This is a genomic window from Tsukamurella hominis (assembly GCF_965137015.1).
GTDB classification, from domain to species: Bacteria; Actinomycetota; Actinomycetes; order Mycobacteriales; family Mycobacteriaceae; genus Tsukamurella; species Tsukamurella hominis.
Genome location: NZ_CBCRZG010000010.1, coordinates 1 through 54989 on the forward strand (window position 1 = coordinate 1; position 54989 = coordinate 54989).

At 71.7% G+C, this 54989-nt stretch carries 57 protein-coding genes (1 of these 57 running past the window's edge); 18 read left to right on the forward strand and 39 right to left on the reverse strand.

All coding sequences use genetic code 11. The annotated features are described in order from the left end of the window. The 4 genes from ACM9LD_RS13835 to rimP form a co-directional block, all read right to left on the reverse strand. Positions 1 to 235, reverse strand: a 235-nt coding sequence (locus ACM9LD_RS13835) for a translation initiation factor IF-2 N-terminal domain-containing protein (protein WP_415677209.1), incomplete at its 3' end; no start/stop codon positions are given. 174 nt (positions 236 to 409) lie between these two features. After that, complete coding sequence (locus ACM9LD_RS13840) at positions 410 to 679, reverse strand: YlxR family protein (protein ID WP_415677210.1); 270 nt, start codon at positions 677 to 679, stop codon at positions 410 to 412. Then, positions 676 to 1677 (reverse strand): transcription termination factor NusA, encoded by a 1002-nt coding sequence (gene nusA, locus ACM9LD_RS13845; RefSeq protein WP_415677211.1) that lies wholly within the window; start codon positions 1675 to 1677, stop codon positions 676 to 678. The genes ACM9LD_RS13840 and nusA overlap by 4 nt, the downstream gene beginning before the upstream one ends. Continuing rightward, on the reverse strand, positions 1678 to 2262 hold the full coding sequence (gene rimP / locus ACM9LD_RS13850) for a ribosome maturation factor RimP (RefSeq protein ID WP_415677212.1): 585 nt from the start codon (positions 2260 to 2262) through the stop codon (positions 1678 to 1680). 88 nt (positions 2263 to 2350) lie between these two features. On the opposite strand from rimP, the gene ACM9LD_RS13855 reads away from it, so the two are divergent. Genes ACM9LD_RS13855 through ACM9LD_RS13865 form a run of 3 tightly spaced genes read left to right on the forward strand, consistent with a single transcriptional unit; the run spans position 2351 to position 4108 of the window. Beyond that, the gene (locus tag ACM9LD_RS13855) at positions 2351 to 2854 is read left to right on the forward strand and encodes a hypothetical protein (RefSeq protein ID WP_415677213.1); all 504 of its coding nucleotides are present in this window, start codon (positions 2351 to 2353) and stop codon (positions 2852 to 2854) included. Continuing rightward, a complete protein-coding gene (locus ACM9LD_RS13860; protein ID WP_415677214.1) occupies positions 2851 to 3285 on the forward strand; it encodes a DUF4439 domain-containing protein in 435 nt (144 codons plus the stop codon). Before ACM9LD_RS13855 ends, ACM9LD_RS13860 begins: the two co-directional genes overlap by 4 nt. A gap of 31 nt (positions 3286 to 3316) precedes the next feature. Further along, complete coding sequence (locus ACM9LD_RS13865) at positions 3317 to 4108, forward strand: DUF4190 domain-containing protein (RefSeq protein ID WP_415677215.1); 792 nt, start codon at positions 3317 to 3319, stop codon at positions 4106 to 4108. Positions 4109 to 4162: 54 nt separating this feature from the next. On the opposite strand, the gene ACM9LD_RS13870 is transcribed toward ACM9LD_RS13865, so the two are convergent. Continuing rightward, on the reverse strand, positions 4163 to 5920 hold the full coding sequence (locus ACM9LD_RS13870; protein ID WP_415677216.1) for a proline--tRNA ligase: 1758 nt from the start codon (positions 5918 to 5920) through the stop codon (positions 4163 to 4165). Positions 5921 to 5945: 25 nt separating this feature from the next. Between ACM9LD_RS13870 and yaaA the strand changes: the two genes are divergently transcribed. Next, the gene (gene yaaA, locus ACM9LD_RS13875; protein ID WP_415677217.1) at positions 5946 to 6692 is read left to right on the forward strand and encodes a peroxide stress protein YaaA; all 747 of its coding nucleotides are present in this window, start codon (positions 5946 to 5948) and stop codon (positions 6690 to 6692) included. Between the two features lie 15 nt (positions 6693 to 6707). On the opposite strand, the gene ACM9LD_RS13880 is transcribed toward yaaA, so the two are convergent. The 9 genes from ACM9LD_RS13880 to mqo all read right to left on the reverse strand — a co-directional run bounded on the left by ACM9LD_RS13880 (position 6708) and on the right by mqo (position 19756). Next, positions 6708 to 9131, reverse strand: a complete 2424-nt coding sequence (locus ACM9LD_RS13880) for an MFS transporter (protein ID WP_415677218.1) — start codon at positions 9129 to 9131, stop codon at positions 6708 to 6710. 212 nt (positions 9132 to 9343) lie between these two features. Then, positions 9344 to 11674: an MFS transporter gene (locus ACM9LD_RS13885; protein ID WP_415677219.1), complete on the reverse strand. Its 2331-nt coding sequence runs from the start codon at positions 11672 to 11674 to the stop codon at positions 9344 to 9346. A 219-nt stretch (positions 11675 to 11893) separates the two neighbouring features. Continuing rightward, positions 11894 to 13111: a uroporphyrinogen-III C-methyltransferase gene (cobA, locus tag ACM9LD_RS13890; RefSeq protein WP_415677220.1), complete on the reverse strand. Its 1218-nt coding sequence runs from the start codon at positions 13109 to 13111 to the stop codon at positions 11894 to 11896. 30 nt (positions 13112 to 13141) lie between these two features. Then, a complete protein-coding gene (locus ACM9LD_RS13895; RefSeq protein ID WP_415677221.1) occupies positions 13142 to 13747 on the reverse strand; it encodes a DUF4822 domain-containing protein in 606 nt (201 codons plus the stop codon). 63 nt (positions 13748 to 13810) lie between these two features. Next, the gene (locus ACM9LD_RS13900) at positions 13811 to 15160 is read right to left on the reverse strand and encodes a cobyrinate a,c-diamide synthase (protein WP_415677222.1); all 1350 of its coding nucleotides are present in this window, start codon (positions 15158 to 15160) and stop codon (positions 13811 to 13813) included. 55 nt (positions 15161 to 15215) lie between these two features. Then, entirely contained in the window at positions 15216 to 15833 is a 618-nt protein-coding gene (gene cobO / locus ACM9LD_RS13905; RefSeq protein ID WP_415677223.1) for a cob(I)yrinic acid a,c-diamide adenosyltransferase, read from the reverse strand. 105 nt (positions 15834 to 15938) lie between these two features. Further along, positions 15939 to 17813: a VWA domain-containing protein gene (locus ACM9LD_RS13910; RefSeq protein WP_415677224.1), complete on the reverse strand. Its 1875-nt coding sequence runs from the start codon at positions 17811 to 17813 to the stop codon at positions 15939 to 15941. After that, complete coding sequence (locus tag ACM9LD_RS13915) at positions 17806 to 18255, reverse strand: GNAT family N-acetyltransferase (RefSeq protein WP_415677225.1); 450 nt, start codon at positions 18253 to 18255, stop codon at positions 17806 to 17808. The genes ACM9LD_RS13910 and ACM9LD_RS13915 overlap by 8 nt, the downstream gene beginning before the upstream one ends. 4 nt (positions 18256 to 18259) lie before the next feature. Further along, complete coding sequence (gene mqo / locus ACM9LD_RS13920) at positions 18260 to 19756, reverse strand: malate dehydrogenase (quinone) (RefSeq protein ID WP_415677226.1); 1497 nt, start codon at positions 19754 to 19756, stop codon at positions 18260 to 18262. 161 nt (positions 19757 to 19917) lie between these two features. Between mqo and ACM9LD_RS13925 the strand changes: the two genes are divergently transcribed. Together ACM9LD_RS13925 and ACM9LD_RS13930 are read left to right on the forward strand one after the other, a co-directional pair. After that, entirely contained in the window at positions 19918 to 20910 is a 993-nt protein-coding gene (locus tag ACM9LD_RS13925) for an alpha/beta hydrolase (protein WP_415677227.1), read from the forward strand. Position 20911: 1 nt separating this feature from the next. Then, positions 20912 to 22321, forward strand: a complete 1410-nt coding sequence (locus tag ACM9LD_RS13930) for a mycothione reductase (protein ID WP_415677228.1) — start codon at positions 20912 to 20914, stop codon at positions 22319 to 22321. Positions 22322 to 22491: 170 nt separating this feature from the next. Here ACM9LD_RS13930 and ACM9LD_RS13935 read toward each other — a convergent pair whose 3' ends face one another. From ACM9LD_RS13935 to ACM9LD_RS13950, 4 genes are read right to left on the reverse strand one after another with little or no spacing between them, the layout of a single operon-like run. Continuing rightward, on the reverse strand, positions 22492 to 23325 hold the full coding sequence (locus ACM9LD_RS13935; RefSeq protein ID WP_336670544.1) for an alpha/beta fold hydrolase: 834 nt from the start codon (positions 23323 to 23325) through the stop codon (positions 22492 to 22494). 5 nt (positions 23326 to 23330) lie between these two features. After that, positions 23331 to 24860 carry a cobyric acid synthase gene (locus tag ACM9LD_RS13940; RefSeq protein ID WP_415677229.1) on the reverse strand — a complete coding sequence of 510 codons (1530 nt, stop codon included), beginning with the start codon at positions 24858 to 24860 and terminating at the stop codon, positions 23331 to 23333. Between the two features lie 2 nt (positions 24861 to 24862). After that, complete coding sequence (gene map, locus ACM9LD_RS13945) at positions 24863 to 25741, reverse strand: type I methionyl aminopeptidase (RefSeq protein ID WP_415677230.1); 879 nt, start codon at positions 25739 to 25741, stop codon at positions 24863 to 24865. Continuing rightward, on the reverse strand, positions 25738 to 26331 hold the full coding sequence (locus ACM9LD_RS13950) for a GNAT family N-acetyltransferase (protein WP_415677231.1): 594 nt from the start codon (positions 26329 to 26331) through the stop codon (positions 25738 to 25740). The genes map and ACM9LD_RS13950 overlap by 4 nt, the downstream gene beginning before the upstream one ends. Positions 26332 to 26555: 224 nt before the next feature. On the opposite strand from ACM9LD_RS13950, the gene ACM9LD_RS13955 reads away from it, so the two are divergent. Together ACM9LD_RS13955 and ACM9LD_RS13960 are read left to right on the forward strand one after the other, a co-directional pair. After that, positions 26556 to 27023 (forward strand): hypothetical protein, encoded by a 468-nt coding sequence (locus ACM9LD_RS13955; RefSeq protein WP_415677232.1) that lies wholly within the window; start codon positions 26556 to 26558, stop codon positions 27021 to 27023. 20 nt (positions 27024 to 27043) lie between these two features. Beyond that, complete coding sequence (locus ACM9LD_RS13960; protein WP_415677233.1) at positions 27044 to 27607, forward strand: hypothetical protein; 564 nt, start codon at positions 27044 to 27046, stop codon at positions 27605 to 27607. Positions 27608 to 27624: 17 nt separating this feature from the next. On the opposite strand, the gene ACM9LD_RS13965 is transcribed toward ACM9LD_RS13960, so the two are convergent. Further along, the gene (locus tag ACM9LD_RS13965; RefSeq protein ID WP_415677234.1) at positions 27625 to 29463 is read right to left on the reverse strand and encodes a penicillin-binding transpeptidase domain-containing protein; all 1839 of its coding nucleotides are present in this window, start codon (positions 29461 to 29463) and stop codon (positions 27625 to 27627) included. A 133-nt stretch (positions 29464 to 29596) separates the two neighbouring features. On the opposite strand from ACM9LD_RS13965, the gene ACM9LD_RS13970 reads away from it, so the two are divergent. Continuing rightward, a complete protein-coding gene (locus ACM9LD_RS13970; protein WP_415677235.1) occupies positions 29597 to 30889 on the forward strand; it encodes an acetyl-CoA C-acyltransferase in 1293 nt (430 codons plus the stop codon). Between the two features lie 84 nt (positions 30890 to 30973). On the opposite strand, the gene ACM9LD_RS13975 is transcribed toward ACM9LD_RS13970, so the two are convergent. Then, entirely contained in the window at positions 30974 to 31705 is a 732-nt protein-coding gene (locus ACM9LD_RS13975) for an SDR family NAD(P)-dependent oxidoreductase (protein WP_415677236.1), read from the reverse strand. 76 nt (positions 31706 to 31781) lie between these two features. Here ACM9LD_RS13975 and ACM9LD_RS13980 point away from each other — a divergent pair, with 76 nt between their 5' ends. The 4 genes from ACM9LD_RS13980 (at position 31782) to ACM9LD_RS13995 (ending at position 33683) form a co-directional block, all read left to right on the forward strand. Beyond that, a complete protein-coding gene (locus ACM9LD_RS13980) occupies positions 31782 to 32603 on the forward strand; it encodes a hypothetical protein (protein ID WP_415677237.1) in 822 nt (273 codons plus the stop codon). A 74-nt stretch (positions 32604 to 32677) separates the two neighbouring features. Next, positions 32678 to 32983: a hypothetical protein gene (locus tag ACM9LD_RS13985; protein ID WP_415677238.1), complete on the forward strand. Its 306-nt coding sequence runs from the start codon at positions 32678 to 32680 to the stop codon at positions 32981 to 32983. A 5-nt stretch (positions 32984 to 32988) separates the two neighbouring features. Continuing rightward, positions 32989 to 33288 (forward strand): type II toxin-antitoxin system PemK/MazF family toxin, encoded by a 300-nt coding sequence (locus ACM9LD_RS13990; RefSeq protein ID WP_415677342.1) that lies wholly within the window; start codon positions 32989 to 32991, stop codon positions 33286 to 33288. A 20-nt stretch (positions 33289 to 33308) separates the two neighbouring features. Beyond that, positions 33309 to 33683 (forward strand): ion channel, encoded by a 375-nt coding sequence (locus ACM9LD_RS13995; RefSeq protein WP_415677239.1) that lies wholly within the window; start codon positions 33309 to 33311, stop codon positions 33681 to 33683. On the opposite strand, the gene ACM9LD_RS14000 is transcribed toward ACM9LD_RS13995, so the two are convergent. The 3 genes from ACM9LD_RS14000 to ACM9LD_RS14010 all read right to left on the reverse strand — a co-directional run bounded on the left by ACM9LD_RS14000 (position 33680) and on the right by ACM9LD_RS14010 (position 35967). After that, entirely contained in the window at positions 33680 to 34156 is a 477-nt protein-coding gene (locus ACM9LD_RS14000) for a DUF456 domain-containing protein (RefSeq protein WP_415677240.1), read from the reverse strand. The two genes, ACM9LD_RS13995 and ACM9LD_RS14000, sit on opposite strands and share 4 nt — an antisense overlap. Before the next feature lie 34 nt (positions 34157 to 34190). Then, the gene (locus ACM9LD_RS14005) at positions 34191 to 34754 is read right to left on the reverse strand and encodes a TetR/AcrR family transcriptional regulator (protein WP_415677241.1); all 564 of its coding nucleotides are present in this window, start codon (positions 34752 to 34754) and stop codon (positions 34191 to 34193) included. Between the two features lie 106 nt (positions 34755 to 34860). Beyond that, the gene (locus tag ACM9LD_RS14010) at positions 34861 to 35967 is read right to left on the reverse strand and encodes an agmatine deiminase family protein (RefSeq protein WP_415677242.1); all 1107 of its coding nucleotides are present in this window, start codon (positions 35965 to 35967) and stop codon (positions 34861 to 34863) included. A 137-nt stretch (positions 35968 to 36104) separates the two neighbouring features. Here ACM9LD_RS14010 and ACM9LD_RS14015 point away from each other — a divergent pair, with 137 nt between their 5' ends. Beyond that, the gene (locus ACM9LD_RS14015) at positions 36105 to 36419 is read left to right on the forward strand and encodes a hypothetical protein (protein WP_336670552.1); all 315 of its coding nucleotides are present in this window, start codon (positions 36105 to 36107) and stop codon (positions 36417 to 36419) included. 18 nt (positions 36420 to 36437) lie between these two features. On the opposite strand, the gene ACM9LD_RS14020 is transcribed toward ACM9LD_RS14015, so the two are convergent. From ACM9LD_RS14020 to dxr, 4 genes are read right to left on the reverse strand one after another with little or no spacing between them, the layout of a single operon-like run. Next, complete coding sequence (locus ACM9LD_RS14020; RefSeq protein ID WP_415677243.1) at positions 36438 to 37271, reverse strand: GNAT family N-acetyltransferase; 834 nt, start codon at positions 37269 to 37271, stop codon at positions 36438 to 36440. A gap of 50 nt (positions 37272 to 37321) precedes the next feature. After that, positions 37322 to 38470: a flavodoxin-dependent (E)-4-hydroxy-3-methylbut-2-enyl-diphosphate synthase gene (gene ispG / locus ACM9LD_RS14025; protein WP_068524936.1), complete on the reverse strand. Its 1149-nt coding sequence runs from the start codon at positions 38468 to 38470 to the stop codon at positions 37322 to 37324. A gap of 16 nt (positions 38471 to 38486) precedes the next feature. Then, entirely contained in the window at positions 38487 to 39722 is a 1236-nt protein-coding gene (locus tag ACM9LD_RS14030; RefSeq protein WP_415677244.1) for a M50 family metallopeptidase, read from the reverse strand. A 22-nt stretch (positions 39723 to 39744) separates the two neighbouring features. Further along, positions 39745 to 40887: a 1-deoxy-D-xylulose-5-phosphate reductoisomerase gene (dxr, locus tag ACM9LD_RS14035; protein ID WP_415677245.1), complete on the reverse strand. Its 1143-nt coding sequence runs from the start codon at positions 40885 to 40887 to the stop codon at positions 39745 to 39747. A 106-nt stretch (positions 40888 to 40993) separates the two neighbouring features. On the opposite strand from dxr, the gene ACM9LD_RS14040 reads away from it, so the two are divergent. Continuing rightward, positions 40994 to 42820: an SIP domain-containing protein gene (locus tag ACM9LD_RS14040; protein WP_415677246.1), complete on the forward strand. Its 1827-nt coding sequence runs from the start codon at positions 40994 to 40996 to the stop codon at positions 42818 to 42820. Positions 42821 to 42833: 13 nt separating this feature from the next. Here the strand turns inward: ACM9LD_RS14040 and ACM9LD_RS14045 are convergent, their stop codons facing one another. Together ACM9LD_RS14045 and ACM9LD_RS14050 are read right to left on the reverse strand one after the other, a co-directional pair. Beyond that, positions 42834 to 43379 carry a Uma2 family endonuclease gene (locus tag ACM9LD_RS14045; RefSeq protein WP_415677247.1) on the reverse strand — a complete coding sequence of 182 codons (546 nt, stop codon included), beginning with the start codon at positions 43377 to 43379 and terminating at the stop codon, positions 42834 to 42836. 80 nt (positions 43380 to 43459) lie between these two features. Then, the gene (locus ACM9LD_RS14050; RefSeq protein WP_415677248.1) at positions 43460 to 43774 is read right to left on the reverse strand and encodes a DUF952 domain-containing protein; all 315 of its coding nucleotides are present in this window, start codon (positions 43772 to 43774) and stop codon (positions 43460 to 43462) included. A gap of 122 nt (positions 43775 to 43896) precedes the next feature. Here ACM9LD_RS14050 and ACM9LD_RS14055 point away from each other — a divergent pair, with 122 nt between their 5' ends. Then, a complete protein-coding gene (locus ACM9LD_RS14055) occupies positions 43897 to 44160 on the forward strand; it encodes a DUF2631 domain-containing protein (RefSeq protein WP_415677249.1) in 264 nt (87 codons plus the stop codon). Between the two features lies 1 nt (position 44161). On the opposite strand, the gene rlmN is transcribed toward ACM9LD_RS14055, so the two are convergent. Beyond that, the gene (gene rlmN, locus ACM9LD_RS14060; RefSeq protein ID WP_415677250.1) at positions 44162 to 45274 is read right to left on the reverse strand and encodes a dual-specificity RNA methyltransferase RlmN; all 1113 of its coding nucleotides are present in this window, start codon (positions 45272 to 45274) and stop codon (positions 44162 to 44164) included. A gap of 103 nt (positions 45275 to 45377) precedes the next feature. On the opposite strand from rlmN, the gene ACM9LD_RS14065 reads away from it, so the two are divergent. Continuing rightward, positions 45378 to 45830, forward strand: coding sequence for a LapA family protein (locus ACM9LD_RS14065; protein ID WP_415677251.1), 453 nt, complete (start codon positions 45378 to 45380; stop codon positions 45828 to 45830). Between the two features lie 50 nt (positions 45831 to 45880). After that, positions 45881 to 47137: an MFS transporter gene (locus tag ACM9LD_RS14070; protein ID WP_415677252.1), complete on the forward strand. Its 1257-nt coding sequence runs from the start codon at positions 45881 to 45883 to the stop codon at positions 47135 to 47137. 6 nt (positions 47138 to 47143) lie between these two features. Here ACM9LD_RS14070 and ACM9LD_RS14075 read toward each other — a convergent pair whose 3' ends face one another. The 9 genes from ACM9LD_RS14075 to ACM9LD_RS14115 form a co-directional block, all read right to left on the reverse strand. Continuing rightward, the gene (locus ACM9LD_RS14075; RefSeq protein WP_415677253.1) at positions 47144 to 48052 is read right to left on the reverse strand and encodes a phosphatidate cytidylyltransferase; all 909 of its coding nucleotides are present in this window, start codon (positions 48050 to 48052) and stop codon (positions 47144 to 47146) included. Positions 48053 to 48054: 2 nt separating this feature from the next. Then, complete coding sequence (gene frr, locus ACM9LD_RS14080; protein WP_068524925.1) at positions 48055 to 48612, reverse strand: ribosome recycling factor; 558 nt, start codon at positions 48610 to 48612, stop codon at positions 48055 to 48057. 46 nt (positions 48613 to 48658) lie between these two features. Next, on the reverse strand, positions 48659 to 49429 hold the full coding sequence (gene pyrH, locus ACM9LD_RS14085) for a UMP kinase (RefSeq protein WP_415677254.1): 771 nt from the start codon (positions 49427 to 49429) through the stop codon (positions 48659 to 48661). 1 nt (position 49430) lies between these two features. Next, the gene (locus tag ACM9LD_RS14090; RefSeq protein ID WP_415677255.1) at positions 49431 to 50354 is read right to left on the reverse strand and encodes an SGNH/GDSL hydrolase family protein; all 924 of its coding nucleotides are present in this window, start codon (positions 50352 to 50354) and stop codon (positions 49431 to 49433) included. 10 nt (positions 50355 to 50364) lie between these two features. Further along, a complete protein-coding gene (locus ACM9LD_RS14095) occupies positions 50365 to 51126 on the reverse strand; it encodes a helix-turn-helix domain-containing protein (protein WP_415677256.1) in 762 nt (253 codons plus the stop codon). Next, positions 51123 to 51518: a VOC family protein gene (locus tag ACM9LD_RS14100; RefSeq protein WP_415677257.1), complete on the reverse strand. Its 396-nt coding sequence runs from the start codon at positions 51516 to 51518 to the stop codon at positions 51123 to 51125. The genes ACM9LD_RS14095 and ACM9LD_RS14100 overlap by 4 nt, the downstream gene beginning before the upstream one ends. Before the next feature lie 199 nt (positions 51519 to 51717). Continuing rightward, entirely contained in the window at positions 51718 to 52542 is an 825-nt protein-coding gene (tsf, locus tag ACM9LD_RS14105) for a translation elongation factor Ts (protein ID WP_415677258.1), read from the reverse strand. Positions 52543 to 52586: 44 nt separating this feature from the next. Next, positions 52587 to 53432 carry a 30S ribosomal protein S2 gene (rpsB, locus tag ACM9LD_RS14110; protein ID WP_415677259.1) on the reverse strand — a complete coding sequence of 282 codons (846 nt, stop codon included), beginning with the start codon at positions 53430 to 53432 and terminating at the stop codon, positions 52587 to 52589. Between the two features lie 271 nt (positions 53433 to 53703). Beyond that, on the reverse strand, positions 53704 to 54989 hold the 3' portion of the coding sequence (locus ACM9LD_RS14115; RefSeq protein ID WP_415677260.1) for an alanine/glycine:cation symporter family protein. Its footprint extends 253 nt past the window's final position; 1286 of the gene's 1539 nt are visible here — the last part of the coding sequence; the start codon falls outside the window, past its right edge — the gene reads right to left on this strand; its stop codon occupies positions 53704 to 53706.

The window sequence follows — 54989 nt, forward strand, 5'->3', positions numbered from 1 at the left end:
GTGCGGGGGTGCTCGCGGCCGCGGGGCCGGGCTTCTTGGCCGGGGCGGGGCCCGGCTTCGCGCCGCCGTCGGACTTGGGTCCGTACGACTCGCGCAGGCGTCGCGCGACGGGGGCTTCCACCGTCGACGACGCGGACTTCACGAACTCGCCCTGCTCACTGAGCCGTGCGAGAACTTCCTTGCTGGTGACACCGAGCTCTTTAGCCAACTCGTGCACGCGGGCCTTGCCTGCCACTCTTCTCCTCAAATGTGAGGTCGAGGGCATCACTGGTCCCGCCGACCTCGGTTAGTTACTCCGATTGCCGTTCATCGCTGGTGCTTCACGGTGTGCTCATGTCTTCAGCTCGATTCCTTCATCTCCGAGTAGGTGGGCCTTGGGAAAGACCAACCGTCTTCAGACCGCTCATAATCATAGCGCGTCCTGGCAAGTCGTTTCGCCGAGGGAGTCGTCGAGCGGGCCGGAGACCCGCAGCGCCCGGCGGAACGCGTTCCGCTTGCGAGCGAGCTCGCGGCACGACGGGTCGTCGTGCAGCCACGCGCCCCGGCCCGGCAGGCGGCGCCGCGCGTCCACCACGACGGTCCGCGCACCGTCGGCCGTGGCGGACGCGACCACCCTGATCAACTCGTCCGCGGGCGCCCGGCGCCGGCACCCGATGCAGGTCCGGACCGGCGCACTCACTTCTGTTCGACGCTCTCCGCGTCCGAGCGGATGTCGATCCGCCAGCCGGTGAGCCGGGCGGCGAGGCGGGCGTTCTGGCCCTCCTTGCCGATCGCGAGCGAGAGCTTGAAGTCGGGGACCACCACACGGGCGGCCTTCTCCTTGGCGTCGACGATCGTCACCGACACCACCGACGACGGCGACAGGGCGTTGCCGACGAAGACCGCCGGATCGTCGTCGTAGGAGATGATGTCGATCTTCTCGCCCTCGAGGTCGCTCATCACGTTCCGCACGCGCTGCCCCATGGGGCCGATGCACGCGCCCTTGGCGTTGAGGCCGGCGACGGAGGTGCGCACCGCGATCTTCGAGCGGTGGCCCGCCTCGCGGGCGACCGACGTGATCTCGACGCTGCCGTCGGCGATCTCGGGGACCTCGAGCGCGAAGAGCTTCTTCACCAGGTTCGGGTGAGTGCGCGAGAGGGTGATCTGGGTACCGCGCTGGCCGCGGCTGACGCCGACGACGTAGAACTTCATCCGGTCACCGTGGTTGTAGCTCTCCCCCGGCACCTGCTCCGCGGGCGGCAGCAGGCCCTCGTGGCCCTCGCGCTCGCCGCCGATACGGACCACGACGAAGCCGCGGGCCGCGGCGCGGGCGTCGGCCTGCACCACACCGGAGACGACCTCGCCCTCGTAGACGGCGAACTCGCCGAAGGTGCGGTCGTTCTCGGCGTCGCGCAGGCGCTGCGTGATCAGCTGGCGCGCCGAGTCCGCGGCGATGCGGCCGAAGCCCTCAGGGGTGTCGTCCCACTCGGTGATGATGTTGCCGTCGGCGTCGACCTCCTGGGCCAGCACCTTCACCTCGCCGGTGCGGCGGTTGACGTCGATCCGGGCGTGCGGCTGATGCCCGTCGGTGTGCTTGTACGCGGTGAGGAGGGCCACCTGGATCGCGTCGATCACGGTGTCGACCGAGATGTCCTTCTCCGCCTCGATCGCCCGCAGGGTCGCCATGTCGATGTTCATCTAGTCCTCTTCTTCTCCGGCGTCGTCGCCTGTCAGGTCTGCGGGTTCGGTGCCCGGGAGCACCCGGCCCGGGGTGATGCCGGAGAGCTCGAGCTCCACGGGGTTGGGCTTGCGGAACTCGACCCGCACCGCGGCGGCGGCCACGTCGGCCAGCGCGACGTCGCGGGTCGTCGGGGCGCTCCCCCGCGATCCGGGCAGGACGACGGTGACCGTCGTCCCGTCGTCCGCGAGCGGCCCGATCCGGGCCAGCAGGTTCGTGCCGTCGGCCAGCTCGATCGCCGCCTGCCGGCCGCGGGCGCGGCGCCAGTGGCGGGGCTCGGTGAGCGGGCGCTCCGCGCCGGGCGTGGTGACCTCGAGGGTGAACGCCTGGGCGCCGAAAACGTCATCCGCATCGTCGACCGCGGCGGAGAGCGTCCGCGCGACCTCGGCCAGTTCGTCGAGGGTGGGGCCCGCGTCGCTGTCCACGACGACCGCGATGGAGGACTTGGTGCCCGCATTGTTGATCTTGAGCCGCTCGAGATCGAGCCCGGCCGCGTCCAGGTGAGGCGCGATCACGGCCTTCACCGCCGATTCGTCGTAAGCCATACGCGCCTCCCTGTGAAATTGTCACCGGACGTGCCCGGTGTCGAACGCTGCGGCCAGTGTACCCGGGCGCGCCGTTAGACTCGCCCCCGTGATCGCCCTACCCCCGCGCCGCGGCATCGACCGACGTACCGCCCTCTCCTCCGTCCTCCTCGCAGGCGGCGCGCTCGCGGGCGGGGCCGCCCTCGCGGGGTGCACGACGCCCGAGGACCGCGCCGACGATCCGCAGGCCGTGCGCCTGCAGGCGGCGGCCGCGCAGGCCCAGGCCGATGCGGACGCCGCCCGCGGCCTGGCCGTGCTGGACGGCGCCTCGGGTCCGCAGCTGCGGCTCATCGCCGATCAGCGCGGGCAGCACGCGTCGGCGCTGGCCGACGAACTGTCGCGGTACGTCGAGCGCCCCACCTCCGTCACCGCCGCACCGTCGTCGACCTCGGCGGCGCCGTCGCCCCTGACCCGGGCCTCGCTGCACTCCCAGCTGACCCGCTCGGCGAAGGACGCGGGTGACGCCGCGGTCGCCGCCTCCGGCTATCAGGCCGCGCTGCTTGGGTCCGTCGCCGCGGCGACCCGCGTGCACGCGGAGGTGGTGCTCGCATGACCCCCGTCCAGGACGCCGTGGCCTCCGCCCTCCAGTCCGAGCACGCCGCCGTGTACCTGTACGGCCTCGTCGAGGCGTACGCCGCGCCCACCCGTAAGGCCGAGATCGCGACCTACGCCGCGGAGCACCGCTCGCAGCGGGACGCCCTGGCCCGGGTGCTCAGCGCCACCGGCGCCGAGGTCCCCGCCGCCGCGCCCGCGTACACGCCGCCGGAGCCGGTGACCGACCCCGTCAGCGCCGCGAAGGTCGCCGCGGCGGTGGAGGACGACGCGGCGGCCGCCCACCGCAACCTGCTGTCCCAGGCCGACGGTGACGGCATCCGGCACCTCGGAGTCACGGGCCTCGGCGGAGCCGCGGTGCGCGGGGCCCGGTGGCGCGCAGCGCTCGGGGCCTCGCCCGTGACCACGCCGTTCCCCGGCATCCGCACCTGACGTTCCGTTTACGTGCCCTTACACTCGGGGGATGACGTCCAATGATCCGCAGCAGCCCGGCGACGGGACCTACGACCCGACGGTGATCCGCCCTGCGGAGCCGAATCCGTCCGCGCCCGACTTGACGAAGCGCGACGGCGATCAGAACGTCGGCGGCGATCCCGACGCCGCGACCACGGTGCACCAGACCGCGCAGCCGGATCCCTACGCCGCGCCCCCGGCCTACACCCCGCCCGCGGACCCGTACGCCGCGCCCGCCGATCCGTACGCGGCCCAGCAGGACCCGTACGGCGCCCCCGCGGACCCCTACGCCGCGCAGCAGAACCCGTACGGCGCCCCCGCCGATCCGTACGCGGCACAGCAGAACCCGTACGGCGCCAGTCCCCGGTACCCGGGGCAGGATCAGTTCGGCCAGCCGCAGTACCCCGGCCAGGCGTTCCCCGGCCAGCAGCCCGGCTACCCCGCGTACCCCGGGCAGCAGGCCGGGTACGGCGGCTACCCGGGATACCCGCAGCCGCAGCAGACCGGGACGAACGGACTCGCGATCGCCTCGCTCGCGTCGAGCATCATCGCGATCCCGCTCATGTGCATTCCATACCTCGGACTGCTGTCCATCCCCGTCGCCATCGCGGGCATCATCATGGGCGTCATCGCGATGAAGCAGACCAAGCAGACCGGTCAGCAGGGCCACGGACTCGCCCTCGCCGGGACGATCGTCGGTGCGGTCTTCCTCGTCCTGTTCGTCGTCCTGCTGATCGTCGGCATCGGCGTCCTCGCCTCGGGCGGGTTGGACACGAGCTCGCTGCTCACGCTGCCGTTCTGACGCGCACCACGAGGGGCCCGCACCGATCCGGTGCGGGCCCCTCGTGGCGTCGGGCTACGTCGCGGCGGCGACGATCTGCGCGGCGGCGTCGGCGACGGGGATCTCGCGGGACTCGCCGGTGAGGCGGTCCCGGAGTTCGACGACACCGTCGGCCCAGCCCCGGCCGACCACGACGACGGTCGGAACGCCGACGAGCTCGGAGTCCTTGAACTTGATGCCGGGCGAGGCCTTGCGGTCGTCGAGCAGCACCTGCAGGCCGGCGGCGTCGAGCTCGGCGGCCAGCGACTCGGCACCGGTCCAGGCGCCCTCGTCCTTGTTGGCGATGACGACGTGCACGTCGAACGGGGCGATGCCCTTGGGCCAGCGCAGGCCCTTCTCGTCGTGCTGCTGCTCGGCGATCACGGCGACGAGCCGCGAGACGCCGACGCCGTAGGAGCCCTGGGTGAGGCGCACGGGCTTGCCGTTCTCGCCCAGCACGTCGACCTCGAAGGCGTCGGTGTACTTGCGGCCCAGCTGGAAGATGTGGCCGATCTCGATGCCGCGCGCCGACTGCAGCACGCCCTTGCCATCCGGCGAGGCGTCGCCGTCGCGGACCTCGGCGGCCTCGATGGTGCCATCGGGGGTGAAGTCGCGGCCCGCGGTGAGGTTCACGACGTGCTGCCCGGGGGCGTCGGCGCCGGTGATCCAGGCGGTGCCGGTCACCACGCGCGGGTCGACGAGGTAGCGGACCTCGTTCTCCAGCAGCGCCTTCGGGCCGATGTAGCCTTTGACGAGGAACGGGTACTTCTCGAAGTCCTCCGCCTCGATCAGCGCCACCTCGGTGGGCTCCAGCGACGCCTCGAGGCGCTTGAAGTCCACCTCGCGGTCGCCGGGCACACCGACGCCGAGGAGCTCCCAGTCCCCGCCCGGGGCGCGGGTCTTGACCATGACGTTCTTGAGGGTGTCCCCCGCGACCACCTCGCGGCCGAGGACGGAGGCACCGTCGGCGGCCTCGTTGGCCCAGGCGACGAGCGTGTCGATGGTGGGGGTGCCGGGGGTGTCGTACACCTGCGCGGCGGGCAGCCCGTCGAGCGGGATCGCGGGCGGCGCGGGCGTGATCACGGCCTCGACGTTCGCGGCGTAGTCCGATTCGGTCGAGTGCACGTAGGTGTCCTCGCCGACGGGGCTGACCGCGAGGAACTCTTCGGAGGCGCTGCCGCCCATGGCGCCGGAGGTGGCGGAGACGATGACGTGCTCGACGTTGAGTCGCGCGAAGATCCGCTGGTAGGCGGCGCGATGCTTGCTGTACGCCTCGGACAGGCCCTCGTCGGAGGTGTCGAAGCTGTAACTGTCCTTCATGACGAACTCGCGGCCGCGGAGGATGCCCGCGCGGGGCCGCTCCTCGTCGCGGTACTTCGTCTGGATCTGGTACAGGATGACCGGCAGGTCCTTGTACGAGTTGTACTCGCCCTTCACGGTGAGGGCGAAGATCTCCTCGTGGGTGGGGCCGAGCATCATGTCGGCGCCCTTGCGGTCCTTGAGGCGGAACAGGCTGTCGCCGTACTCGGTCCACCGGTTGGTGCTCTCGTAGGGCTCGCGCGGGAGCAGCGCGGGCAGCAGGATCTCCTGGCCGCCGATCGCGTTCATCTCCTCGCGGACGACCTGCTCGACGTTCCGCAGCACCCGCAGGCCCAGCGGCAGCCAGGAGTAGACGCCGGGCGCGATGCGCCGCACGTAGCCGGCACGGACGAGCAGCTTGTGGCTGGGGACCTCCGCGTCCGCGGGGTCGTCGCGGAGCGTGCGCAGGAACAGCTGGGAGAATCGGGTGATCACGACGCCACAGCTTAGTGTGTCCGGTGTGCTGATCCTGCTTCCCCCATCGGAAACCAAGGCCGGCGGCGGCAAGGGCGCGCCCCTCGACCTCGGGCTGCTCACCTTTCCCACGCTGACGCCCACCCGCGAACGCCTCCTCGACGCGCTCGTCACCGTCTCGCAGGACGACGGTGCCGCCCGCGCCGCGTTGGGCCTGTCGGAGGGGCAGACGGACGAGCTGGAGCGCAACCGGGCGCTGCGCACCGCGCCCACCCGGCCCGCGATCGAGCAGTACACGGGGGTGCTCTACGACGCGCTCGACGTGCGCGGGCTGACGAAGGCGCAGCGGGCGAAGGCGGACGCCCGCCTCGCCGTCGGGTCGGCGCTGTTCGGGGCGGTGGGCGCGCAGGACCCGATCCCCGCGTACCGGCTCTCGTCGGGCTCGAAGCTGCCGGGCCTGGGCACGCTGGCCGGCCAGTGGAAGCCGGATCTGGCCGCGGCGCTCGCCGCCGCGGACCGCGGCCTCGTCGTGGACCTGCGCTCGGGCGGCTACGCGGCGCTGGGCCGCGTGCCGGGGGCGGTGACCGCCACCGTCGTAACCGAGAAGGCCGACGGCTCGCGGTCGATCGTCTCGCACTTCAACAAGCACCACAAGGGCCTGCTGGCGCGGGCGCTGGTGGTCAGCCGCGCGGAGCCCGGCGACGCGAAGGCCGTGGTGAAGGTCGCCGAGAAGGCCGGCCTGCGCGCGGAGCTCTCGTCCCCCACAGAGGTCACGATCGTCACCGCGGGGTGAACCGGGTGGTCGGCGCTAGTCCTCGTCGAGGCGGTGCCGGCGGGCGCGGCTCACACGCTCGGCCTGCGCCGACGCCTCGGGGTGGTGCATCGCGTCGGGTTCCGGCAGGGAGTGCCGGCCGCCCGTCGACGGTGCGCCCTCGGACGGGGCCTGCTGCTGGGGCGGTGCCGCGGGCGGGCGCTGGACGGGGGCGCTCGGCCGTTGCACGGGCCCGCTCGGGCGCGGCGGCTGCTGGCCGGGCCGCGGGATCGCGCCGCTGGGCCGCTGCACCGGTCGGCTCGGACCGCCCTGCTGGCCCGGGCCACCGTGCGGGGCCGGACGGCCGGGCTGCCCCAGGGGGCCGGGGCGTTGGGCGGGGCCGCTGGGTCGCGGCACCTGCCCGCTCGGGCGGGGGATCGGCGCGCTCGGCCGTGGGACCTGCCCGCTCGGACGCTGGATCGGCCGGTACTGCGGGTCCGCCGCGGGGCGCGGAGGTTGCGGGGCCTGCGGCGGACGCGGCATGTCGGTGCTCTCGCGCTGGATCGGCCCCGAGGGCCGGGCGACGCCGGCGAGCCCCTCTCCGGGCTGCCCGGTGCGGGGCAGCGGGTCGCTGGGGTGCGAGTACGCCTGCTGCGCGTCCCGGGGAGGCGCGGTCTGGGGCGCCTGCGGCGGCTGCGCCGCCGGCCGGTGCTGCACCGGCTGCTGGTGCTGCACCGGCTGCTGGTGCGCAGCCTGTGGCCGCTTGATGGCACGGAAGCGGTCGGTGAAGTAGACCGGCTCGGGATCGCCGGGCTGTTCGTTGTAAGCGCGGTCGAAGTCCTCACGGCGCACCGCCGGGAAGGATCCGGAGGTGACGTCGCCCTCGAGGGGCTCCCAGTCGTCGTCGACATCGTCGTCGTGGTCGAAGGCCTGCGCCGGGAAGGACGTGGAGGGGATCGATCCGCCGGACTTGCTCGACTCCTGGGCCGCCTGCCCCTCGGCGACCTCCTCCGGGGTGAAGCGCATGAAGGGCACCACGACGAGGCCGGCGAGGATGAGGATCGCGGCACACGCGATGAACGCCAGGCCGTATCCCGACGCCAGCGCGCTGCGCTGCGCGTCGTCGAGCATGTCGTGCGTGATCTCGCCCTTGGTCGGGCCGCCCTCCTTCATGATCCGGGAGGTCACCAGCACCTGCACGGACGCGAGCCCGACGATGCCGCCGATGTTCTGGCACACCTCGACGAGCGCGGACATCGGACCGGTCTCGGACGGACGCACCCCGGCCAGGGCACAGATCGGCAGCGGAATCATCGCGAAGCCCACGCCCAGGCCGATGAGGAACACGGGCGGCCCGATGTACGGGAAGTAGCTGACCGCCGACGGATCCTTGGTCATGAGCGTCGGCACGTAGATGCACGGCAGGAAGACGATGACGCCGCCGATGGCGACCAGCCAGCGGGCCTGGATCTTCAGCGCGAGCTTGGACGAGATGGGGGCCGCGATGCCCATGCCCACGGCGAACGGGATCAGGGCGAGGCCGGACTGCAGCGGGGTGTACCCGAGCACCTGCTGGAAGGTGAGCGCCACGTAGAACCCGAGCGTCGGGATGAGCGCGCCGCAGACCAGGATGGCGACCATCGCAGCCACGCGGTTGCGGTTGTGGAAGAGCGAGAACGGCAGGATCGGGTTCTTCGCGGTGCGCTCCACCACGAGGAACGCGACGAGGCACACCACGCTGACGGCGGCGGCGACGTAGACGCTGACCCCTTGCCAGTGGACCTCGGGGCCCATGGTCAGGGTGTAGACGCCGGCGACGCAGCCCGCCACGGCGAGGAACGCACCCTTGATGTCGAGGGCGTGGCGACGCTCCGAGGTCGACTCCTCCAGGGCGATGACCGCGCCGATGATGCACACGATGCCCACCGGGACGTTGATCCAGAAGACGAAGCGCCAGTCCCAGGTGGCGAGCAGGCCGCCTGCGACGAGGCCCGACACCGAGCCGAGCCCGGCCATCGCGCCGAAGATCGCGAAGGCCTGGTTGCGCGCCTTGCCGGGCGCGAAGGTGGTGGCGATCAACGCCAGCGCCGTGGGGCACGCGATCGCGGCGAAGAGCCCCTGCCCGGCGCGGGCGACGAGCAGCCACGCCTCGTTGGTGGCGAAGCCGGTGAGCAACGACGCGAACGTGAACCCCGCGACGCCCAGGATGAACATCCGTTTGCGCCCGAAGGTGTCGCCGAGGCGCCCGCCGAGCAACATGAACCCGCCGAAGGTCACCGCGTAGGCGCCGAACACCCAGATCTTCGCGGCGTCCGAGAGGTGCATCGCATCCTGGATGCGTGGCAGGGCGACGAAGACAACAGTGCCGTCGAGGACGGCGAGGAACATCATCCCGGAGAGGACGACGATGGCGACACCGAGAGCGCTGCCCTTGACGCGGTACGTCTGCGCCGGGGCCCCCGGGGCCATCGTTGAGGTCATGGAGACCGAGGCTACCGGCTGAGAGAAGTCGCGAAGAAATCGCTCACGCCGGTTTTCGGGTCGTGTCGCCCGGCCGGACACCCCGATGCGTGCACTCAGCAATCATCATCGGCGTGCTTTTCGCAGACCAGGGACGGTATCGGGAGGAACCGGCAGGATTCGCTCGCCCAGTTCGATCACATCTCTCGCGCGACACGCCGGGGACGAGAGCCTCAGTCCTCCAGACGGTGCCGACGGGCGCGGCTCACGCGATCGGCCTGCGGCGTCTGCTCGGGATGGTGCATGCCGTCGGGCTCCGGGGCGGCGTGCCGACCGGTGCGCGCCGCAGCGGGAACGGGCTGCAGGTGCGGCTGATCGACCTCGGCGCGGCGCCGACCGGGCGCGCTGGAGCGCGGTGCCGGCGGGTCCGCACGGTACTGCTGCGGCGCGGGGCGCGGCGGACGGTAGTCGGGGACGGACGCCCGGGGCGCGGGCGGCACCGGCGGGCGCGGCAGGTCGACGCTCTCGCGCTGGATCGGGCCCGACGGGCGGGCGATGCCGGCGAGGCCCTCGCCCGGGCGCGACGTCGGACGCGGCAGCGGATCGCTGGGGTGCGAGTAGGCCTGCTGCGGGGCCGTGGGCGCCGGGCGGGTCAGCGGATCGCTCGGCTGCGAGTAGGCCTGCTGCGGCGTGGTCGGCTGCGGGCGCTGCTGCGGCCGGGCGACGGGGACCTGCTGCGTCGGCGGCTGCGGGGCGGCGGGCTGCGGATCCACGACGTGCGGCGGGCCCGGCTGGACCCCGAGGCCGGCGAGCGGCGAGGCCGACGCCTCGACCTCGGAACGCTTGATGGCGCGGAACCGGTCGGTGAAGTACACCGGCTCGGGATCGCCGGGCTGCTCGTTGTAGGCGCGGTCGAAGTCCTCGCGCCGGATGGCGGCGAAGGAGCCCGACGTGACGTCGCCCTCGAGCGGCTCCCAGTCGTCGTCGACGTCGTCGTCATCGTCCTCGAAGGCCTGCGCCGGGAAGGACGTGGACGGGATGGCACCGCCGGACTCGCTCGACTCCTTGGCCGCCTGGCCCTCGGCGATCTCCTCCGGCGTGAAGCGCATGAAGGGGACGACGACGAGGCCGGCGAGGATGAGGATCGCGGCGCAGGCGATGAAGGCGAGGCCGTAGCCGGAGGCCAGGGCGTGGATCTGGTCGCCGGTCAGCGAGTCGTGGCGCAAGTGGCCGGTGGTCGGACCTCCCTCGGCCATGATCCGCGAGGTCACGACGACCTGCACCGAGGCGAGGCCGATGATGCCGCCGAGGTTCTGCGCGACCTCGATGAGCGCGGTCAGCGGCCCGATCTCCGACGGGCGGACGCCGGCGACGGCGCCCAGCGGCAGCGGCACGACGGCCATGCCCACGCCGATGCCGATGAGGAACACCGGGATCGCGATCTGCGGGAAGTAGTCGATGGTGGCCGGGGCCTTACTCATCAGGGTCGGGACGTACAGGCACGGCAGGAAGACGATGAGGCCGCCGAAGGCCACGAGCCACCGCGCCTGGAAGCGGCGCACCAGCGAGGCGCTGATCGCGACGGAGATGCCGAAACCGACGGCGAAGGGCAGCAGCGCGAGCCCGGACTGGAACGGCGTGTAGCCGAGGACCAGCTGGAAGGTCAGGGCGACGTAGAAGCCCAGCGTCGGGATCAGGGCGCCGCAGACCAGGATCGCGAGCATCGCCGCGACGCGGTTGCGGTTGTTGAACAGCGAGAACGGAAGGATCGGGTTCTTGGCGGTGCGCTCGACCCACAGGAACAGGGTGAGGCAGATCGCGCTGACCACGGCGGCGACGTAGACCGACGTGCTCTGCCAGTGCGCCTCGGGGCCCGCGGTGAGGGCGTAGACGCCCGTCACGCAGCCCGCGACCGCGAGCGCGGCGCCCTTGACGTCGAGGGCGTGCCGACGCTCGGCCACCGCCTCGTCGAGGGTGAACCAGCCGCCGATCGCGCAGGCGATGCCGACGGGGACGTTGATCCAGAAGATGAGACGCCAGTCGATGGTGGCCAGGAGGCCACCGGCGACGAGCCCGGCGATGGACCCGAGACCCGCCATCGCCCCGAAGACGGCGAAGGCCTGGTTCCGCGCCTTGCCCGGCGCGAAGGTGGTGGCGATCAGCGCGAGTGCCGTCGGGCCGGCGATCGCGGCGAACAGGCCCTGCCCGACGCGCGCGGCGAGGAGCCAGGCCTCGTTGGTCGCGAATCCCGCCAGCGCCGACGCCACCGTGAAGCCGATGACGCCCAGCAGGAACATCTTCTTCCGGCCGAAGGTGTCGCCGAGGCGGCCGCCGAGGAGGAGGAATCCGCCGAAGGTCAGCGCGTAGGCGCCGAAGACCCAGACCTTGGTGGCATCGGAGAGGCCGAGCGCGTCCTGGATCTCCGGCATCGCGACGAAGACGACGGTGCCGTCGAGCACGGAGAGGAAGATCATGCCGCACAGCACGAGGATCGGGATGCCGACGGCGCTGCCCTTGACGCGGTACGTCTGCGCCGGGCTGGAGGGCGCCATCGTGGAAGTCATGATGCCCGAGGCTACCGACTCCCCCGGCCGATCCGGAAGTCGAGAACGGTAACAATTGTGACGAGAGTTACTGAAGTGATGAATTTCGCTTCCGCGAAAATCCCCTGAATCGGGCGATTCGCGCAGCGCAGGGCGGTGATCCGCGGGTCACTCCACGCCGGCCGGCCCGGAGGCGTCACATTTCGCCGACACGCGTGAAACCCGCACCCGGGATGCGGGTCAGCCGCCCACTGCCGCCGTGAAGCCGGCCGTCGCGCCCACGACGAGCACCGCGGGCGGCACGACGTTCGCGGCGGCCGCGTCCGCCGCGATGCCGGCGAGCGTGCCGCGCACGGTGCGCTGCCCGCCGGTGGTCGCGTTCTCGACCACCGCGGCCGGCGTCTCGGCGGGCCGTCCGCCCGCGATCAGCGCCTCGGCGATCGCGGCGAGCCGCTCCACCGCCATGAGCACCACGACGGTGCCGCGCAGCCGGCCGAGCGCGTCCCAGTCGACCAGGCTGTCGGGGTGCCCCGGCGCGACGTGGCCGGAGACGACGACGAACTCGTGCGTGACGCCGCGATGGGTGACGGGGATGCCCGCCGCCGACGGCGCGGCGATCGAACTGGTGATGCCCGGGACCACGGTCACCGGGATGCCCTCGGCGGCCAGCGCCTCGAGCTCCTCGAAGCCGCGGCCGAAGACATAGGGATCGCCGCCCTTGAGCCGCACCACGAACTTGCCCTCGCGCGCGCGGTCGACGAGGACCTGGTTGATGGCCTGCTGGGCCATGGCCCGGCCGTACGGCACCTTGGCGGCGTCGATGACCTCGACGTGGGGCGCGAGCTCGGCGAGCAGCCGGGGCGGGGCGAGCCGGTCGGCCACCACCACGTCGGCCAGCCCGAGCAGGGCCCGGCCGCGCACGGTGATGAGGTCCGGGTCGCCCGGTCCCCCGCCGACGAGGGCCACGCCCTCGGGCTTGTGGGTGGGCCGGGCGGCCTCGTCGCCGGTCAGGACGGCGCGCAGGCTGTCGCGGACGGCGGCGGACCGTCGGTGATCCCCGGACGCCAGGACGCCCACCTGCAGCCCGTCCGTGGCGACGGTGGCGGGGGTGACGGCCGTGCCCTCGCGGGCGAGGTCGGCGCGGACGCAGAAGGTGCGCTGCACCTCGGCCTCGGCGACGACAGCGGCGTTGACGGCCGGATCGTTCGTGGCGGCGAGGGCGTACCAGGCGCCGAGGAGGTCGCCGGAGGCGTACGCGCGGCGGTGCCAGACGATGCCCGGCGTCGATTCGACGGCGGGCGTGGCCTCGGGCGCGATGACGTGGACGTCCGCGCCCGCGGAGAGGAGGACGGGCAGTCGCCGCTGGACGACGGTGCCCGCCCCCACCACGACGACACGGCGCCCTCGCAGATCCAGACCGACGAGGTAGGGATCGTGCGGGGCGCCGTGGCTGTTCATTCCGCTCAGCTTAGTGAGCGGCCTCCGTCACTACGCGCGCGGCTCGGCGTGCTTGGTGGCGGTGTGCACGATGTCGTAGTACACGGCCTTGTTGGAGGCCTCGGGGTACACGCGGTACGTGAACTCCTTCTCGGTGAGGGTCACGATCTCGACGGTGCGCTTGTACTGGACGCTGCCGTCGGCGTTCTTGGCGACGATGGTGCGGGTCTTGCCGTCGGGCGAGACGGTCCAGTCGCCCTTGCCCTTGGCGGTGTCGTCCAGGTTGTAGAGGGTGAAGGTGCCGTCCTTCTTGAAGTAGGCCCAGCCGACGTAGTTCTTGACGTTCTTGTCGGTCAGCGCGACCTTGGCGCCCTTCGCGTCCTTGGCGCCGGTGGTCTCCCACGCGGTCGAGGCGAGGATCGCGCTCGGGGTGCCGGCCTTGACCGGGGTGGGCTTCGAGGCCGACGGCTTGGCCGACGCGCTCGCCGAGGCGCTGGTCGAGGGCTTGGCGGAGGGCTTCGCCGACGCGCTGGGCTTGGCGGAGGAGGAGGAGGAGGGCGAGCCGGGTGCGGCGTAGGAGCCGGCGGCGCAGGCGGAGGTGGCGACCACGGCGGCGGCGGCGAAGGTGACGGAGACGAGCTTGATCGACTTGTGCATGAGGCTTTTGTACAGGAAGCTCTCAGCCCGCGCGAGGCCCCCGCTCAGGGTGAGACGAACTCCTCACGCGACCGCTCTGACCAGGCGTTCGACCGCCTCGGGGTATCCGGCAGGATGCACGTGCAGATACGAGGAGTGCACTGTGGACGAAAGGAACCCATCGGTCGCAGGACGTCCGTCGCCGTCCCTCCATCCCCATGCCGGCGCGGGCCCCGCGGCGAGCGCGGTGCGGTGGAATTCGTGCCCCGTCACGCGCTCGCCGGGCGCGTACAGCGGGCTCGCGCCGAGGGCGACGGCGTCGCGGTAGCCCAGCGTCAGGCGCCGGGTGAAGGCCGCGGCACCCGGCACGATCCCGCACATCGGGACCCCGTCGAGCGACTCCGCGAGGTAGAGCTGCCCCGCGCACTCGGCGTGGATCGCGCCCCCGGCGCCGACCAGCGCCCGCAGTTGATCGCGCAGCGCTGCGTTCGCCGACAGTTTCTCCGCGTACACCTCGGGGAAGCCGCCGGGGAGCACCACGGCGGCCGCGCCGCCGGGCAACTCGTCGGTGAGCGGATCGAAGCGCTCGACCCGCGCGCCGGCGGCGCGGAGCAGCTCCTCGTGCTCGGCGTAGCCGAAGCTGAACGCCGGGCCGCCGGCCAGCGCGACCACCGGCTCGCCCACGCGCGCCACCTCGTCCGACGGTGACCACACCGGCCCGTCCGCGACCGGCCGGGCCAGCGCGCGGATCCGCTCGACGTCGACGTGCCGCTCCACCAGCTCCGTCATCGCGGCGACGGCGGCGACGGCCTCCGCGCCCCGCTCCGCGGCGGGGATGAGGCCGAGGTGCCGCGCCGGCACCTCCAACGCCGCGGCGCCCGGCACGGCGCCGACCGCCTCCAGGCCCGCGTGCGCGCAGGCGTCGCGCAGCACCCGCTCGTGCCGGGCGCTCGAGACGCGGTTGAGGATCACGCCGGCGAGCGCGATACCCGGCCGATAGGTGGCGAACCCGGCGAGCAGCGCGGCGAGGGACTGCGAGTGCCCACGGGCGTCGACCACCAGTAGCACCGGGGCGCCGAGGATCTGCGCGACGTCCGCGGTGGAGCCGATGCCCTCGGTGGCCGCGCCGCCGGGGCCGTCGACGATGCGTCCGTCGAACAGGCCCATCACGCCCTCGACGACCGCGATGTCGGCGTCGCGCGCGCCGTGCCGGTACAGCGGCGCGATGCGCTGCTCACCGCAGAGGATCGCGTCGAGGTTGCGGCCGGGCCGACCGGTCGCGAGGGCGTGGTAACCGGGATCGATGTAGTCGGGGCCCACCTTGAACGGAGCGACGGTGCCGGTCCGCGCCAGCGCGCCCATCAGCCCCGTCGCGATGGTCGTCTTGCCGCTGCCCGACGACGGTGCGGCGATGACGACCGCGGGAGCTACCACTCGATCCCTCTGCTCTCCCCGGCCACCGCGCCTCCCGGGACACGGGAGCCGTTCGTCACCACTCGATCCCCCTCTGTCCCTTCCTCCCAGCATCCATCGGGTGCTTGATCTTGGTCATCTCGGTGACCAGGTCGGCGGCGTCCATGAGCGCCTGCGGCGCATCGCGGCCGGTGATGATCACGTGCTGGTTCGCGGGCCGGTTCACCAGGGTCTCGACCACCTCGTCGACGTCGATCCAGCCCCACTTGAGCGGGTAGGTGAACTCGTCGAGCACGTAGAAGCGGTGCTGCTCGGCGCCGAGCCGGCGGGCGATCTCCCGCCAGCCGTCGCGGGCCGCCTCGGCGTGGTCCTGCTCGGCGTCGTCGTCGCGGCGCAGCCAGGACCAGCCCTGACCCATCTTGTGCCACTCGACGGGCCCGCCGGCGCCGGTGCGCTCGTGCAACTCGTTCAGTGCGAGCATCGTCTGCTCCTCGCCGACCTTCCACTTCGCGCTCTTGACGAACTGGAAGACGCCGATGTCGAAGCCCTGGTTCCACGCTCGCATGGCCATGCCGAAGGCGGCCGTCGACTTCCCCTTGCCCGGACCGGTGTGCACGGCGAGCAGCGCCTGGTTGCGGCGCTGCCGGGTGGTCAGCCCGTCGTCGGGGACCGATTCGACCTTGCCCTGCGGCATGGCGTCACTCCTTCGGGTCGGGGGCGCTACGAGACTTCACTCCAGCGAGGCGCGGCGACGACTATCGCCGCGCCGCCCGCCAGGATTCGACTTTCGGAACATACGTCAGGCGACGCGGGCCAGATCCTGCGGGCTCAGGCCGCCGAGCGGGAGCATCGGCGCGCCGAGTGCGGCCGCGACCTTCGCCGCGAGGCCCAGCCGCACCATCGAGGTCTCGCAGTCCACGACCACCGTCGCGCGACCGTCGGCGTGCAGGCCCGTCGCCGCGGCGAGCGCACGCGGCAACGGATCCCGGCCGGACGTCGCGCGACCGTCGGTGAGCACCACGATCAGCGGGCGCCGGGCGTCGGGCCGCAGGTCCTCGCGGCGCAGCAGCTTCCGCGCCTCGATCAGCCCCTCGGCCAGCGGCGTCCGGCCGCCGGTGCGGGCCCGCGCGAGCCGGGCGACGGCCACGTCGACGGAGCGGGTCGGCGGGACCAGGAGTGTGGCCTCGGCGCCGCGGAAGCCGATGACGGCGACCTTGTCGCGCCGCTGGTAGGCGTCGCGCAGCAGCGAGACCGCCGCCTCGCCGACCAGCGCGATCCGCTCGCGCGCGGCCATCGAGCCCGACAGATCCACGACGAAGACGACGAGGTTGCCCTCGGTGGCCTCGCGGATCGGCGACCGCAGGTCCGACGGCGCGAGGCGCAGCGGCCCGTCGACCCGGCCGCGCGCGGCCTGCGCCGGGGCGGCGGCGCGCAGCGTGGCCGCCAGGTGCAGGCCTGCTCCCGTGCCGGCGGGCGCCGCGCGCACGACGCTGCCGCGGTCGGAGCGCGACGTGGACCGGCGGCCCGTCGCTCCCCCGGTGCCGATGCCGGGCACGGTGAGCCGGCTGACGGTGCGGTGCCGCGCGGTCGGCAGCGGGGCACCCTCCGGCTCCGGGGCCGGCGCGGCGGCGTCGTCCTGCGACGGCGGCTCCGGCTGCCCGCCGTCGGGGCCTCCCTCGGGGCCACCGTCCGGGCCCCCGTCGTCGGGTCCGTCCGGGCCGTCGTCGTCGGGGTCGGGATCGTCGGCCTCCCGAGCGTCGTCGAGGGCGCGGTCGAGCTCGGCGTCGTCGAGGCCGGGCTCGTCGAACGGGTCGCGGCGCTTGCGGTGCGGCAGTGCCAGGGCCGCGGCGACGCGCACGTCGTCCTCGGTGACCTCGGCGGCGCCGCGCCACGCGGCGTGGGCGCGGGCCGCGCGGGCGATGACCAGGTCGGCGCGCATGCCGTCGACGTCGAAGGCGGCGCAGACCGCGGCGATGCGACGCAGCTCGGCGTCGGGCAGCGCGACGGCGGGCAGCCGGTCGCGGGCCTCGGCGATGCGGCGAGCCTGCTCGGCGTCGGCGTCGGCGTACTCGGCGGCGAAGGCGGAGGGGTCGGCCTCGAAGGCGAGGCGGCGGCGCATCACCTCGACGCGGGCGTCCACCTCGCGGCTGGCGCGCACGTCGACGGCCAGGCCGAAGCGATCCAGCAGCTGCGGCCGCAGCTCCCCCTCCTCGGGATTCATGGTGCCCACCAGGACGAATCGCGCCGGGTAGGAGCGCGAGACGGCGTCGCGCTCGACGGTGACCCGCCCCATCGCCGCGGCGTCGAGCAGCACGTCGACGAGGTGGTCGGAGAGCAGGTTGACCTCGTCGACGTAGAGGATGCCGCCGTCGGCGTCCGCGAGCAGGCCGGGCGTGAAGTCGACGCGTCCCTCGCCGAGGGCGCGGTGCAGGTCGAGCGAGCCGACGACGCGGTCCTCGGTGGCGCCGATGGGCAGCTCGACGAGGCGGGCAGGCGCACCGTCGGGTCGGGGCGGCAGCAGCGGGGCGAGCGCGCGGGCGGCGGTGGACTTCGCGGTGCCCTTCTCGCCGCGCACGAGCACGCCGCCGACGGCGGGCGCGATGGCGCACAGGGTGAGGGCGAGCCGCAGCTCGTCGTGGCCGACGACGGCGCTGAACGGGTAGCGGTCAGACACCGGCGGGCCTCCTCATGGGGACGTGCGGGATGCCGTCCTCGATGAATTCGTCGCCCTCGCGGGCGAATCCGTACTTGGCGTACATGCTCTCGAGGTGCGACTGGGCCTCGAGCAGGCAGGCCCGGCCGTCGAGCTCGGCGAGCGCCGCGGTCATCAGCGCGCCGATCAGGCCGCGCCCGCGGTGCGACGGGGCCGCACACACCCGGCCGATCGCGGCCAGGCCGGGGCCCTCGTCGGTGACGCGCACCGTCGCGACGGCGCCGCCGGAACCGCCGGGGGCGGCATCGTCGGGCAACCAGAGGTGGACCGTCGACGCGTCGAGGTCGCGACCGTCGACGTCGAGCCACGGGCTCTGCTGCTCGGCGATGAAGACCTCCGCGCGCAGCTTCAGCAGCGCGTAGAGGGTCCTCGCGTCGAGTTCGTCTCCGGTGGCGCGGCGCACGGCGCTAGCCCTGCGCGTCGGCCTCGACGCCCGGGGACAGCTGCAGCGTGCGGTTGGTCCAGTCCCAGACCTGGCCGAACAGCTGCTTGTTGTCGTTGAGGGTCGTGCCGTAGGACGGGATCATCTCCTGCAGCAGCGGCTTCCACGCCTGCATGTGCTTCGGGAAGCACTTGCCGAGCACGTCGAGCATGGCGGGGACGGCCGTCGACGCACCGGGCGAGGCGCCGAGCAGGCCGGCGATCGACTCGTCGTTCGCCGCGATGACCGCGGTGCCGAACTCGAGGTTGCCGCCACCAGGGCCCTTGCGGATCACCTGGACGCGCTGGCCGGCGGTGATGAGCTCCCAGTCGCCGCCGGTGGCGCGGGGCACGAACTCCGACAACGTCTTCACGCGGTCGGCGGGCGACTGCAGGAGCTCGCCGATGAGGTACTTGGTCAGGCCCATCTCCTTGAGGCCGACGGCCATCATCGGGAGCAGGTTGTTGGGCTTCACCGACAGGGGCAGGTCGGTGTACTGGCCGGCCTTGAGGAACTTCGGCGAGAAGCCGGCGTAGGGGCCGAACAGCAGGCCCTTGTTGCCCTCGATGACGCGGGTGTCGAGGTGCGGCACCGACATCGGCGGGGCGCCGACGGCGGCCTTGCCGTAGACCTTCGCGGCGTGGTGGTCGATGAGGTCCGGGTTGGTGCACCGGAAGAACTGGCCGGAGACGGGGAAGCCGCCGAAGCCCTTGGCCTCCTTGATGCCCGACTTCTGCAGCAGCGGCAGCGCGCCGCCGCCGGCGCCGACGAAGACGAAACGCGCGTCCACGTAGGAGACCTCGTGGGTGCGCAGGTTGCGCACGGTCAGGCGCCAGCCGTCCTTGGTGCGCTTGAGGTTCGTGACCTTGGTGCCGAAGTGGACGGCGCCGCCCTTGCCGACGAAGTTGATCAGCTTCTTGGTCAGCGAGCCGAAGTCGACGTCGGTGCCGCCCTCGTACCAGTTCACGGCGACCGGGTCGCCGAAGTTGCGGCCCGCGGCCATGACCGGGAGGCGCTCGGAGAACGTGGCCGGATCGGTGAAGAACTCCATGCCCTCGAACAGCGTCTGGCCGGACAGCGCGTCGTAGCGCTTGCGCAGGTACTCGACGTTGTCGGCGCCGTGCACGAAGCTGGCGTGCGGGATGGGGTTGATGAAGTCCGACGGGTCGTCGAGCACGCCCGCGTCCACGGCGTACGCCCAGAACTGGCGCGAGACCTGGAACTGCTCGTTGATCGTGATGGCCTTGGAGATGTCCACGGAGCCGTCGGCGGCCTGCGGAGTGTAGTTCAGCTCGCACAGCGCCGAGTGGCCGGTGCCCGCGTTGTTCCACGGGTCGGAGGACTCCGCGGCCGCGGCGTCGAGGGACTCGAAGACGTTGATCGACCAGCTGGGCTCCAGCTTGCGGAGCAGGGTGCCGAGCGTGGCGCTCATGATTCCCGCGCCGACGAGCGCGACGTCCGTGCTGATCACGTTACGGGCCATCTGGTAGTTCACTCCTCGACGTGGGGCGGGGCCACGCATCGGCCCCCTTCTGCGCGAGAACCTTACTCCGGGGCCCTCCGGTGGCGCGCGGCACACCGTGCAGTACCACCGGACCGTCCGTGCGGTGACACGTCCCGCCGCACCGTCATTACAGTGAAGCCGTGGCGACCACTGAGCTGACCTACTCCCCCGACATCCTCGGCGACGACTACGTCGCGCACACCTTCGAGCTGGGCCCCGACCCGGACGGCGAGCCGGGCGGCGACGTCGTGGCCACGCTGGTCAAGCACGTGGCCGGCCGGCAGGACCCGCACCGCGCGGTGCTGTGGGTGCACGGCTTCTCGGACTACTTCTTCCAGACCGCGGTCGCGGAGTTCTTCGCGGAGCGCGGCTACGCCTTCTACGCGCTCGACCTGCGCAAGTGCGGGCGGTCGCTGCGGGAGGGCCAGTCGGCGCACTACGCGACCGACTTCGCCGTCTACGACACCGAACTGGACCTCGCGGTCGCGGCGATCGAGCAGGAGCACCCCGGCCTCGGCGTCGTCGTCGCGGCGCACTCCACCGGCGGCCTCATCACCCCGCTGTGGCTCGACCGCCGCCGCAAGGCGGGGCGCACGGCGCCGATCGTCGGGCTGGTGCTCGACAGCCCGTGGTTCGACCTGCAGGGCTCCGCGGTGCTGCGCGAGGTCGCGACGCCCGTCGTCAAGCTCATCGGCAAGGCCGTGGGCACCCGGATCGTCCCGGTCGAGGCGGTCGGCGTCTACGGCCAGACCATCCACGTCGGCGAGCACGGCGAATTCGACTTCGATGTGCGGATCAAGCCGATCGAGGGCTTCCCGGTGCGCTTCGGCTGGCTGCGCGCCGTCCGCGTCGCGCACAGCCTGCTGCACCGCGGCCTGAACGTCGGCGTCCCGTCGCTCGTGCTGCGCTCGACGAAGAGCTTCGCGCCCAAGGAGTGGAGCGAGGAGGCCGGCCGCGCCGACGTCGTGCTCGACACCCGGCAGATCGCGAAGTGGTCGGGCGCGTTGGGTGGGCGCCTCACGGTGATCCCCGTCGAGAACGCCAAGCACGACGTCTTCCTCTCCGAGAAGGACGCCCGCGAGACCGCGTACGCCGAGCTGGGCGCCTGGCTGGCCCGCGAGATCGAGGCCTGACATGGCCGAGCGCGTCTTCGACCTCGTCATCATCGGCTCCGGGGCCGGCAACACCATCCCCGACGAGCGGTTCGACGATCGCAGCATCGCGATCATCGACAAGGGGCAGTTCAACGGCGCCTTCGGCGGCACCTGCCTGAACGTCGGCTGCATCCCGACCAAGATGTTCGTCTACCCCGCCGACGTCGCCGACGAGGCCCGCGACGGCGGCGCGGTCGGCGTGGACGCCGAGATCACCGGTACCCGCTGGGCCGACATCCGCGACCGGGTGTTCGGGCGGATCGACCGGTACGCCGCCGGCGGCCTGCGCTACCGCGAGGACAAGTGCCCCAACATCACCGTCTTCCAGCAGGAGGCGTGGTTCCTGCCCTCCTCCGGCGACGGGCTGCACCGCCTCGAGCTGGCCGACGGCACCGTCGTGACGGGGCGCGACGTCGTGATCGCGGCAGGCTCGCGCCCGGTGATCCCGCCGGTGTTCACGGCCGACGGCGCGGCGCCCTTCCACACCAACGACACGATCATGCGGCTGGACGCGCTGCCGGGCCGCGTGATCATCGTCGGCAGCGGCTACATCGCGGCCGAGTTCGCGCACGTCTTCGCCGGTCTGGGCGCGGAGGTGACCGTCGTGGCGCGGGGCGAGCGGCTGCTGCGCTCGCAGGACCAGACCATCTCGGAGGCCTTCACGGAGGCCGTCTCGTCGCGGTGGGACGTGCGGCTGGGCACCGAGGTCACCGCGACGCGGCCGGCGGGCGACGGCGTCGAGGTGGACCTCACCGACGGGTCGACGGTGGTGGGCGACGTCCTGCTCGTCGCGACGGGACGCACCCCCAACGGCGACACCCTCGCGCTGTCGGCCATCGGCATCGAACTCGACGGTGCCGGGCGCGTCCCGGTCGACGAGCACCAGCGCACGCCGGTCCGCGGCGTGTGGGCCCTCGGCGATGTGAGCACGCGGTTCCCGCTGCGGCACGTCGCCAATCACGAGGCCCGGATCGTCGCGGAGAACCTGCTGTCGGGGTGGGACTCCCCCACCGCGACGTCCGATCACCGGTTCGTGCCGGGCGCGGTCTTCTCCCGCCCGCAGGTGGCGTCGGTCGGCCTGACCGAGGCGGAGGCGCGCTCGCGCGGCATCGACGTGGCCGTCGCCGAGCAGCGGTACGCCGACATCGCCTACGGCTGGGCCATGGCCGACGCCGAGGGCGTGTGCAAGCTGATCGCGGACCGGTCGACCGGCCTGCTGGTCGGCGCGCACATCGTCGGGCACCAGGCGTCGGCGCTGATCCAATCCGCGATCACGGCGATGTCCTTCTCCATCCCCGCGCAGGAGTTCGCGCGCGGGCAGTACTGGATCCACCCGGCGCTGCCGGAGCTGGTCGAGAACGCACTGCTGGGGCTGGCGAAGGACGCGTGATCCTAGGAGCTCCCCGGGGTAGAGTCACATGCATGACTCAGCATGATTCGAAGGCCCCCGGCTGCTCCAACCCGAACTGCACGTGCGAGAACTGCTCGTGCGGCGACAGCTGCACCTGCGGCAGCGACACGTAGTCCGCACCGCTCCGGGACGTCCGCGCACGGGCGCGGTCAGTTCCGGAGCGTCCGCAGCGCGATCTCCGAGGCCAGGGCCGCCGGAGCGCGCAGCGGGAGCCAATGGTCACCGTCGGGCACCTCGCTGAGCCGGTAGTCGGCCCGGAGGTAGTGCGCGGTGCCCTTGGCCTGCGCGGCGCCGGCGATGGCGTCGCGGGTGCCCCACACCAGGGTGGTGGGGACCTCGATCACGGGGCAGTCCAGCCCCTCCCCGCCCGGCGCGAGGTTCGCCCGGTACCAGTTCAATGCCGCCGTGAGCGTCGGCTCGTCCGCGAGGGCGTCGATGCCGCCGCCGGGCGCCGTCGCCAGGAGAGTGCGGGCGTCGTTAGCGAGCAGTGCCTTCTCCGCCTCGCCGGACCGCAGGAACAGCTCCAGGTAGCGCGAACGCTGCCGCTGGTCCTGATCGTTGGCCATCGCGTCGCCGAACGCCGACGGGTGGCCGAACGAGACCGCCGTCAGGCTCATGGCGCGCAACGGGTAGGCGGCGGCGAAGTGCCACGCCACCGTCGCGCCGAGGCCGTGGCCGACGACGTGCGCGTAGGGCACCTCGAGCGCGTCGAGGATGCGCGCGGCGTCCTCGGCGAGGTGCTTCATCGTGTACTGATCGACCCCCACCGGGCGGGCGCCCGGGCTGTAGCCGCGCTGGCGGGGCGCGATGGTGCGCAGTCCCGCCTCGTGGAGGCGCTCCCGCACCTGGTCGAAGCACTCCTCGGTCTGCGGGAATCCGTGCAGCAGCAGTACGGGTACGCCGTGCTCAGACCCCCCGACCGACACGTCGAAGGTCCACGAGCCCGCGGGCACCTGCACCGTGTCAGCTGAATCGATCGGCATGGTGGTCAACGGTAGTCACTCATGATCCGGATGGTCGGCAGGATCGCCGAAAACGCGACAGGGGAATGCAAAGGACGCAGGATCGCGTCGATGTCGCAGTGCTCCTCGAGCGCGTCGGCGATGGCGTCGAGCTGGGCGAGGCGCGCACCGTCGTAGCTCGCGGCGGGCCCGAGGTCCCGGCCGGGGAAGGTCCGGGCGAGGTACGCCCGGCGGAAGGCGTCGGAGCCGAACAGCCCGTGCCAGTGCGTCCCGAGCACGCTCGGGGTGAGCGCCCCTTCCGGTCCGTCCGTGCCGTGCAGCGCAGGGCTTTCCGCGTTCCGGACGACGGTGCCGTGGTGGATCTCGTAGCCCGTCGCCTCCACGCCCAGCCCTGTCCCGGCGACGTCCCGCACGCACTTGGCGCGCGCGAACTCGACGTCGAGGTCGAGGATCCCGAGGCCGTCGACGCGGGTGCCGGGCGCCGCCTCGACGCCGCTCGGGTCGGCGATGCCGCGGCCGAGCATCTGATAGCCGCCGCAGATCCCCACGATCGGCCCGCCGGCGGCGGCTCGGCGGCCGAGCGCGTCGGCGAGTCCGCGCTCGCGGAGCCAGGCGAGATCGCCGACGGTGCTCTTGCTGCCCGGGAGGACCACCAGGTCGGCATCGGCGACGTCGGCGGGCCGGGTGGTCCAGCGGACCGTCAGGCCGGGCTCGCACGCGAGGGCCTCGACGTCGGTGGTGTTGGAGACGCGCGGGAGCGCGATCGCGGCCACGCGGATCGGGTCGCGGTACGCCGATCCCCGGCCGACGAGGTCAGTGCCGAGCGCGGCGAGCGAGTCCTCGGCGTCGAGCCAGAGGTCGGTGAGGTACGGGAGCACGCCGAGGGTGGAGCGCTTCGTGATCTCCTCGAGCTGCTCGAGGCCGGGGGCGAGGAGCGAGACGTCGCCGCGGAACCGGTTGATCAGGAAGCCGTAGACCAGGCGCTGGTCCTCCGGCGGCATCACGGCGACGGTCCCCGCGAGGTGCGCGAGCACTCCCCCGCGGTCGATGTCGCCGACGATCAGCGTCGGCAGGTTCGCGGCCCGCGCCAGCCCCATGTTGGCGATGTCGGTGGCCCGCAGGTTGATCTCGGCGGGGCTACCGGCGCCCTCGCAGAGCACCACGTCGAACTCGTCGCGCAGGGCCTGCAGCGTGGTGGTCACCTCGTCGAGCAGCCACTGCCGCCGGGTGACGTAGTCGCGCGCGCCCACGTCGGCGACCGGCCTGCCGTGCAGGACCAGCTGGCTGCGGCGGTCGCTGCCGGGCTTGAGGAGGACCGGATTGAACCGGGTCGACGGTGCCAGACCGCACGCGAGGGCCTGGGTCGCCTGGGCGCGCCCGATCTCCCCGCTGGTGCCGTCGGCCTCGACGGTGGCGACGGAGTTGTTGGACATGTTCTGCGCCTTGAACGGCGCGACGCGCACGCCCCGTCGGGCCAGGAGGCGGCAGAGCCCGGCCGTGACCGTGGACTTCCCGGCGTCGGACGTGGCGCCGGCGAGGAGGAGTGCGCCGCGCACGGCTACGCGACGGGCGCGCTGGGCGTGCTCGGCAGGGTGAGGATCTCGGCGCCGTCGTCGGTGACGACGAGGGTGTGCTCGAACTGCGCGGTCCACTTCTTGTCGGTGGTCGCGACGGTCCACCCGTCGGACCAGATCTCGTAGTCGAGACCGCCGAGGTTGATCATCGGCTCGATGGTGAAGACCATGCCGGGCTCGAGCACCGTCTCGACGTTCGGCTCGTCGTAGTGCAGCACGACGAGGCCGTTGTGGAAGGTCTCGCCGATGCCGTGGCCGGTGAAGTCGCGGACCACGGTGTAGCCGAAGCGATTCGCGTAGGACTCGATGACGCGGCCGACCACGTTGAGCTCGCGTCCGGGCTTGACGGCCTTGATGGCGCGCTCGGTGGCGATGCGCGTGCGCTCGACCAGCAGGCGGTGCTCCTCGGAGACGTCACCGGCGAGGAAGGTGGCGTTGGTGTCGCCGTGCACCCCGTCGATGTAGGCGGTCACGTCGATGTTGACGATGTCGCCGTCCTCGATCACGGTCGAGTCCGGGATGCCGTGGCAGATCACCTCGTTGAGGCTGGTGCAGCAGCTCTTGGGGAAGCCGCGGTAGCCCAGCGTCGAGGGATAGGCGCCGTGGTCGAGCATGTACTCGTGCGCCACCCGGTCGAGGTGGTCGGTGGTGACGCCGGGCGCGACCTCGGCGCCCGCGGCCTGCAGCGCGTCGGCGGCGATCCGCGAGGCGACGCGCATCTTCTCGATGGTCTCGGACGTCTGCACCCACGGCTCGTTGCCCTCGTTCGCCGACGGCTTGTCGACGTATTCGGGCCGCACGATCTTCGCCGGGACGGCCAGACGGGGTGAGACGGTGCCGGGAACGAGTGCAGCGCGGGTCATCCGTTCAGCGTAATCGGCGCCGCGCGCACACCGTCGGGCCCGGTCGGGATCCAGTAGTGGCAGACGGGTTCGAGGAAGTCGTGACCGATGCCGACGTCGTCGACGGGGCGGATCCGGGTGAGCACGCCGCCGGCCGACTCCGCGGTGCGGCGCGAGGCGAGGTTGCTCTCGTCGCAGGTGACGAGGACCTCCGCCAGCCCGCGCCCCGCGGCGCGCCGGACCACCTCGCGCAGCGCCGCCGCGGCGACGCCCTGCCGCCGCGCCGAGGGCCGCACGTGGTAGCCGATGTGCCCGCCGAGCTCGGCGAGCAGCGGGCTCAGCTCGTGGCGCAGCTGGATCGCCCCGAGGTACCGGTCACCGTCGACCATCCACCAGCTCGTGGCGGGCACACGATCGCCGCTGCGGTCGATCATCGCCTGCTCGTTGATGCGGTCCACCCAGGTCGCGAAGTCCGACAGTGCCGTCAGGTCCAGGTCGCGCGCCAGGGCACTGCCGGAGCCCGGGTGGTGCGTCACGTCGCCCCACTCCGCGACGTTGCGCAGCCACTCGTCGTGCCAGTCCGAGCTCGGTGCCATCAGTGCGATCCCCACGGCCCGAGCCTCCCCGGCGCCCTCCGCCACGGCAACCGAATTCCTCGGCGGCGAGCGGAACGCCCGGCGCCTGCACCACCCACGCGACAACGCAACCCAGGGCGATGTAATTCTCGTCTCTTGTCACGAACCTTGACCCTGGGTAACTTTCGACGTCGCGGCGACGACGAGCGGGCCGCGGGCGGCCCACAGCGTCGCCTCCGTCCCGAAGACCAGGGGAAGCCATGATCCGTACCGACCATCTCCGCCGCGCCACCACGATCGCCGCAACGAGTCTGACGGCGATCGCGATCGCTGCGGGCCCGGCGCAGGCCGCCCCCGGTGATCCGACGCTCGCGGGCACCGACGGCCAGGGCTTCACCCACCCCGCGGCGCGGTGCGAGGGCGCCGATCGCGCGACCGCGTTGTTGACCGGCGGCAACGGCGACCCGTACCGGTTCGCGGTCTGCCGCACCACGACCGGAACGCCCTATCTGCGCGCCTGGGCGAACGGACAGCCGAGCGTGCGGGACACCCAGGGGCCGCGGATCGGCCTGCGCGGCACGGCTATCGCCGGATCCAGCACCCGCTTCGACATCGGCGGCGCGGTTGTCGACGTCGGCGCGAGCCCGGTCACCGTCCGCTGGCCCGACCGCGGGGACGGCGCCTGGACGGTGTCCTACCCGATCCGGTCCAGTTGGCACCACGGGTGAGCCGCGCACCGTCGATCTCCATGACCGCACAGCCACTCCGACGCGTTTTCGCGACCGCCCTCGGCGCGATCGCTCTCGCAGCCGCCATGACCGCCTGCGGCGCCGAGAACGACACCGCCGCGCCCACGACCTACAGCCGTCCGAACAGTCACGACTGGGGCACGACGACCGCGGCGGCACCGACCCTCTCGGCACCGACGAACGTCCTCCGCGAGCGACCGCAGGGGACGGACGAACAGGGCTTCATCGATTCTCCCGCTCGGTGCGACGGCGCAGATCGAGCCGTCCTGCTGGTCATCGCCGGCGGCGGCGAATCCTCCCTCTTCGCGGTCTGTGCGGACGCCTTCACCGGGCGTTACTTGCGCGCCTTCGCCCGCGGTGAGGGCTCCGATCTCGACGAGATGCCGCCGCGCGTGCCGATGCGCGGCACGTTCTTCACCGACACCGCGAACAGCGTCCAGTTCATGGTCGGCGACGCGAAGGTGGACATCGCGGCCGAGTCGGTCACCATCGTGTGGCCCCAGCGCAACGGGACCACCCGGACCACTAGCTGGGCAGGCATCCAGCGCTGGCTGCGCGCCTAGCAGCGGTGCCGCGCCGCTCAGTTGGGGGCGGCGGGGACAGGGGCGTCGAAGCGGTCGAAGAACTCCTTGGTGACCGCGACGGCGTTGTCGGAGCTGCCGCCGAGCACGACGAGGGTGGCGAAGGCCAGGTCGCCCCGGTAACCGACGAACCAGGCGTGCGAGCCACCGTCGACCTCCGCCTCACCGGTCTTGCCGAGGATGTCCCCGGAGCCCCGGATCAGCTCGGCGGTGCCGGAGGCGACGACCTCGCGCATCATGGCGCGCACGCCGTCGGCGGCCTTGAGGTCGAGCGGGGGGCGCTCCCCGTCGACCTTGGTGGGCTTGCCGAGGAGGAGCTGCGGGGTGACCGCGCCGCCGTGCGCGACGGACGCGACGGCGAGCGCCATGGCGAACGGGCTGACCAGCACCTCGCCCTGGCCGAAGCTGTCCTCGACCTGGTTGACCATGGCCTTGGGCAGCGGGTACTGGCCGGACGAGACGGGCAGCCCGGCGATGGCGTAGTCGGGCCCGATGCCGAGCTCGGCGGCCGCGGTGGTGAGCGCCTCGGGCTTGAGCTTGGCGCCGAGGAAGGCGAAGCTCGTGTTGCAGGAGCGGGCGAAGGCGCGCTGCATCGTCACGTCGCCGAGGGCGAAGCGGTTGTAGTTGGGCACCTCGCGCTCGCCGATGGTCAGGGTGCCCGGGCACGGGACGATCGTCTCCGGGGTGGCGATGCCCGCGGAGATCGCGGCCGTGGCGGTGACGATCTTGCCGGTGGAGCCCGGCGGGTACAGGCCGGACGTGGCGAGCGAGCCGAGCTTGTCGGCCTCGGGGTTCTGCGCGACGGCGAGCACATTGCCGGTCGAGGGCTGGATCACGACCATCATCGACTGCCGGTCGCGGCGGGTGTTCACGGCGGCCTGCGCGGCGGCCTGCGCGATCGGCGAGATGCTCACCGACACCGCGGGCGCGGGCTGGGCCGCGGTGGACGACAGCGTGGAGACCCGCGCGCCGGTGTCGGCCTGCGCGATCACCTCCCAGCCGTCCTTGCCGGCCAGATCGCCGGTGACGTTCTGCTTGATCGACGACATGAGCGCGGGTGCGAAGGTGCGGTCGGTGGGCACCAGATCGGCCTGCTCGACGAGGGTGACCCCCGGGAGCGACGTCACGTCGCCGGCGAGCTTGCGCAGGTCGTCCTGATTCACCGAGGCCACGGTGTACGGCGCGCTCAGCGAGGTGGCCTGCTCGGTGATCTGCACCGGGTCGAGGTTCGGCAGGATCGGCTGCAGCGCGCGGGTCAGCTGGCCGGCGACGTCGAGCACCGTCGTGGGCGCCGCGACCTTGGACGCCTCGATCCGGATCCGGGTGATGACGCCCGGCACGAGCACGGAGCCGCCGGACGCCGAGTTCACGGGCGCCTTGTCGGCGGGCAGGGCGCGGAGCACCATCGTCTGGTTCGCACCGAGCCGCGGGTGCAGCACCGACGGAGCCCACCGCACCCGCCACTGCCCGTTCTCCTGGACGCCGGTCAGCGTGCCGCGGTAGTCCCACGACCGGCTCGACCGCCCTTGCTCGGCGGGCAGGTCCCAGATGTACTCGTACTCGACCTGACTGGTCGCCCCGGTGGTGCGCACCTGACCGACCTTGAGCTGGACGCCCCGGGCCTGCAGCCCGGCGAACGCTGCCTGCAGCGCCTTCTTCGCCGCCTCGGGCGTGGTCGTCAGCGCCGCCGCGGCGTCGAGGTCGTGGTCGGCGAGCGCGGCGCCGAAGCGCACCGCGAGCGGGCCCGGTCCGTTGGTGTTCGTCGGCGAGCAGCCACTCGTCGCGACCATCGCCACGAGGGCGACGATCACGACGGCGCGGCGCATCGGCTTCTTCACCGGCCCAGCGTAGGACGGTGCGCCGCCCGGTTCGGGTTGCCGCGCTGGGCTGTGACCGGTGGGGCGCAGGTGACGGCCGAAACGCCGTGACCGCGATCACGCGGGCGAACTGACTCGTGAGTAAGATCGCCGTATGACCACTCCACAGAGCCGTCGCGCCGTCATCGTCTCCGGCGCGCGCACCCCGTTCGTCCGCGCCTTCGGCGACTACGTCCACCTCGACAGCATCGCGCTCGCCGACCACGCCGTCCGCGGCCTCCTCGATCGCGTCCCGGCCGTCGCCGACCGCGTCGAGGCCATCGTCTGGGGCGGCGTCATCCTGCCCGCGAGCGCGCCCAACATCGCCCGCGAGATCGCGCTCGACCTCGGCCTCGGGCACGGCGTCGAGGGCCACACCGTGACCCGCGCCTGCGCCTCCGGCCTCCAGGCCGTCACCACCGCCGCCGCGGCGATCGAGCGCGGCGAGTACGACGTGATGATCGCCGGCGGCTCCGACTCCGTCTCCAACGCCGCGGTCAACCTCCCGCAGAAGCTGGTCCAGGCGGCCGCTCCCCTCGCGCTCGGCAAGCCCTCCCCCCGCGCCTACCTCGACGCCGCGATCGGCCTCGCCCCGTTCACCGGCCTCCTGCCCAGCCGCCCGCGCATCGAGGAGCGGACCACCGGCGAGGTGATGGGCGAATCCGCCGAGAAGATGGCGCGGATCCACGGCGTCACGCGAGAGGCGCAGGACGCGTTCGCCGCCCGCTCGCACGCTCGCGCCGCCGCGGCCATCGCGTCGGGCCGGTTCGACCGCGAGGTCGTGCCGGTGACCACGCCCGACGGGACGACCGTCGCCCGCGACGGGCTCGTGCGCGACGACACGAGCGCCGAGAAGATGGCGCGGCTGAAGCCCGCCTTCGAGCGCGAGGGCACCGTCACCGCCGGCAACGCCAGCCCGCTCACCGACGGCGCCGCCGCGGTCCTGATCATGAGCGAGGAGAAGGCCCGCGAGCTGGGCCTCACTCCCCTGGCCGCGATCCGCTCGTGGAGCTACATCAGCGTCGATCCGGCCGACGAGGTGCTCATCGGCCCGGCGATCTCCATGCCCCGCGCACTCGATAAGGCGGGCCTCAAGCTGGAGGACGTCGACCTCGTGGACATCCACGAGGCCTTCGCCGCGCAGACGCTCTCCGTGCTGGACGCCCTCGCCAGCCCGGAGTGGGCCGCCGAGCGACTCGGCCGCGACGAGGCCGTCGGGGAGATCGATCCGGAGAAGCTCAACGTGCACGGCGGCTCCGTGTCCGTCGGGCATCCGTTCGGCGCCACCGGCGCCCGCATGGTCACGACGATGGCCAACGAACTCGCACTCACCGGCAAGGACACGGCGCTGCTCGGCATCTGTGCCGCGGGCGGGCACGGCGCGAGCGTGGTTCTCGAGCGCGTGTAGTCGGGAATCCGGCCGATTTCCGGTCCACGAGGGCGATTTCGGCCTCCTGACGGAGAAATCGGCCGATTTCACGACCGCCTTGCCTCATGTCACCGAGAGGCCGCCGTCGACGCAGAGGTTCTGCCCGGTCACGAAGGCCGAGCCGGGCCCGGCCAGGAAGATCGCCGCGGCGGCGAAGTCCGACGGTGCGCCGAGCGTCCCGGTGTGCGCGCGACGCCGGAAGTACTCGGCGCGTGCGGGATCCGCGAGCACGGCGGTGGTCATCGGCGTCGCGACCAGTCCGGGCGTCAGCGAGTTCGCGGTGACGCCCGACGGTGCCCACGCCTCCGACTGGGAGCGGGTGAGCCCGGCGATGCCGGCCTTGGCGACGCCGTAGGCGCCGCTGTTGCCGAACGCGCGGTGCGCCTGCGTCGACGCGACGTTGATGATCCGGCCCCAGCCCCGGGCGGCCATCCGCGGACCGTAGTGCTGCCCGAGCTGGAACGGGGCGTCGAGGTTGACCGCGAGGATCTCGCGGTAGAGCGCGTCGTCGATGTCGCCGAGCGGCGGGCGCGGGTTGCTGCCGGCGCAGTTGACCAGGATGTCGACGGCGTCGGTCCGGGCGTCGACCTGCTCGATGAGTTCGCCGGCGCCCTGGGCGAGGTCTGCGCTGATCCCGTCGGCGCCGAGACGGTCGCGGTCGCGGCCCGCCCGGAGCACGCGGGCCCCGGCACCGTCGAGCGCCTCCGCGATGGCCGCCCCGATCCCCGAGCTCGCGCCGGTGACCAGCGCCGTGCGCCCGGTGAGGTCGAACAGTGCCGCAGTCTCCCGATTCATGCCGCCACCCTACGGAACCGATCCAGCAGCCGGTGCGTCCAATGAATAAGGGGAGCACAACGATCGGGGGACCATCATGGGGTACGACGCGACTTTCGAGGGTGAATTCAAGGTGGTGCCGTCGCTTTCCGCCGCGGAACGTCAACGTCTCGTCGCGTTCTCAAAGCAACGCCATGAGGATCCGTCCATGCCCGGGTACTGGTGCAACTGGGTGCCGAACAAGAAGGGCACGGCGCTCGTGTGGAACGGCAGCGAGAAGTTCTATCGCTCCGCTGCCTGGCTGCGATACCTCATCACGGAATTCCTCGAGCCCGCCGGACATCGGGTCAGTGGAAACGTGACCGCGACGGGGCAGGACGGCGCCGTCTCCACGATCGTTGCAATGGGCCACGATGTGCACACGCACGAGGTCCGGGGACCGATGCCGACGGAGTACGCGCTCATCATCGAGCCGCGACATCAGGAGTACGACCTTGATCGCGAGTACGACGCGGCATTCGATCTTTCGTCGAACCAATTCTCACTCTTCAATCCCGGCGACCCGCGGGTCTGGCCGAAGGTGACCTCCTTCGCCGTCGAGTATTCGAATCTCGATCTCGTGGCGGTCGACGACACTCACCTCGTCGACGAAGAACGCGGAATAACACTGGAAGTCTGGAGCTCGGGAACCATGATCGTCCGTCTCCTCGCTTCGGTTGCCATGGCCAGTCCAGACAGGGCGTTCACCGAGGCGATCGACTTCGCGGCCGCTGTTGCCGCGCTTCTCAACTGGACGGTGTACGACCCAGCCCAGCGAATCGCATTGCGGCCGACGGACCGGTTCCGCGCGCGGGCGATCTCGATCATCGAGGGGTACCTGTACGAGGGAGCAATGTTCCCGCGCCGTTCAGTTGTGTGATCGTGGACGATCGAGAGGTCCGTGGCAATGATTGCGCGCATCTTTACACTCGAATCAGGTGTAATATTGTGGACATGAGCAAGCGTGTGAGCCTCATCCTCGGTGACTCGGATGAGGCCGCGATCAGCCCGTTCCTGACCGAGGGGTCGCCGGCGGCGGAGGCACTGCGCCGCTGGGCCTCCGCGCACGGAGTGGGCGACGTGCGATCCGAGGCAGCGAGCCTTCGCGCCCTGCTCCAGGCGGGAGCGGCCGCTCTCCACGAACAGTCCGTCGAAGACGGATACGTGCGACTCGCCGAGGAGTTCAACGCGAGCGAGAACGATGCGCCGCGCCGCGCCGCCCGGGACCGGTACGTCGCCAGGCGCGAGGCCGAGCTGTGACGGCGATGCGCGGCCAGGTGTTCCGTACCGACCTCGGATACGGCCCGAAGCCATGGGTGATCGTCAGCAACAACGCACGCAACCGGAACCTCGACACTGTTCTCGCCGCACGGATCACGACCACGGGGAGGCACTCGCACGTGCCGACGGTGGTACCGCTCTCCACGGCCGACCCGCTCGTCGGTTTCGTGCTGGTCGACGACCTCGTCCAGCTCTACCACGACGAATTGACCGCGAACGTGGGCACGTTGTCGGCGCAGACGATGCAGATGGTCAGCGCCGCGTTGCGGATCGCGCTTCCTTGACCCACGGATAGGCTGGGGCCGTGTTGGGGCTGACGTTGATGTTCAAGCGACTGGTCGGCGCGATCCGCACCAGCTGGCGGGAACCGGCGATGCGCGCCGCGATGCTGAGCCTCGTTGTCATCGTCACCGCGGCGACGATCTTCTACACCCTCACCGAGAAGTGGTCGGTGATCGATTCGCTGTTCTACGCGGTGTCGGTGGGGCTGCCCATGGGCGGCGGGGCGCTGAGCCCCACGCTCACGATCTCGAAGATCTTCACCCTGGTCTACGCGATCCTCGTGGTCGGCCTGTTCGTCACCGTGGGCGGCTCGCTCGCGCGGTCGATCGTGCAGAACAACACGGACCGGGTGACGCGGCTGACCGACAAGCGTGCCCGCGACGAGGACGAGAGCTAGGTCAGGACCGCCGCCAGCCAGATCGCGATGGCACCCAGCGCGCCGGCCAGCTCGATGAGGATGAGCAGGCCCGCGGCCTTCGTGGCGGCGAGCGCCGCCTGCCAGCCGGCCTTCGCGTCCCCCAGCCGGATCGCCTCGGCGGCGAAGGTGCCGCCGACGAAGCCGATGATCAGGCCCACGACGGGGATCACGAAGAAGCCGACAATGCCGGCGATGCCGCCCACCACCAGCGACCACTTCCCCACCCCGGCCTTGGCCATCGTGCGGCCGCCGACGAGGTACTTCACGCCCCATGCGAGCACCATCACAGCCACCGCGGCGGCGAACACCCACCAGGCGCTACCGCCCGTGAAGATCGCCCAGATCAGGATGCCGAGCGCCACCAAGGACGAGCCCGGCAGGACCGGGACGACGATCCCCAGCAGGCCGATCACCATCAGCGCGACGACCGCCACGTACCCCCATGCGTTCACGCAGGAAGAGTAACCGCGGAACGTCGCACGCGGGTCACCGAGCCGGTGGTAGTTCCGCCTCCACCGCGCCGATCAGCAGCGCCCGGGCCCGGGTCAGCGTGAGGGATCCGCTGTGCCACCGCTCGCTGAGCCCCTCCACCAGGGCCGTGAGCCGCGTCGCGATCCCCGCGGCATCGCGGCCCGCCGCCTCCGGGATCCGCTCGATCAGTGCCGCGACGTCGCGGTCCCAGGAGTCGGTGGCCGCGCGCAGATCCTCCCGGAGCGCCGACTCGAAGACGGCGCTCGCGCGGAGCTCCCCCCAGGCGATGCTCGTGGTCCGCACCTCGTCGGTGTCCTGGAGCTCGTCGAGCAGCATCGCCTGGACCTGCTCGCGGGCACCGCCGGCATCGGCTCGCGGCTCCGTGTACGCCTCCGCCGTGCGGTTGATCTGCTCGAACGCCGCACGCACGATCCCGTCGCGATCGTGGAAGTGGTAGTAGATCAACGCGGTGGAGACGCCGGCCTCGGCGGCGAGCTTCTCCACCCGGAGGCCGCGGACACCGTCGCGCGCGATGACGCGGACCGCGGCCTGCATGATCTGGGTGCGGCGGTCGCTCATGGGGCCTCACAGTATCGGAGCGCGGCCGCGCCTCCCGCCGGGCGCGACGGTGCCGGGCACGACGGGATCCGGTACGCCCCCGCCCGGATGAACGGTGGCCGGTGCGTCACGCGGGCTCCTGCTGCGTCGTGCAGTGGATGCCGCCGCCGCCCGCGGCGATCCCGTCGATGTTGATCTGGACGACCTGCCTGTCCGGGAACAGTCGCTGCATCGTCGCGCGGGCCGCGGCGTCGGTGTCCTTCGCCCCGAACTCCGGGCCGATCACCGCGCCGTTGCACACGTAGAAGTTGATGTAGCCGCCGGCGAAGTCGTCGCTCGCGAACTCCTCGCGCACGGATGACGGGCTCTCCATCACCTCGACACGCAGCCGGTTGCCGTGCACGTCCGTCGCAGCGCGCAGGATCTCCAGGTGCTTGCGGGTCACGTCGTAATCGAACGAGTCCCGGTCGGTCTCCAGTCCGGCGACCACGACGCCGGGCCGGGCGAAGCGCGCGTAGAAGTCGGTGTGCCCGTCGGTGATGTCCTCGCCCGCGATCCCCGGCAGCCAGATGACCTTCCGGATCCCGAGCAGCTCTCGCAGCTCGTCCTCCACCTCGGTCTTGGTCCATCCGCGATTGCGGTTGTCGTTGAGCACGCAGCTCTCGGTGATGATCGCGGTCCCCTCGCCGTCGACCTCGAGCGCTCCGCCCTCGAGCACCAGGTCGGTGCGCAGCGAGGGCACGCCGGCCCGGCCGGTCACGAACCCGGCGACCCCCCGGTCGCGCCGGTGGCGCTGCTTGGCGCCCCAGCCGTTGAAGTTGAAGTCCACGCCGGCTTTCGCCGGCCCGTTCTTCACGAACGTCGGCCCGGTGTCGCGGACCCACAGGTCGTCGAGCTCGCACGGGACGAGCTCGACGCGGGAGCCGCTCACGAGGCGCTGCGCCTGCGCCATCTGCGCCGGCGGCACGAGCATCGAGACCGGCTCGAACCGCGCGATGGTGGTCGCGATCAGCGCCAGGTTGCCCTGGACCGTGGGAACCAGGTCGGCGCCCCAGATGCGATCGCTCGCGGCGAAGGCCATCCACGTCCGGGCGTGCCGGGTCCCCTCCTCGGGCATCAACCAGGGCCCGCCGGCGGGAGGCTGCGGCGCGCCCGCGGCATCGTCGGCGCATCCGGTCAGGAGGAGGCCGCCGAGGGCGGCGATCGAGGTCTGCAGGAAGGTGCGACGTCGCATGGTGGGTGTTCCTCTTCGTCTCGTGCACGGCGGTCAGCACCGGTCGGGCCCCTGCCGTCCCTCCACGATATTCCTGACTGAATTTTCAGTCAATTCGTGGCCGCTAGTCGTACCGCCGAGACGAAGGAGCGTGAAGCATGAGCGATCAGATCCGCGAGGCGCGCCAACCGATGGTGACGTCCCTCGGCATCATCCTGGGATTCCTGTTGAACTTCCTCGCCCAGTGGGCCATTCGCGACGATGGCAAGGCGCCCGTCGAGAGCGCGACGGACTGGGTGATCGTGGTGACGCTGTTCGGCTCCGCGGCGCTGATGCTGACGGTGCTGGTCGGCGTGCTCAGCAACTCGTACGCGGAGGAGGACGCGCCCCGGCGCTATCGCAGGCTGCTCGTGATCTACGTCGTCGCGATCGCATTGGCCTTCGGCGGCATGGGGATCGCGCTGTTCATCTGACGCCGCCCGCGCGAGGGATCAGGCCAGCAGGACGGTGGCGAACGTCGCCACCTGGCGGAAGCCGACGCGCTCGTACGCGCGACGAGCCGCGACGTTGAAGCTGTTGACGTACAGGCTGGGCAGCCGCCCCGAGCGGAGCACCGCCTCCGCGACCGCGGCGGTGCCGGCGCCGCCGAGCCCCTGCCCGCGCAGGTCGGGCCGCACCCAGACGCCCTGGATCTGCCCGACGGTCCGCGAGACCGCCCCGACCTCCGCCTTGAAGGCGACCTCGGCACCGTCGAACAGGACGTACGCGCGCCCGGCGAGGATGGTGTTGGCGACCCGACGCCGGTAGGCCCGGCCCCCGTCGGCGCCGCGCGGGTCGACCCCGACCTCCGCGGTGAACATCGCGATCGCGGCGTCGAGGTAGCGGTCGAGCTCGGCGAGCCTGGCCGGCCGGACGCCCGCGTGCGCGAACCGGGAGGGCTCGCCCATCGTCATCAACGGCTGCTCGGGGCGGACCTCCCGGGCCGGGCCCCAGGAGCTCTCCAGCCCGTCCCACAACGGCAGCACCATCTCGGCGCGACCGACGACCGACGCGGCGGTCCGGTGCCCGCGCCCGGCGCGGCCCGCGAAGTAGCGCATGTCCTCGAGGTCGCCGCGCAGGGGCATGAGGTTGGCGCCGGAGAAGCAGAGCGAATCGCCCACGTCGCGGTGGGTCCAGAGTTCGCCGCCGAGGCGGCCCGGTTCGGTGCCGCACTCCTGCACGCGGCCGGCGACCATGCAGGCGGCCACGGGGTCGTCGTCGAGGACGGCGAGCACCCTCGGCAGGTCCCGCGACGGGACCGGCCGTTCGTGCAGCATCCTCAACACTGAAGACTCCTCAACCCTGGCACGGCCCGCACGCAGCGGCGGGCCGCGACCTACGACACCGTGACGACCGGCGTTCCGCTCTCACTATCCCCCGACTCCTCCGCAATGCGCAGGGCTTCCTCGATCAGGGTCTCGACGATCTTGGACTCGGGGACGGTCTTGATGACCTCGCCCTTGACGAAGATCTGGCCCTTGCCGTTGCCGGAGGCGACGCCGAGGTCGGCCTCGCGGGCCTCGCCGGGGCCGTTGACGACGCAGCCCATGACGGCGACGCGGAGCGGGACCTCCATGCCCTCGAGTCCGGCGGTCACCTCGTTGGCGAGCTTGTAGACGTCCACCTGCGCGCGGCCGCACGACGGGCAGGAGACGATCTCCAGCTTGCGGGGCCGCAGGTTCAGCGACTGCAGGATCGCGTCGCCCACCTTGATCTCCTCCGCCGGCGGGGCCGAGAGGGAGACGCGGATCGTGTCGCCGATGCCGTCGGAGAGCAGGGAGCCGAAGGCCACGGCGCTCTTGATGGTGCCCTGGAACGACGGGCCCGCCTCGGTGACGCCGAGGTGCAGCGGGTAGTCGCACTGCGCGGCGAGCTGCCGGTAGGCCTCGACCATGATCACCGGGTCGTTGTGCTTGACGGAGATCTTGATGTCGCCGAAGCCGTGCTCCTCGAACAGGCTCGCCTCCCACAGCGCGGACTCGACCAGCGCCTCCGGGGTGGCCTTGCCGTACTTCTCCATGAGCCGCTTGTCGAGCGAGCCCGCGTTGACGCCGATGCGGATCGGGATGCCCGCGGCGCCCGCGGCCTTCGCCACCTCGCCGACGCGGCCGTCGAACTCCTTGATGTTGCCCGGGTTCACGCGCACGGCGGCGCACCCGGCGTCGATCGCGGCGAAGATGTACTTCGGCTGGAAGTGGATATCGGCGATGACCGGGATGTTCGCCTTCTTGGCGATGATCGGCAGCGCGTCGGCGTCCTCCTGCCGGGGGCAGGCGACGCGCACCATGTCGCAGCCGGACGCCGTGAGCTCGGCGATCTGCTGCAGCGTGGCGTTCACGTCGTGCGTCTTGGTGGTGCACATGGACTGCACCGAGATGGGGCTGTCGCTGCCGACGCCGACGCCGCCCACGTTGAGCTGACGGGTCTTGCGACGGGGTGCGAGCGTCGGGGCCGGGGCTGCCGGCATTCCCAAACCTACGGACATTTCCTGCTACTCCAGTTCAGTTGAAGAGCTTGATCGGATTGACGATGTCGGCTGTGAGGACGAGCAGCATGTACCCGCCCGCGAGCGCCAGGACGACGTACGTCAGCGGCGCGAGCTTCATGTAGTCGACGGGGCCCCCCTTGCGACCGGTGACCAGGTCGCGGAGTTTCTCGAAAATCACCACCGCCATGTGACCGCCGTCGAACGGCGGCACCGGCAGCAGGTTGATCAGGCCCAGCATGAGGTTCAGGCCGGCGAGGAGCAGGAAGAACACGCTCCACATGTCGCGCTCGGCGACCTCGCCGCCGATCATCGACGCGCCGACGAGGGACTGCGGGGTGTCGAGGCCGCGCTCCTCCCCCTTGATCGCGTCGATCAGGGCGGGAATCTTCTGCGGCAGCTGCCCGATCGCGACGATCGTCTTGTGCCCCAGGTCCACGGTGAAGGCGGCGGTGCCGCCGATCGCGGTGATCGGGTTGTAGTGCTCGGTCACGCCGAGGGTGCCGACGCTGATGCCGATCGTCGGGCCGGAGACCTCGACGAGCTCCTTCCCGTCCTCGGACGGGCGCCACTTCTTGCTGGTCACGGGGTCGATGGAGACGGTGCGCTGCTGACCGTCGCGCTCGATGCCGAGGACGATCGCGCCCGATGTGTTCTGCAGGGCGTCGAAGACCGTGTCGGCGTCGACCGCGGTGCCGTTGACGGAGGCGATGACGTCGCCCCGCACCAGGCCCGCCTGCGCCGCAGGGCTCGGGCGGCACTCGCCGACCGGGCGGCTGGGCTGCTCCTTCGTCGGCTTGGTGGTGGCGTCGGCGACGCAGCCGGTGGCGGCGACGGCCGCGCGCGGCGTCGCGGTCGTCGACGGCAGGCCCGCGGTGACCGCGACGCCGTAGATCAACAGCGCGCCGAGGATGAAGTTCATCCCCGGGCCGGCGAACAGCACGAACAGCCGCTTCCACGCGGCCTGCTTGTACATCGCCTTCTCCTGCTCGACGGGCGTCTTCAGCTCGTCCAGCAGGGTCATCCCGGCGATGTCGCAGAAGCCGCCGAGCGGCAGCGCCTTCAGCCCGTACTCGATCCCGTCCGGCCCCTTCGGGCGGCGGGTCGACCAGACGGTGGGCCCGAAGCCGATGAAATAGCGCCGGACCTTCATGCCGGTGGCCTGTGCCGCCCACATGTGCCCGCACTCGTGCCAGGCGATCGACGCCAGGATGCACAGCGCGAACGCCGCGATCCCCAGTGCGTACATCATGACGTCCAGAATACCGGGCGGATCAGACCAGCCCGACCAGCTCGGACGCCCGGCGGCGGGCCCACTCCTCCGCCGCGAGCACGTCCGCGACGTCACGCGGCTCGGCCCGCCACTGGGCACCGTCGGCGACGACCTGCGCGACGGTGTCGACGATGGCGAGGAAGGACGTGCGGCCGTCGAGGAAGGCCTGCGCGACGACCTCGTTCGCGGCGTTGAAGACGGCGGTGAGGCTGCCGCCCCGGGTGCCGGCGTCGCGGGCGACGGCGATCGCGGGGAAGGCCTCGTCGTCGACGGGGGCGAAGGTCCAGGTGTGCGCCTGGGTGAAGTCGCAGGCGGCGCTTGCGCCGGGCACCCGGTCGGGCCAGCCGAGGGCCAGCGCGATCGGCAGCTTCATCGACGGCGGCGAGGCCTTGGCGATGGTCGCCCCGTCGACGAAGGTGACCATCGAGTGCACGACGGACTGCCGGTGCACCGTGACGTCGATGCGGTCGTACGGCACGCCGAACAGCAGGTGCGCCTCGATCACCTCCAGCGCCTTGTTCACCAGCGTCGCGGAGTTCAGCGTGATCATCGGCCCCATCGACCAGGTGGGGTGCTTGCCCGCCTGCTCGGGTGTCACGTCGGCGAGCTCGGCGCGGGTGCGACCGAAGAACGGCCCACCGGAGGCGGTGAGGATCAGCCGGTCGACCTCGGCCGCGGTGCCGCCGCGCAGGCACTGCGCGATGGCGGAGTGTTCGGAGTCGACGGGAACGATCTGCCCCTCCGCCGCCCGCTTGAGCACGAGCGAGCCGCCCGCGACCAGGGACTCCTTGTTCGCGAGGGCGAGCCGGGCGCCGCTGTCGAGGGCCGCGAGGGTCGAGCCCAGGCCGAGGCTGCCGACGACGCCGTTGAGCACCACGTCGGCCTCGACGGTCTCGACCAGGCGGGTCATGGCGTCCGGGCCGGTCAGCGCACCGTCGAAGCCGGTGGCGCGGGCCGGGTCCGCGATGCCGATCCGGGCCCCGTCGACGCCGACGGCGCGCGCCTGCTGCGCGAGGAGCTCGGGGTTGCCGCCACCCGCGCCGAGGCCGACCACCTCGAACCGGTCCGGGTTCTCGGCGATCACCTCCAGCGCCTGGGTGCCGATGGAGCCGGTGCTGCCGAGGATGAGGACGCGGGTGGTCACGCCGTCAGCCTATCGGCGGCCCACCCGGCCCGACGGTCCGCCGTCGGCGCCGGTTCTGCAGGGCAGGCTAGCCTTGCACTGTAAACCGACGAAAGGGACGTCCACGATGGCCAGCACACTCCGCGACGGCGCGGTGTTCCCGATCTGCCTCCGCGAGTTCGACGTGCTGCGGGTGTTGGACGTGACGCCCGGGATGCGCCGGATCGTGGTGGGCGGCGACGCCATAGGGCCGCACGTCCGCGACGGCGTGGACCTTCCGGCCGTGCACAGCACCGGGTTCGACGACGACGTCAAGGTGCTGCTGCCGGACCTGCGGACCGGCGAGTTCCCCTTCGAGGTGCCCAAGAACACCGATCAGGGCCGCGTGGACTGGACCGACGGCTCGTTCGAGCACGCCCGCACGTACACCGTGCGCGAGTTCGACGCCGACGCCGGCGAGATGACCCTCGACTTCGTGCTGCACGGCACCGGCCTCGCGGCGACGTGGGCACGCCGCGTCGAGGTGGGCTCGAAAGTGCTCATCGCCGGGCCCAAGCACTCGGCGGCGCTCCCCCGCGACGTCGACTGGCTCCTGCTTGCGGGCGACGAGACCGCGCTGCCCGCGATCGGCCGGTGCATCGAGATGCTGCCCGCGGGATTCAAGGCCACCGCGGTGATCGAGGTCGCCGAGCCCGACCACCGGCAGGAGCTCGCGACCGACGGCGACGTCGAGTACGTGTGGCTCTACCGCTCCGAGGCGGGCGGCGAATCCCGCCTCGTCGACGCCGTGCGGGAGGCCGCCTGGCGCGGCGAGCGCCCCTTCCTCTGGGTGGCCGGCGAGACCCTCGCCATCAAGCCGCTGCGCCGCTGGGCGAAGAACGAGAAGGGCCTCGACAAGGACCGGGTCGAGATCACCGGCTACTGGCGCCACCGCGTCGTCGCCACCGTGGACGGCGACGACGAACTCGTGGACACCGCCCAGGACCAGAACCTCGCCTCCGAGATCCACGAGATGACGGAGCTGTTGCCGCCCTTCGCCGTCCGCGCCGCCGTCACGCTCGGCCTGTTCGCCGCGATCGACGAGGGCGCCGCGACCCCCGCGGCGATCGCCGCCGCCTGCGGCACCGACGCACGAGCGACGGGCAAGCTCCTGCGCCACCTCGCCCTGATGGGCTTCGTCGCGCTCGGCGAGGGCGGGTACACCCTCACGGGCCGCGGCGAACTGCTCACCGATCCCGACGAGCTCCTCGCCGGCAGCCTGCACCACGACCAGGTGCGCACCCGCCTGGACATGGCCTTCGTGCACCTGGTCGACGCCGTCCGCACTGGCACCGCGGCGCCCTTCGAGGGCGGGGATCTCCGCAGTGCCCGCGCGGCGGACGAGAACCTCGCCGAACAGTTGCACGCCGGCGCGAGCCGGTGGGCCACCTACCGCGCGCCCGCCCTGCCCGAGGCGGTCGACTTCTCGTCCGTGCGCACGGTCGCGGTCTTCGGCGACGGCGCCGGCGTCTACGCCGACAACCTCGCGCGCCTGCTACCCGACGTGACCGTCGCGATCGTCGGCATGCCCAGCACCGTCGACCGGGAGATCGCGGTGGTCGCACCCGAGCGCCGCGACCGGGTGTCGGCGGCGGCCGGCACCGTCTTCGCGCCGCTGCCGCAGCGCTACGACCTCGTCGTGGGCATCGACCTCTTGCAGACCCTCCCGGACGCCGACGCCGAGCTGCTCGTCACCACGCTGCGCGGCAGCGCCGACCGCGTGGTCTTCGTCGGGAACGTGCTCGACCCGGCCACCACCGACGACCACGAGACCGAGGACGACCTACGCAACCTGTGCCTGTACGGCGGGGGCCTGCGCACGGCCGAGGAGCTGGGCGCCCTCGCGGGCGGCGGCGCGCACCGCATCGCGCCGCTCGGCTGGGGGACGTACGTCGTGGAGTACGCCGGCGCCTGAGGGCTGCGGCCCGTCAGTCCACGAGGTCCGCCGGCATCAGCTCGACCGGGAAGGGCTGCTCGATGCGCACCCGTTCTCCCGGACGGACCACGGCCGCCTGCGTGTACTCGTCGTCCGCCGGCGCGGTGTGGATCGTGACCGTGCCGTCGGCGTCGACGCGCCAGTAGGAGGCAATGCCGGCTTCCGCGTACTTCGCCGCCTTCAAGGTGCGGTCCGTGACCCGCGTGGACCTCGACGCGACCTCGATGACGAGGGCTACGTCCTCGGATTCGCGCCACTCGACGTCGCGCGCTGCGCCTGGCCTCAGAACCACGACGTCAGGAATGAAGTTCCCGCCCGGAACCCGCACCCCGATCTCGTACAGCACGCGCCATCCGCTCGGCATGACCGACCGGAGGGTCACGAGCAGATTCACGCCGATCCCTTGATGTCCGTCCAACGGTGGTGGCGTCACCAGCAGGCTCCCGTCCACGATCTCGTAGCGGTGCCCGTCGTCCGGCAGCACGTCGAGATCGGCCTCGCCCCAGTAGTCGGGGAACGAGTAGGTCGGCTGAGCCATATCGGCACCCCCTCTCGTTGTGGTGACGGTAAGACCTCGGTGCGACATGTTTCCGGTCGCGGCCTCAGTCTATGCCTCATTCACTCCGGCAGGGCCTCGACACCGACCACCGCGGACACCGGGATCGGGCCGTACACGTGCGGGAACAGCTCCTCGACGCCGGGCGCGGGCGGCTCGTACCGCACGTCGAGCCCCGTCGGGTCGACGGACAGCAGCACGAGGTCCGCGGCGGGTAGGTCGGCGTAGAACCGGTCCCGCACGCCCCGCCACTGCTCCGCGGTGGAGCAGTGCACGAAGCCGACCTCGGCGAGTGTCGCGCCGCGCGTCGACACCGCGTACTCACCGGCCGCTCGGGCGGCGTCCCAGTCCGACACGAGTGCGAGATGGAAGATCACCCGCGCCACGGTACCGAGGAATCGCCGCCCCTCGTACGACACACGGTCGTAGCGGGATAGGATTCATCCGTATCCCGGGCCCCGCCCGGTGCTCAGCTGAGGAAGCGACGAAGGAGAAGCGAGTGGCAACCACCGACCTGGAGCGTCAGACCACCTCGAAGGTCGACGAGGCCGACGTGCCGTCGCGCGACTGGGGCTGGAGCGGCGTCGCGCCCAACGCCGCCCGGATCAGCGGCGTGCTGTTCGCGATCCTCCTGCTGCTGATGACCATCGGCAACCACCCCGGCAAGACCGAGGACATCTTCCTCGTCGGCTTCGCCGTGGCCATCCTCGGCACGATCCTGATCAACTGGATCACCACGCGCCGCAAGAAGTGGAAGTACTGAGCTACTTCTCCTCGGCGGCCAGCTGACCGCAGGCCGCCGCGATCTCCTGGCCCCGCGTATCGCGCACGGTGCACGAAACGCCCTGCGCGATCACGCGGCGCACGAACTCGTCCTGCCGGTCCTTCGGCGACGCGTCCCACTCGCTGCCCGGCGTCGGGTTCAGCGGGATCAGGTTCACGTGCGCGAACTGCCCCAGCTTCTTGCGCAGCTTCTCGCCCAGCATGTCGGCACGCCACGGCTGGTCGTTGACGTCGCGGATCAGCGCGTACTCGATCGAGACGCGACGGCCGGTCCGGTCCGCGTAGTACCGCGCCGCGTCCAGCACCTCGGCGACGCTCCACCGGTTGTTGACGGGCACCAGCGTGTCGCGGAGCTCGTCGTCGGGCGTGTGCAGCGAGACGGCGAGCGTCACCGACAGTCCCTCGTCGGCCAGCTTGCGGATCGCGGGAGCCAGGCCAACGGTGCTGACGGTCACGTGCCGCTGCGAGATCCCCAGCCCCTCGGGCGCCGGCGCCGTGATCCGGCGCACGGCCTGCACCACCCGCTTGTAGTTCGCGAGCGGCTCGCCCATGCCCATGAAGACGACGTTCGACAGCCGGCCCGGGCCGCCCGCGACGTCGCCGTCCTGCATCGCCTTCGCGGCGCTGCGGACCTGGTCCACGATCTCCGCGGTCGAGAGGTTGCGGTCGAGTCCGCCCTGGCCGGTCGCGCAGAACGGGCACGCCATGCCGCAGCCGGCCTGGCTGGAGATGCACAGCGTCGCGCGGTCGGTGTAGCGCATGAGGACGGATTCCAGCAGCGTGCCGTCGTGCAGGCGCCACAGCGTCTTGCGGGTGGTGCCGCTGTCCGTCGCGATGTGCCGCACGGGCGTCATCAGCTCGGGCAGCAGCGCCTCGCCGACGGTGCCGCGCGCGCCGGCCGGCAGGTCCGTCATGGTGGCCGCGTCGGCCTCGAGCCGGCCGTAGTAGTGGCGGGCGAGCTGATTCGCGCGGAACTTCGGCAGACCGAGGTCGACGACGGCCTGCTGCAGCTCGTCGTCGGTGAGGTCGGCCAGGTGGCGCGGGGGCTTGCCGCGCTTGGGCGCGTCGAATACCAGGGGCAGGGAGGTGCTCATAACTCCCCCATTGTCCCACGTCGACGGCGCGGCGCCGACCAGCGTGATCCGAGCCACCGCGCGTCCCCGCGTGAGGGCCCGCTCGAGGTGGCAGGATGTCGCCATGGCCAAGGACGAAGACCGCGTTCGAGACAGCGAAGAAGCGATCGGGATCCCCGATCCCGACGTCGACGCGACCGACGCTCGGAACCTCCCCGCGGAGCGGGACGCCGTCGAGCCGGCCGCCGGTGACCGGGCGGGCACCGGGGATCGGGCGGACGCACCGGCGACGAAGCAGCGGGGCGACACCCGCGACGCGTACGAGCAGGTCAAGCACACCCGCTCGGCGTCGCTGTGGTCCGGACTCGTCGGCGGAGCCCTCATCCTGCTGGTGCTGCTCGCCTTCATCGTGCAGAACCAGCAGAACACCCAGATCACCCTGCTGTTCTGGGAGGCGAACCTCCCCCTCGGCGTGTCCCTGCTGATCGCCGCCATCCTCGGCGCGCTCCTCGTCGGCTCGGCCGGCGGCCTCCGCATCCTCCAGCTGCGCCGCGCCGCGAAGAAGCTCCGCGACTGATCCGACGGGTCGCGGTGCGCGCGGGGCGCCGCCGATGAAACGATGGGTCCATGCGCGCATGGGTCGTCTGGTCGGTGGCGACTCTCGCGTACGTCGTCGCGATCCTGCAGCGCACGTCCTTCGGCGTCTCCAGCACCGAGGCGGGTGAGCGGTTCGGCGCCGCCCCGGCGACGCTCGCCGCCTTCGTGGTGCTCCAGCTCGTGGTGTACGCCGGCATGCAGATCCCCGCGGGGCTGCTGCTGGACCGATTCGGCTCCCGCCGGCTGATCGTGAGCGGCGCGCTGCTGATGGCGCTGGGCCAGCTGGCGCTGGCGCTCACGGAGTCCCTCCCGCTCGCCATCGCGGGCCGCGTCGCGGTGGGCAGCGGCGACGCCCTCACCTTCGTCTCGGTGCTGCGCCTCGTCCCGGCGTGGTTCCCGGTGCGCCGGATCCCGCTCGTCACCCAGTTGACGGGCATGACGGGGCAGCTGGGCCAGGTGCTCTCGGCGGTGCCCTTCCTCGCGCTGCTGCACGGCAGCGGATGGGGCAGCGCCTACGCGTCGGCGGCGGCGCTCGGCCTGTTCGCCGCGCTGGCCGTGCTCTCGACGGTCCGCGACGCGCCGCCCGGCCGGACGGCGCCGCACATCACGGTGAGGGTCGCGGAGATCCCGGCGATCCTCCGCACGACCTGGATGCATCCGGGCACCCGGCTGGGATTCTTCACCCACATGGGCACCATGTTCTCGGTGACCGCGTTCATGCTGATGTGGGGCGTGCCCTACCTGACGAACGCCCAGGGCCTCTCGTCGGGCACGGCCGGCGGCGTCGTGAGTTTCGGCGTGCTGGCGACGCTGGCCTCCGGCCCCGTCATCGGCTTCCTCACCGGACGGTTCCCCGTGCGGCGCTCCTGGATGGTGATCACGATCATCCTCGCCAGCGCGGCGCTGTGGACCGTGGTCCTCGCGCGCGACGAGCCCTCGCCGGTCTGGCTGCTGACGCTGCTCGTGCTCGTGATCTCCGTCGGCGGCCCCAGCTCCGCGATCGGCTTCGACTACGCCCGCTCGTTCAACACCACGCGGGTACTCGGCACGGCGCAGGGCATGGTGAACATCGGCGGTTTCCTCGCGAGCCTGGTGCTGATCCAGGCCATGGGCTCGATCATGGGTGCCGGCGCCGGCCTGACCTTCGACGGCTTCCGCGCCGCGTGGATGGCGCAGTACCCGCTGTGGGCGATCGCGCTGATCGGCGTGCTCGTCACGCGGCGCAAGGCGCGGCGCCGCGAGGGGATCACGCCCCGCCCGCTGCGCGAGGCTCTGCGACGCCGCTGAGCCGCGTCAGGAACCCATGAGGGCGGTGAGGGCCGCCCACACCACCACCGCGCTGGGCAGCAGCGAGTCCAGGCGGTCCATGATGCCGCCGTGGCCGGGCAGCAGGGTGCCCATGTCCTTGATGCCCAGGTCGCGCTTGACCTGGGACTCGAGCAGGTCGCCCAGCGTCGCGGTGATCACGACGACGGGCCCGAGCAGCAGTCCCCACACCGGGTTCACGTCGAGCAGGAACTTCAGCACGAGCACGGCGCCGACCGCGCCCGCCACCATCGACCCGGCGAAGCCCTCCCAGGACTTCTTCGGGCTGATCGCGGGCACCATCGGGTGCTTGCCGAAGACGACACCGGAGGCGTAGCCGCCCACGTCCGAGCAGACCACCAGGATGATGAGCGCGGCCACGCGCTGCGGCCCGCGGTCCTCGGGGAGCACGAGCATCGCGCCGAACGACGCGAACAGCGGCACCCAGGCGAGCACGAAGACCGTCGTCGAGATGTCGCGGGTGAAGGAGTTCGGCTCCGCGGTGCTCTGGTGCCCCAGCAGCCGCCAGACGATGGCGACCAGCACCGTCGCCACGAACGCGGCGAGCACGCCCTCGGTCCCCAGCGGCCAGCTCAGCCAGATGATGGCCTGGCCGCCGATGAGCATCGGCCACAGCTCCAGGTTGGTGCCGGCGGCACGGAACCTCTTGACCACCTCCCAGGTGGCGACCGCCATCGCGGCGGCCACCAACGGCACCCACAGGTGCGGCGCGAAGTACAGGATCGCCACGATGAGGGCGCCCAGGCTGACGCCCACGCCGATGGCAGCCGGGAGGTTGCGCCCGGCGCTGATCCTGCGCTTCGCGGGGTCCTGGCCCGCCTCGGGCGGGCCGGGGGTCGGGGCGTCGGAGCCGACCGAGTCGGGAGTGTCCGGCACGGCTAGACCTCCATCAGATCGGCTTCCTTGCGCGCCACGAGGTCCTCGATCTGGGCGACGTACTTGGCCGTCGTCTTGTCGAGTTCCTTCTCGGCGCGGGCCACGTCGTCCTCGCCGGCGTCGCCGTCCTTGACGATCTTGGCGAGCTGGTCGTTCGCCTTGCGGCGGACGTTGCGGATGGAGACCTTGGCGTCCTCGCCCTTGCCCTTGACCTGCTTGACGAGCTCCTTGCGGCGCTCCTCCGTGAGCTGCGGGATGCCCACGCGGATCAGCTGTCCATCGTTGGTGGGGTTCACGCCCAGGTCGGAGTTGCGGATCGCCGTCTCGATGTTGCCGAGCTGGTTCGCCTCGTAGGGCTTGATCACCACGAGCCGCGCCTCCGGCGTGGTGATCGAGCTGATCTGGGTGATCGGGGTCGGCGAGCCGTAGTAGTCCACCACGACCTTGGAGAACATCGCCGGGTTCGCGCGACCGGTGCGGATCGACTGGAAGTCCTCCCGGGCCACCGAGACGGCCTTCTCCATCTTCTCCTCGGCGTCGAAGAGCGTTTCGTCGATCACTTGGGTCACACGTCCTTTGCTGTGAAATGAATGGTCGGGTCCGGCGTCACGGCCGGACGAGGGTGCCGATCTTCTCCCCCGCGACGGCGCGGGCGATGTTCCCCTCCTCCAGAAGATTGAACACCAGCATCGGCATCCTGTTGTCCATGCAGAGGCTGAACGCGGTCGCGTCGGCCACCTTGAGGCCCTTCTCGAGCGCCGCTCGGTGCGTGATCTCGTCGAACAGCTTCGCGTCGGGGTTGGTGCGGGGGTCGCTGTCGTACACGCCGTCCACGGCCTTCGCCATGAGGACGACCTCGGCGCCGATCTCCAGCGCGCGCTGCGCCGCGGTGGTGTCCGTGGAGAAGTAGGGCATGCCCATACCGGCGCCGAAGATCACGACGCGGCCCTTCTCGAGGTGGCGCTTGGCGCGCAGCGGCAGGTACGGCTCCGCGACCTGCCCCATGGTGATGGCGGTCTGCACCCGGGTGTCGACGCCCTGCTTCTGCAGGAAGTCCTGCAGAGCGAGGCAGTTCATCACCGTGCCGAGCATGCCCATGTAGTCCGAGCGGGCGCGGTCCATGCCGCGGTTCTGCAGTTCCGCGCCGCGGAAGAAGTTGCCGCCACCGATGACGACCGCGACCTCGTGGCCGCTGCGCGAGACCTCGGCGATCTGCTGCGCCACCGTGCTCACCACGTCGGGGTCGAGCCCCACTTCTCCGCCGCCGAACATCTCGCCGCCCAGCTTGAGCAGCACGCGCTTGTAGCCGTGCCGCACCTGATGCTCCGTGTCCTGATCCGTCTGCTGTCCCTGGGCCGTGTCCGTCACGACGACCATCCTATGCGGGCGGCGCAGTTCCTCGGAGCCGGTCCTCGATCAGGTTGCCCAACGCACGCTGTCCGGCCACCGTCGGATGCAATCCGTTGGCCTCCGGCTCCTGCGCTGCGAGCTTGATCCCGCCGAGCCGCACGTAGGGATCGGGGTCGCACGCGGTGCGGTCCATCGGGGGCTGGACGTACATCACCCGACGGTCCGCGGCGACCTCGCGGATGAGCCGGTCGAGGCTGCGGTACCAGGTGCGCCAGTGGTCGACGTTCTCCGCGGGGATACCGGCGCGGTCCAGGCACACGAGGTCGGGCGGACCGTCGAGCGGGAACAGCGGGAGGTAGCCGACGAGGACGACCCGCACGTCCGGCGCGGCGGCCTTCTTGATGGCGTCGACGGTGGCGGCGTACTGCGCGCGCACGAAGTTCCAGCCCTGCGAGCCGGGGAGGTCCTGGGTGGCGGCGGCGGCGCAGCGGTCGTCGGGGTTGCCGAGACAGTGCACGACGATGTTGCCGAAGCCCAGGGAGTTTGCCCCGATGATGACGGTGACGAGTCGGGTGTACGGCCCGACGCCGTACAGCTGCGGGGAGGTGTTCGGCTTCGGCGACGGCTGGGTGAGGTCGTCGAGCGTCGCGCCGGAACAGGCGCGATCGGTGAAGGAGTAGGGCTGCAGCCGCTGCGCGAGGACGTGGCCGAGGTCGTCGCCGTTGCGCGCGCAGAGATCCATCGGGCGCACCTTGGCGTGGGAGCCCGACGCCGCGTAACTGTCGCCCATGGAGACGTACTGGGCGCCGCCCGGGAGGTCCGGGATGTAGCTCACGCCGTTCGTCTGGTGGTGCTCGTAGCCGCTGCCCCCGCCGATCGCGGTGGACGCCCCGACGGCGAGGACGAGGCACGCCACGAGGGCGAATGCGATCGCACGCCGGATCCAGGACACCCCGGCGACACTACACAGGCGTGAATTCGCTCCTGCGACGCGCGAGGTACGCCGACGGCGAGTACCCGAGGAACGCGCGCACGTCGCGGCTCAGGTGCGCCTGGTCGGCGTAGCCCGCCGACGCGGCCACGTCGGCGGCGGCCTCCCCCGCCTCGAGCGCCCGTCGGGCGGCGTCGAAGCGCATGAGGCGGGCGGCCTGCTTGATCCCCATGCCGAACTCGGCGGTGAACTTCATCGCCAGGTACCGGGCCGACCACCCCGACCGCTCGACGAGCTCGGCGACGGTGACCCGCCCCTGCCGGGCGGCGAGGTGGGCCCACGCCGCGGCGGCGTCGGGCTGGACCTCGCGTCCCGATGTCGCGTACCGCGCCAGGACGGCGGCCGCGACGGTCTCGCGGTCGGCGTCGGGCGCCGCCGCCACGCGGCCGTACAGCTCGGCCGCGAGCCCCGGGTGCAGGGCGTCCAGTTCGACGGCCTCTCCCCCGAGCTCGGCCGCGGGAGCACCGGTGAGGGCGCGGACCAGGCTCGGCCGCACGTCCACCTGGACGCCGCGCTGGAGCCCGTCGTGGTGCACCAGGTACGGCGTGGGGTGCATGCCCGAGATGCAGAGGCGGAAGGTGGTGCGGTCCGGTAGGCCCGGCCCCGTCAGGTCCAGGCCGTGCCCCAGGTCGATGATCATCGTGAGGGACGGCGAGGGGACGGCGAGGTGGGTGCCCGGGACGGCTCCGCTGATGTCGTAGGCCGCCGCCCGGGCGATCCCGGGCGCGGTCACCCCGCGTAGGTACCGAAACTCCACGTGTTACCCTCCGGGTCGGCGACGGAGAATCCCTTGGACCCATAGTCCTCCTCGCGCATCTCCCGCACCAGGCGGGCGCCGAGCTCCTGCGCGCGGCCGTAGACGGCGTCGGGGTCGGTGACGACCACGTAGACGCTGCCGCTGCCCCGCGGGGTCGAGAACGTCGTGTCCTGCTTACAGGCGGAGTGGACCATGACGCGGCCGCCGTCGGGCCACAGCATCTCGGAGTGGACGACCTCGCCGTCGCCGTCGCCCTCGACGAGGATCCCCTCCTCGAAGCCGATCCGCCGCAGCCACTCCCGCGCGGCGAGCGCGTCGTCGTAGGTGAGTCCGGGCCAGATGTTCGTGTCAGTGCGTGTGGTGTTCATGCCTCCCAGACTGGCAGCCGGCGGCACCGTCGGGCTTGAAGATTTCTGCACGCCCACCCCGCTCCGCGATTGAACGACGTTCTGGAGAGGAAAACCCCAGGTCGGAATCTCCAGAACAGCGTTCAATCGCACAGGCCCGACACACGACGAGGCCCGCACCGACGGATCGGTGCGGGCCTCGTGCGCGGGGATGGAGGAGTTACTCCTGGCCGACCTCGAAGCGGGTGAAGGCGAGCACCTTCACGCCGGCCTCGTCCAGCACCTGCTGGACCGACTTCTTGTTGTCGGTCACCGACGGCTGGTCGGGGAGGACGGTGTCCTTGTAGTAGGCCACGGTCTTGCCCTCGACGATCTTCGACAGCGCCTGCTCCGGCTTGCCCTCGGCACGCGCGGTCTCCTCGGCGATGCGACGCTCGTTCTCGATGACGTCGGCCGGAACCTCGTCCCGGCTGGCGTACTTCGCCTTGAGCGCGGCGACCTGCATGCCGGCGCCGCGAGCGGCCTCGGCAGCGGCGTCGCCCTCGCCCGAGAACGAGACCAGCACGCCCACGGCGGGCGGCAGGTCCGAGCTGCGCTTGTGCAGGTAGACGGCGACGGGGCCGTCGTAGCGCGCGATGCGACGCAGCACGAGCTTCTCGCCCAGCTTGGCCGAGGCGGCCTCGATGCGCGACGCGACGGTCTCGCCCTCGAGCGGCAGCTCCAGCACGGCCTCGACGGTCGCGGCGTCCGACGCGGCAGCCGCGCCGACGATCGCGTCGGCGAGCTGCTGGAACTCCTCGTTCTTCGCGACGAAGTCGGTCTCGGAGTTGAGCTCGATGAGCACGCCGTCCTTGGCGGCCACGAGGCCCTCGGCGGTGGAACGGCCGGCACGCTTGCCGACGTCCTTCGCGCCCTTGATGCGCAGCACCTCGACGGCCTTGTCGAAATCGCCGTCGGTCTCGGTGAGCGCGTTCTTGCAGTCCATCATCCCCGACCCGGTGAGGTCGCGGAGACGCTTGACGTCAGCGGCGGTGTAGTTCGCCATGTATGCGGCTCCTTGCAGTAGAAGGGAATCGGTCCGAAACCGGATCAGGCCTCGGGGGTCTCGGCGGGCGCCTCGGTCACAGCGGCCTCCGCCGCGGGAGCGGCCTCAGCGGCGACGGTGGCGGACTCCAGCAGCTCCTGCTCCCACTCGGCGAGGGGCTCGCCGGCGCCGGCCTCGGGCTTGGCATCGCCGGTGGCGACACCCGCGCGGGCCTGCACGCCCTCGGCCACGGCCGAAGCCACGACCTTGGTCAGCAGCGCGGCGGAGCGGATCGCGTCGTCGTTGCCCGGGATCGGGTAGTCGACGAGGTCGGGATCGCAGTTGGTGTCGAGGATCGCGATGACCGGGATGCCCAGCTTGCGGGCCTCGCCCACGGCGATGTGCTCCTTGTTGGTGTCCACGACCCAGATGGCCGAGGGGACCTTGGCCATGTCGCGAATGCCGCCGAGGGTGCGCTCGAGCTTGTTCTTCTCACGCGTGAGCATGAGGATTTCCTTCTTGGTGCGACCCTCGAAGCCACCGGTCTGCTCCATGGTCTCCAGCTCCTTCATGCGCTGAAGACGCTTGTGGACCGTCTGGAAGTTGGTGAGCATGCCGCCCAGCCAGCGCTGGTTCACGTAGGGCATGCCGACGCGGGTGGCCTCTTCGGCGATCGACTCCTGGGCCTGCTTCTTGGTGCCGACGAAGAGGACGGTGCCACCGTGGGCGACGGTCTCCTTGACGAACTCGTAGGCCTTGTCGATGTAGGTCAGCGTCTGCTGCAGATCGATGATGTAGATGCCGTTGCGGTCGGTGAAGATGAAGCGCTTCATCTTCGGGTTCCACCGACGGGTCTGATGACCGAAGTGCGCGCCGCTGTCCAGCAGCTGCTTCATGGTGACGACAGCCATGATGCCTCTTTCGTAGTTGCAGTTGTACACGCCGCGACGACCCTCGGATCCGCTGGTCAGCGAGCGAGAGGCGATGCGCGGTGTCCTGGTGTTCCGCCGCGCTGCACTCCTTCGAGAAGGAGACCGCGCTGCACGGCAGCGCCCGTCGGGCGCCTCGAGGAACACGCGTAGTCACCCCGCCATAGGGACGGAGTGCAGGAGCAAGTGTACGCCCGCGGCGCCGACCTGCGAAATCGCCGGGACTCCGCAGGTCGACGGTGCCGCTCGCCGGCTAGGCGTCGACGGGATCGGCGCGCCGGGAGGCGGCGCGCTCCTCCCAGAAGGTCGCGTTGACGATGCCCAGCGGGGTCGGGTCGAACTGCGGGTCGATCCCCAGCTTCTGCTGCCGCTCGAAGTCACGGAGGGCCTTGAAGGCCGCGTTCTGCAGGACCAGGATGCCGATGATGTTGAGCCAGGCCATGAGTCCGACGCCGAGGTCGCCCATCGCCCAGGCGTCCTTCGCGGTCGACACGGCGCCGACCGCGACCGAGGCCAGGATCAGCATCTGCAGCAGCATGGTGAGGATGCGGCCGAGCGGGGCGCTGACGACGGGCACGATCGCCGTGGCCGCGCGGCCCAGGATGAACCGCAGGTTCGTCTCGGCCATGTAGTAGTAGGCGACGATCGTCGTGAAGCAGAAGAAGGCCAGCGAGATCGCGATGAAGCTCGCGCCGGAGCCGTTGAAGACGGTGTCGAAGCCCTGCTGCGCGTACGCGGGACCGACCTCCGGGTCGCCGACGAGCGCACCGCCGTCGGCGAGCACACGGCCGGATGCGGAGTCGCCCTCGAAGACGCGGTAGGCGCCGGTGCTCAGAATGATGAACGCGGTGGCGGAGCAGACGAACAGCGTGTCGACGTAGACGGCGAAGGCCTGCGCGAGGCCCTGCTTGGCGGGGTGGCTGACCTCGGCGGCCGCGGCGGCGTGCGGGCCCGTGCCCTGCCCGGCCTCGTTGGAGTAGACGCCGCGCTTGACGCCCCACATGACGGCGGTCCCGACGAGCGCGCCGAAGCCGGCGGAGAGGTCGAAGGCCTCGCGGACGATCAGCTCGAGGACGCCGGGGATCGCGCCGGCGTTGAAGGCCATGATGATCAGGGCCGCCGCGATGTAGAGGATCGCCATGAACGGCACCACGACCGAGGCGAAGGTCGCGATCCGCTTCACGCCGCCGATGATCACGAAGGCCAGCACGATGACGGTGCCGACGGCGGCGACCCAGGGCTCGATGCCCCAGGCGCTCTCCATGGCGACGGCCATCGAGTTCGCCTGGACCATCGGCATGAGCAGACCGCAGGCCAGCACGGTGACCGCGGCGAAGAGGAGGCCGTAGACGTTGCCGACGACCGCGTACTTGCCGTGCGCGAAGGCGCGGCGGAAGTAGTAGGCGGGCCCGCCGCGGTACTCGCCGGTGAGGCGGTCGCGCTCCTTGTAGATCTGGCCGAGCGTGCACTCGACGTACGAGGTGGACGCGCCGAGGAAGGCCATCACCCACATCCACAGCACGGCACCCGGTCCGCCGA

What these genes read in the sequence shown, in the direction of transcription:
- ACM9LD_RS13970 (WP_415677235.1), top strand. Translation starts at nt 29,597, where the DNA reads ATGACCACTCCACAGAGCCGTCGCGCCGTCATCGTCTCCGGCGCGCGC.
- ACM9LD_RS13860 (WP_415677214.1), top strand. Translation starts at nt 2,851, where the DNA reads ATGACCCCCGTCCAGGACGCCGTGGCCTCCGCCCTCCAGTCCGAGCAC.
- ACM9LD_RS13960 (WP_415677233.1), top strand. Translation starts at nt 27,044, where the DNA reads ATGACCGCACAGCCACTCCGACGCGTTTTCGCGACCGCCCTCGGCGCG.
- ACM9LD_RS13955 (WP_415677232.1), top strand. Translation starts at nt 26,556, where the DNA reads ATGATCCGTACCGACCATCTCCGCCGCGCCACCACGATCGCCGCAACG.
- tsf (WP_415677258.1), bottom strand. Translation starts at nt 52,542, where the DNA reads ATGGCGAACTACACCGCCGCTGACGTCAAGCGTCTCCGCGACCTCACC.
- nusA (WP_415677211.1), bottom strand. Translation starts at nt 1,677, where the DNA reads ATGAACATCGACATGGCGACCCTGCGGGCGATCGAGGCGGAGAAGGAC.
- ACM9LD_RS14040 (WP_415677246.1), top strand. Translation starts at nt 40,994, where the DNA reads ATGGCCAGCACACTCCGCGACGGCGCGGTGTTCCCGATCTGCCTCCGC.
- pyrH (WP_415677254.1), bottom strand. Translation starts at nt 49,429, where the DNA reads ATGGTCGTCGTGACGGACACGGCCCAGGGACAGCAGACGGATCAGGAC.
- ACM9LD_RS14015 (WP_336670552.1), top strand. Translation starts at nt 36,105, where the DNA reads ATGAGCGATCAGATCCGCGAGGCGCGCCAACCGATGGTGACGTCCCTC.
- cobO (WP_415677223.1), bottom strand. Translation starts at nt 15,833, where the DNA reads ATGCCGCAGGGCAAGGTCGAATCGGTCCCCGACGACGGGCTGACCACC.
- ispG (WP_068524936.1), bottom strand. Translation starts at nt 38,470, where the DNA reads ATGTCCGTAGGTTTGGGAATGCCGGCAGCCCCGGCCCCGACGCTCGCA.
- ACM9LD_RS14100 (WP_415677257.1), bottom strand. Translation starts at nt 51,518, where the DNA reads ATGAACACCACACGCACTGACACGAACATCTGGCCCGGACTCACCTAC.
- ACM9LD_RS13885 (WP_415677219.1), bottom strand. Translation starts at nt 11,674, where the DNA reads ATGACTTCCACGATGGCGCCCTCCAGCCCGGCGCAGACGTACCGCGTC.
- ACM9LD_RS13895 (WP_415677221.1), bottom strand. Translation starts at nt 13,747, where the DNA reads ATGCACAAGTCGATCAAGCTCGTCTCCGTCACCTTCGCCGCCGCCGCC.
- ACM9LD_RS14070 (WP_415677252.1), top strand. Translation starts at nt 45,881, where the DNA reads ATGCGCGCATGGGTCGTCTGGTCGGTGGCGACTCTCGCGTACGTCGTC.
- ACM9LD_RS14030 (WP_415677244.1), bottom strand. Translation starts at nt 39,722, where the DNA reads ATGATGTACGCACTGGGGATCGCGGCGTTCGCGCTGTGCATCCTGGCG.
- ACM9LD_RS13975 (WP_415677236.1), bottom strand. Translation starts at nt 31,705, where the DNA reads ATGAATCGGGAGACTGCGGCACTGTTCGACCTCACCGGGCGCACGGCG.
- ACM9LD_RS13935 (WP_336670544.1), bottom strand. Translation starts at nt 23,325, where the DNA reads ATGCCGATCGATTCAGCTGACACGGTGCAGGTGCCCGCGGGCTCGTGG.
- ACM9LD_RS14005 (WP_415677241.1), bottom strand. Translation starts at nt 34,754, where the DNA reads ATGAGCGACCGCCGCACCCAGATCATGCAGGCCGCGGTCCGCGTCATC.
- ACM9LD_RS13865 (WP_415677215.1), top strand. Translation starts at nt 3,317, where the DNA reads ATGACGTCCAATGATCCGCAGCAGCCCGGCGACGGGACCTACGACCCG.
- rlmN (WP_415677250.1), bottom strand. Translation starts at nt 45,274, where the DNA reads ATGAGCACCTCCCTGCCCCTGGTATTCGACGCGCCCAAGCGCGGCAAG.
- ACM9LD_RS14065 (WP_415677251.1), top strand. Translation starts at nt 45,378, where the DNA reads ATGGCCAAGGACGAAGACCGCGTTCGAGACAGCGAAGAAGCGATCGGG.
- ACM9LD_RS13980 (WP_415677237.1), top strand. Translation starts at nt 31,782, where the DNA reads ATGGGGTACGACGCGACTTTCGAGGGTGAATTCAAGGTGGTGCCGTCG.
- mqo (WP_415677226.1), bottom strand. Translation starts at nt 19,756, where the DNA reads ATGGCCCGTAACGTGATCAGCACGGACGTCGCGCTCGTCGGCGCGGGA.
- map (WP_415677230.1), bottom strand. Translation starts at nt 25,741, where the DNA reads ATGACCCGCGCTGCACTCGTTCCCGGCACCGTCTCACCCCGTCTGGCC.
- ACM9LD_RS13930 (WP_415677228.1), top strand. Translation starts at nt 20,912, where the DNA reads ATGGCCGAGCGCGTCTTCGACCTCGTCATCATCGGCTCCGGGGCCGGC.
- cobA (WP_415677220.1), bottom strand. Translation starts at nt 13,111, where the DNA reads ATGAACAGCCACGGCGCCCCGCACGATCCCTACCTCGTCGGTCTGGAT.
- rpsB (WP_415677259.1), bottom strand. Translation starts at nt 53,432, where the DNA reads ATGGCTGTCGTCACCATGAAGCAGCTGCTGGACAGCGGCGCGCACTTC.
- ACM9LD_RS14010 (WP_415677242.1), bottom strand. Translation starts at nt 35,967, where the DNA reads ATGCGACGTCGCACCTTCCTGCAGACCTCGATCGCCGCCCTCGGCGGC.
- rimP (WP_415677212.1), bottom strand. Translation starts at nt 2,262, where the DNA reads ATGGCTTACGACGAATCGGCGGTGAAGGCCGTGATCGCGCCTCACCTG.
- ACM9LD_RS13880 (WP_415677218.1), bottom strand. Translation starts at nt 9,131, where the DNA reads ATGACCTCAACGATGGCCCCGGGGGCCCCGGCGCAGACGTACCGCGTC.
- ACM9LD_RS13990 (WP_415677342.1), top strand. Translation starts at nt 32,989, where the DNA reads ATGCGCGGCCAGGTGTTCCGTACCGACCTCGGATACGGCCCGAAGCCA.
- ACM9LD_RS13985 (WP_415677238.1), top strand. Translation starts at nt 32,678, where the DNA reads ATGAGCAAGCGTGTGAGCCTCATCCTCGGTGACTCGGATGAGGCCGCG.
- ACM9LD_RS14045 (WP_415677247.1), bottom strand. Translation starts at nt 43,379, where the DNA reads ATGGCTCAGCCGACCTACTCGTTCCCCGACTACTGGGGCGAGGCCGAT.